This window comes from Enhygromyxa salina, from assembly GCF_002994635.1.
In the GTDB taxonomy this organism is placed as follows: Bacteria; Myxococcota_A; Polyangia; order Nannocystales; family Nannocystaceae; genus Plesiocystis; species Plesiocystis salina_B.
Genome location: NZ_PVNL01000076.1, coordinates 1 through 56,858, shown reverse-complemented (window position 1 = coordinate 56,858; position 56,858 = coordinate 1). Strand labels below are relative to the sequence as shown.

Sequence of the window (56,858 nt, the reverse complement as noted above, 5' to 3'; positions counted from 1 at the left end):
AGGTCGTGGCCGACGAGACCGTCAACACGGCGCTCGCGACCGACACGCTGTTTGTCGAGTGGATCGGCGCGGACGGTGCCGCGATCCGGGCGTGCGTGGGGGCGGCGTGGGCCTCACTCGGGCGCGACGATCCACCGCAGCTCGAGATCACGGCGCGCGACGGCCGGTCGAGCGGGCGGGACGGCCGAGGCGGCCGACCCGCGGCGCGCGAGGGTCAGGCCACGGCCGGGGCGGACGCTGCCGCGAGCCGGCCAGACGGCGCGGCGAGCCGGACCGAAGATAGTGCCGCGGCGAGCCGGGCGGATGGTGCCGCGGCGAGCCGGGCGGATGGTGCCGCGGCGGTCCGGGCGGATGGTGCCGCGGCGGTCCGGGCGGATGGTGCCGCGGCGAGCCGGGCGGTCGGGGGCGTGGCGTTGCGGGCCGCGGTCACCTGCCAGGGCGTCGCAATGGAGGACTTGGCCGCAGCGATCGGCCGCGCGAGCCTCGAGTTCGAGCTACCGCTGGCCCGACTCGAGCCCGGCCGCCGACGCCTCGAAGAGCGCTTCGCGGTGGTCACGGGTTTCAGCGAGGGGGACGCGTGAGCGCGCTGCTGCAGCGGATCGGACACTGGCTGCGGGGGACGCTGGCGATCACCGGGCGCGAGCTGCTGTCGCTGTTCGTGACCCCGCTGGCGTACCTGGTCGGGACCTTGTTCCTGCTCAACCAGGGCTGGAATTTCTCGGTGCTGCTGTCGGTGCTCAACCAGCCGCTCGCTGCGCGCGGGCCGGTGATGCAGTTCTTCTTCGGCGGCAGCATCTTCATCTTCTGGCTGCCCGTGGTGTTCATCTGCGCCGCCGTCAGCATGCGTCTGATCGCCGAGGAGCGCCGCCAGGGCACCCTCGAGGCCCTGCTCACGGCCCCGCTGCAGCCCTCGCAGGTGGTGATCGGCAAGTACCTGGGCGCGCTCGGCTTCTACGTGGCCCTGTGGCTGCCGACGGGCAGCTTCTACCTGCTGCTGCGCGGGGCGTCGGGGCCGACGATGGCCCCGGATCTCGGGCCGATCTTGTCGGGCTACCTGGGCACGTTTCTGGTCGGGGCCAGCTTCCTCGCGGTCGGCTTGGTGTTCTCGGCGTTCGCCCGCAGCCAGCTCGCGGCCGCGATCGGGACCTTCGTGAGCTGCACGATCGTGCTGCTCGCGGGGCTGCTGACCGATCAGGTCGACGTGTGGCTGGCGAAGATCCTCAGCTGGACCTCGCTGCTCGGGATGATGCAGGAGCTGGCCCAGGGCATCGTCGACGGGCGCTGGGTGTGGCTGCACCTCGCGGTCGTGGTCGCGGCGATCTCGGTCGCGATCACGGCGATCAACCCCCGGCGTGACTGGCAGTCGGTCCTGCAGACCGCCATGATCTGCGTGGCGGCGGGGCACCTCGCGGTGTTCGCCGGACGTCACGCCGAGCGCGACGACTGGACGGCGGGCCAGGTCTACACGCTCTCGGATCGGGCCAAGGACGTCCTCGATCGACTCGTCGATCCTGTCGACGTCGTCATCGTGGTGCCCACGACGATCGGCAATGGCCGACCCAACCCCGTGCGCGGGGAGCTGCGCGAGGTGCTCACGCGGATGGGCGGCGCGACCAAGCAGGGCTTGTTGCGGGTCAGCACGGTCGACCCAGACGTGGATCGGCAGGAGGCCGAGCGGCTGATCGAGGACTTCGGCCTGAGCGGGCGCGAGCTGCCGGATGGCGTGGTGTTGATCCGGGCGGGGCAGGGCAGCGGGCTGCGCCGGGCCCACCTGTTGCCCAACGAGCTGGTGACCTACGCGACCGGCCCCGAGGTCCAGGCCAACGGTCCACGCGTGAAGTCGTTCCGCGGTGAAGAGGCGCTGCTCGGCAAGTTCCTCGAGGTCTCGGATCCGCTGTCGATCGCGGTCTGCTACACGCAGGGCCACGGCGAGCCGGCGTTCGACGATCTCGAGCCCTTCAACGGCTACGCCCACCTGCGCGATCTTCTGCGCGACGCCAACCTCGAGACCAAGCAGGCCAACCTCGACAACGACGCGGCGCTGGCCGAGTGTGACGTGCTGTTGATCGCGGGCCCGACCGGGGTGTTCGCGTCCGATGAAGTCGCGGCGATCCGCCGGTTCGCCGCCCGCGGCAAGGACCTGCTGATCCTGGCCGGGGCCAAGTACGTGCCGGGCAAGCCGATGCTGGCCGATCACGGCCTCGAGCCGCTGACCGCCGAGTACGGCATCCACTTTGGCGATCGCCTGGTCGTCGATCCGCACGAGGTCCCGGGCGGGACCAGCAAGGTCGGGTTCACGGTCGTCGAGGGCTGGGCTGATCACGCGGCGGTGCGCAGTCTGGTGCTGCAGCCGGTCGCGCTGTTCGAGGTCCGCGAGCTGTGGGTCGACGGCGACGCCGTGACCTTGGCGTCGAGCTCCGAGCAGGGCTGGGCCGAGTCCGGGCTGCTCGAGTTTCAGCTGAGCGGGCAGCTCGATCCCAACGACGACGGCGATCGACGCGGACCGATCCCGGTCGCGGCCGCGGGCGTGCGCGGTGACTCGCGGCTGGTCGTGGTCGCCTCGGATCACTTCGCGCTCAACGCCTGGCTGCGTGAAGACGTGGCCTACTCGCACAACCGGGATCTGATCTTGAACCTGATTGGGTGGCTGACCCAGCGCGAGGTGTTGATGGGGATCCGCCCGCGCGATCGCGAGCACGTCAAGCTGGTCCTGCTGCCCGAGCAGCTGCAGCGGATGACCTGGATGTGCCTGTTTGGGCTGCCGGGGTTTGCGATCGGTCTGGGCCTGTTGGTGCTGTGGAGGCGCCGGCAATGACCACCCCCGCCAAGCCGCCCGGCAAGCCGCCCGCGAGGCCCTTGGGCGAGCACGACGCCGCGGTCGCGCGCCAGCGCAGCAAGTCGCGCCGTCGGATCCGCGGGGTCGGTCCGATCCGACCGCGCGCCGGGACCATCTCCGCGCTCGCGCTCGCTGGCCTGGCGATCGCGCTGGCGTGGGCCGATCCCTTCGCCAAGCCCGACGACGGCGCGCTGCTGGTCAACAATCGCCTGGGCGGTCGGCGGGTGTTCCCGACCCTGGTCGACGCCGATCCAAGCAAGGCGACCATCGAGCTGCAGGCCGCTGACGGCCCGGTGGTCCGGGTGGTCCCGGCGCCCGGGGGCGGCCATCAGCTCATGCACGGGGACGAGGTGCTCGGTCCCGTCGCGAACGAGGACTTCGAAGGCCTGTGGTCGTCGCTGCGCCTGGCGACGGCGCGACGCTCGACCGGCAAGGTCCAGGGCGTGGGGCAGGGCGGGGTGATCCGCATCAGCCTGCCCGGCGAGAACCTCACGCTCGAGCTCGGCAGCGCGGCCACGGGCGGCGGCGTCTACGGATCCTTCGAGGTCAGCGGCGACACCTGGGTGGTCGAGACCGAGATGCTGACCCTGGTCGAGCAGCCGCCCAAGAGCTGGCTGTCGAAGCGGCTGTTGCCCGTCGATGTCGAATTCGTGACCGGCCTCGCGTGGGGCGACGAGCTGATGTTGGGTCGCAGCGACGACGGGTTTTGGCGGGTCCGCGAGGGCGGGACCCCGGCGCTGCTGGCCACCGAGGCCGTCGAATTCCGGATCCGCAGGCTGCTGCGGGCCCAGCTCGATCCCTTCGTCGAGCGCGACGCGGTCGCCTCGGAGTCGCTGCGACCGTGGCTCGTGGTCACCACGTTAGACGGCGGCTCGCGGGCGCTGCATCTGGGCGGCGCGTGCCCGGGCGAGCCCAGCAAGCGCCTGGTCGACCGCGGGCCGGGGCTGCTCGGGTGCGTCCCCGCCGAGCTGCTCGAGCGCTGGCCGCTGCTGTCTCCGATCGCCGGGATGCTCGAGCCGCGCCTGGTCCCGCACGACTACGGCCGGATCGTCGGCATCGATCTCGAGCGCCCGGCCGCGCGCAAGCTGATGCGGCGCGGCGGTGAGTGGTTCTACACCGGGGAAGACGAGACCGGCGTCGAGGCCCTGCCCGAGGAGGAGGTGCGGCGTTGGTATCAAGCGCTCGGCCGGCTCGAGGTCTCGCTGCTGGCGGTCGAGTCTGGCGCGGATGGTGGACCCGACCCCGCGCTCGAGTGGTCACCCGACTGGGTGGTGGTCGTCCACGCAGACACGGGCGAAGAGCTGCGCGTCACCTGTGATCTGGACGGCGAGCCGCTGTGCGTGCGCGATGACGGGCCGATGCTGCGGCTGTTGGGTGAGCTCCCCGTCAACCTGGCGTTCGACGCCGAGACCTTCGCCGCGCGTCGGCTGACCGAGATCAACCCCGGTGAGATCCGCGAGCTCGAGATCTTGCCGCCCGCCGACGTCGAGTCCCGCACGGTTCGGCAGAGCGTCCACTCCGACATGGGGACCTGGCAGCTCGACGCCCCCGCGCACGTCGACGACAGCGGGGCGATCGACGAGGTCCGGCTCGAGAACGTGCTGTGGGCCCTGCGTCAGCTCCGGGCCGAGGCCTGGGTCGCGGCGCCGAGCGTGCCGCCGCTGCGCCGGATCCTCGCCGAGATCGTGCCGGACCAAGGGCTGCGGCGCAGCGTCGAGGTCACGGTGTTCCCCGACTGCGTGGTCGAGGTCGAGGGCCACCGGCCCGCGCTGGTCGCCAAGGCCACCTGCGCGGCGCTGGGCGAGGATCTGTTCTTCGACGATCCCCTTCGGTTTTGGCTCGAGCGATCGCGCGGCGTGGAGGTCAGCGACGCCGGCGGGCAGGAGCGTCTGTTCCTGCGCAGGCGCGATCAGATGTTCGTCACCAGCGACGACCAGCCGGTGCAGGATCCGGCCCTCGAGCAGCGCCTGCGAGAGTGGATCGACTGGCGCTCGGACGGGGTCCGGGCCGGGCAGCCCCCCGGTGAGCCCGCCTGGATCCTGGACGTGCGCCGCGAGTTCGGTCCGCCCGCCCAGGTCGAGATCGGCGAGGGCTGGGCCCGCCTGCGCGGGGCCGACTGGTACTACGTGCAGCGAAGCGGACCCGCGCCCACCAACGATCTCGCGCCGGGCGAGTCGCCAGCTGACGACTTCGATCCAGGCGCGATCGATCTCGACTGAGGGCTAGCAGCGGAGCGTCGTCACGGCGTGACGCTCGCTGTCTACCAGTCCACTCGTTTGGCGTAGCCAGCTTCGACCAGGTGATCGCCGAGCTGCTCGCCCGTGTTCGGGTCTTCGATCTCCACCAGCCAGCGCCCGTACTTGCCCGTGCGATCCCGGTACGTCCGCACCCGCAGCGCCGGTGTATGCTTGGCCAGCCACGCGTCGGCGAATGACTTCGCCGCTTGTCCGCGACGTCACTCGGCTCCGTTGCGCGGTACCCCGTAGGTCTCGGGGGGTGTCGACGCCCAGCAGCCGGACGCGGGCGGTGGTGTGGACTCGGCGGCCCAGATCGATGTCGATGTCGAGAGCTCATCCTCGGTCATTCCTTCGCCGAGCATTCTGTCCTCAATCAGCTCGTGAGTCAGTTTCCCGCTGCCGTACATGCAGGCCCTCAGGGATGTAAAACAAACACCGTTTCCGGGTCGATGGATGGTCTGCAGCAGCCAAGGAGAAGGCCCTACTATCAACCGACGATGAGAGCGAGCAAATGCTCGAGGTCCTGTTCAGTCATTTCGTAGTGGGTGTTCAGCGAACTGGTGGCCGAGGAGGAGGGGCCCAGTTTGTTTTCTGTACAACTGATCGGCGGGCGCTGTTGCCCTGATTTGCCAAGGCGTGTGCTTGTGGTTCAAGCGTTGCGCGGATGGTGGAGACGTTCGGGGCTCCTATAGCTGGACAGCACGAATCGGACAATCCCGCGGCGGGACCCGACTCGAAGCCCCAGCAGCCGAACTCGACCCCAAGACCGCGAGCGGCGAAGGATGCAAGATCCTATCCATAGAACACATCCTGCTGTGCCAGCCTCGAATGCGGCGATGTCTGGACGCTGGATGACGGCAAGGCCACATGCGGAAAGTGAGCTCGCGCGTCGTCGACGGCGAGCTAGCGCAGCCCAAAACGAGAACGCGCACCGTTTTTTTCCGCTTGGGCCAGCGCGGCGCAGCGGTAGAAGACCGAGTAGCGAATCGTCTTTTGTGACCTGTCGGGGTTGGGTGAACGTCGCGCCGCTCATTCTCGGCGTGTGGAACGGCAGGCGAAGTGGGCCCGGGCGGGTCGGGTGGCGAACGAGCCCCCAACGACACTCCCGTTCGGCGCGGCCTCGCGCCGAACCTGCCTGTGTCCCTGAGCCGAGCCACGGCTCGACCATCTCGACCATCTCGGCCTGGTCAGGGTCGGGTCGGTCACGCCGCGAGATCGAGTTCGAGCTGGTCAGTTGGGGCTAGCCCCGGCCGCGGGGGCAGGCGGGGACCGAGACCCAAGTCGGTGAGCACCCGCGCGATGTCGTCGGGCTTGTTGGCTATCTTGACCACGCGCATCGCACCGCGGCAGCTGGGGCAGGTCATGATGTCGACCGCGAACACCCTCTGAAGCAGCCACGCCCAGGGGAGTCGTGAGGCTCGCTTGGCGAGCACCTCGAGCTCGGTCGCCTCGCCGTCGAACGACAAGCGTATCTGCGTCGGCTCGTTGGCCACCAACACTGGACCTGGCACGACCTCGGGCCGCGCCTTGACTGCGGGCGGCCTGGCGGCCGTCCTCGTCTACCTACGCGGACTCCGGCCAGCGAGCTGGCATCCATTCGCTCCGGTTGGCGTGGGCAGCGAGCACGCATCGACTCGCCGCAGCGGCGGCAAGCAAAGAGGGCGAGGCCACATCGAGGATGCTTGCCTGACCGCAGCCCCCGAGACGGCCCAGCGCGTCGGGCAGCGCCCCTGCGTGGCTCGTGAACCGAGAGCAGGCCGCTCGAGTAGAGGAGACCTGCTCCGAGCACCGAGCCGCATCAGGCATTTGCTCCCGTGCTCAGCCGACCAGGACTCACCCCGATGCCCAGCTATCCGAGTCGCCAGTGCACGACCCACTGCCGCTGCCGCAGCCGACCGAAGCGCCGCATCCAGTTGATCCCCCGCAGCCTCGGCGATCGCTCGTCCGCGAACGACCACTCGCCGAGGGTCTCGATCCCGTCCGCCCACCCCTCGAGCTCCGCGCCGCCGCTGATCCCGAACTGAAAGCCGACGCTCCCGTCGATGTCGAAGCTCGTGCCGAGCTTCATGCGCACCAACCGACCGCGCCAGCCCTCGAGCCAGCGCCGGTTGAACACCTCGCGACCAGCTCGCATCCGGGCGCGCGCGCGCGTAGCTGCACGACCAGCGCGCGCACGGCCTCGGGTGGGAGGTACATCAGCAGCCCCTCGGCCAAGAAGATCATCGGCCGCGACCACGGCAGCTCGTCGAGCCAGCTCAGCTTGGTCACGTCCGCGGCGAGCTGGCGGTAGCCAGGCTCGGGCGGGAGCACCCGGCGCTTGACCTCGATGACCCCGGGCAAGTCGACATCGATCAGCTCGAAGGCCGCCGACTCCAGGCGATCCCCGAGCCGCGCCCGAAGCCGATGAAACCGACTGTCGAGCCCGCAGCCCATGTTCACGACCACGGCCTCTCCCCGGCGGGAGAAAAAGTCGAGCGCCCGATCGTCGAAGTGACGGGCCCGCAGCCCCATGTAGGCGGCGAGCTGTGGCGCGACCTTGCCGTGGGCCAGGCGCTGATGCATCGGGCGATCCGAGCGTGCCAGCACCGGCGTCAACGCATCCACGATGCGCTCGGCCGTGGGGTCGTCGATGACCTCGGCCTCGCGACTGTCCTTCGCGCGACCGAACAAGGTAAGCAAGCCGGTGTCGCTCAGGTGGGTGAGCGCGCGGAGATCCTCGACGCCAAGGTTCATGTAGCCTCCCGGATCATCTCAGTCCTCCTCATAAAAAGCTCTTGCGTGTTGATCTCCTAGCGAGGACCCGAAGACTGATGGCTGTGGCGCGAGCGACCCTCCCGGTCGTAGCGGCCCTCGAACGCCGCGAGCGCAGCCTTGGTGTCCGGGTCTCGCCGCATCAGCCCGGCCATGTCGAACGCCAGCCGGATTGGGCCCGAGCGCAACACCACCGTGCCGTTGGGTAACACCACGATCCCCGCCGCGCCCACGGGGTCGCCCGCTCAGCCGAGGCCGAAATGGTCGCCGTCTCATCGGTCGAGAGCGACTCGCCATGAAACACGAGCGAGAGCAGCGCGGCGTAGATGACGTAGATGACGTAGATGAGCGTGGAGACCCATTGGGCGATCTTCATCGTGCGCATACGCGTCGCGCCGTCGTACTCCTCCCCAAGGTAGCGCGAGGTCAAAACCTCGAACGCAGATGACCAGGCCAAATGCGAGAAAGAGCCCGTGCCAACCGGCGGGTGCGACGACGTTCGACGGCAGGTCTCCCGCGGTCCAGAGCGTGTCAGCGTAGATTCCCATCCCCACCAGGAACGAGGTGACGATCGCCAGCTTGATGGTGACGGTGAGGGTCTCCGCGGACTCTAGGCGCTTCAAGCCCCCTGCCACGCTCACGATAGCGAGCAGTTCCGCGACGACGATGGTGATGGTAGCGTACGACTCATCCGCTTAGCGACAATGGAGGCACCGCGTCAAGCTGACAGCTCGGGCCGCGGGACGCCATCGCTCGCGTGCTCGCGTGCTGCGGTCGCTCGCTCGACAGCTTTGACGATGCCGCCGACGAGCAGCCGGCGTTGGGGTCTTGCTACGGGCGGCAGGCTCCCGCCACCACACTTCAAATGATCTGCTACCACGGCGTGCTCGCGGTACGAGCCAGGCTCGCAGCGAAGTGGACCAGGTCGCCCCTGCTTCAACGCGGGCGAGCCCGAACTCTGCCGGATTTCAGCGGCCAGTGGGCCGCTGGGCCGCTGGGATCGTGACTGGCTCCGCTGGGTCTGATACCCTGCTCGGCAATCCGAACCATGATGGTCGGTCGAAAGCGACAACTATGAAAAACCTATCTTCCCTGCGTACTTCGATGGCCGCCCTCTCGTTGGGCCTGTGCTTCACCGCCTGCACGGGCCCCGACGCTGATGACACTGGTCTGCTCAGCTTGACTGGCATCGGCGGCGATACCGGCGATACAGGCGACGGCGATACAGGCGATGGCGATACAGGCGATGGCGATGGCGATGGCGATGGCGATGGCGATGGCGATGGCGACGGCGATACCGGCGACGGCGACGGCGATCCCGGCGACGGCGACGGTGATTCCGGCGACGGCGACGGTGATTCCGGCGACGGCGACGGCGACGGCGATACCGGCGACGGCGACGGCGATACCGGCGACGGCGACGGCGATACCGGCGACGGCGACGGCGACGGCGACGGCGACGGTGACGGCGACGGGCTCTGTGAGGTCATCACCGCAGTCGAGTGGCTGGCCGGCACCTCCGACGCCATAAACGGCTTCAGCGACATCGAGTCGGCCATCGATCCCGATCTGGGCGACATGATGAACCCCGATGTACTGTTGGTGCAGTTCTACGGCTCGCAGATGGTCGACAGCGTCGACCTCACCAGCCCGCAAGAGGCAAACTTCGCAACCTGCCTGACCTGCGTGTTAATGGTCGAGGACAACGCAAAGACCTACTTCCAGACCGGCGGCACCCTCGAGATCACCGACGTCGGCCCGGAGCTCAATCAGGTCGAGGGCACCATCACCGGCCTCACCCTCGTAGAAGTAACCATCAACCCAAACACATACGAGTCGACCCCGGTTCCCGACGGTGGCTGCATCGAGGTCATCGACGGCAGCTTCGACACAATCATGTAGTCATGAGGGCCCCTCAAACTTGGGGCTCTCTGTCATACAGATTTGTCGGTGGGGGCACCACACTTGGTGCCCCCACGATGGGGGACCTACCTAACTCGAGGTACAAGCCCCGCGAGCCGCTGAGGTGTGTCCCTCAACAGGCGGTGGTGCAGTACTGACAGTATAGAGAGTCGCAGGCGGCAATGGCCTGCCCCAAGGTGCAGTTTGTCCATGAGCACGTATATGGCGTGCAGTAGTCCAGCGTGACCCAGCACCCCGAACCTTCTTGGAAGTTGTCTTCGGATGCAATCTCAAGCTGCTCTGCTTCGCTCTCGCTCCAGACGGTTACTGGCAGATCGTCGTTCGGGAGGCCTTCCGGGAGTGTGACATCCTCGACGAGTGTGCCCTCAACGAGTGTGCCCTCGGTGATCTAGGTGATCTAGGTGATCTCGGTGATCTCGGTGATCTCGGTGCCGAGGAGCATGACGTCTTCCGAGTCCCATGGCTCCTCCTCCAAGGCACAGCCGCCAGTGATGGTGAGAGCGGTGAGGATCAGTTTGAGTTCCATTGTGATTCTCCGTGGTGGTGGTAGGTGGTGGGTAATGTCCATACTAAGACGAGTCATCCAGCGCATCCGATGATCTCGGTGAATCTCTTCGATACCAAGAGTCAAGACGTTTCGAAAGTATATATTTTGGTGTTGACGCCGCTCAAATTGCGCGGGCATCCGCTGTCATCTCGCCGCGGTTCCGACCGGCGTCGAGTTTTGGCAACTCGCTCCGATGAGTCAGCCCGCCCGGCTTGCTGGCTGCGGGGCTCGTGCTCGTTGTTGACGGTCACCAGAGAACGCGGAATTCCGACCAACACCCGTCCGCATCATTGCCATACGGTCCGCATCGACGGGGCAGTCGCTGCGGACGCCTCAGCCCGACCTCGCCGCGTGAGCGCGGCCGAACAGACGAAGCCCCGTCGGCGGTCGCCGGCGGGGCTTTGTCGCGTCTGCGAGCGGTGCGCGGAATGTCTGATCCTGGCGAGGCTTCGGACGGGATCGAGGATCTGGCCTGGGTCATTTTTCCAGAGCAGAAGTGGGGGCAAGACCGGATCGCCTCGCAGCACTGGCACGCGTAACGGCGCAGCAGTAGCTCGATCTGCTCGACGTTGCCGCCGACGTCGACGGGGATCCCGACTCGGCGCTCCCGTCGACCGTGGCCATGAAGGACCACGCGGTCGCCGTCGACGCCTGGCGCGTCGCAGGCTGGACACCTCGCAGGGCGGGGCCGTGGCCCTCGAGTTACTTCGTGATGATCCGTGCCGGAGTGTTGCCGCTGCACCAACGCCGAAGCTCGTGGCCCACGAGCAGCTGCAGCACCAAGTTCACCACCTGGGGCTGCGGCGATGGACCGCACAAAGCTACTCGCGACGCTTGGCGAGGGACGCTTGCTGCGGCGAGGCGACAAGACCTCCGGCACCAGCGATCCATGGGTGCCGGATCGCACACAGCAGCTCGTTGTCCACTGCAATGTGCAAGCGGGCCAGACGCCTGGCCCGAGCTGACACCAACCCCTTAGCCGTCGCCCTTTTGCTTCTTGATCGCTTCGGCGTCCTTTTGCATGCGGGCCTGCATCTCGGCGTTTTGCGCCTCGGTAGCGGCGACCGTCTGCGGATGCCAGTCGGAGTTGGGCGGGTAGATCCAGATGAGCTCGCCGCCCGACTCGGGATCGGGGTTGGGCGCCTTGTACGAGTGAAACTCGAGCAGGCCGTTGTCGTGGGCGAACCCGGACTTGGAGAAGCGCCGGAACTCGCCCGTGATCGTGTACTGCTTGCCGAGCTCGACGATGACCAGCGGCTGCTCTTCCCACTGCTTGAGCGTGTCCGTGTCCCACTCGGGGATCGGGAAGTGGTAGTTGACCACCATCATCGCCCGCTTCTTGCCCTTCTCGTCGGGGGTGTCCGAGATCCAAAAGTGCGGCTGCTTGCCGGGCGGGCACAGCTGACCCTCGGGGCACTCGGGCGGGACGTAGATCTCTTGGACGTAGCCCTTGACGACGATCTTCTGGCCGGCCTCGCCCTCTTTGAGGCGATCGTCGATGTCCTTGCGCAGACCGAAGATCGAGTAGGCGCCGTCGGGGTCGCCTTCCCATTTCACGGGCGCACGGGCCTCGTCGAAGTCGGGCGCCGGGGGGAGCTCGACTTTGATGTTGGGGAGCTCCTCCTCTTTTGGCCCCGTGTCCTCAATTTTTTCGGCGCAGCCGAAGGTGAGGGGGGCGACCAGAGTGGCGAGAACGAAGGTGTTGCGGAACTTCATCGAGGGGCTGCCTCCGTCCCGACGGCGGTGGTCGGGCACCGGGATTCGCTGGCGGTTTTGCCGCGTGGGCCCGTGTATCACGGGCTGGAGTTAAAAGTCCATGTGCAACACGCCGCAACCCGCATCCGTGACTTGCGTCCGCGGTCCGAGTTCAGCAGCCTCGGGGTGATGAAGCCCAGGCTCCGGTTGGCCAGCTGCGGCGCGCGTCGCCCCGCCTGGGCGCGCTTGCGGGTCGCGCTCGTGGCTGCGCTCGCGCTCACGCTCGGGTGTCGGGGCGAGACCGGCACCGCACAGAACGACCCGCAGGCGGCGGGCGTGGGCGGATCTGCTGGGATCGGGCAGGTCGACGGTGGCACGGGCGACCCCGCGGATCCTGCGCTCAACGAGGCCATAGCGATCGCGCTGCCGCAGCTGCCGCGTCGCCTGGATCCCCACGATGACCTCGAGCCGTGGGCGATGCGCATCGCGGAGGATCTCGTGTTCGAGGGGCTGGTCCGTCGCACGGGCGATCGCTACCCGTGGACCGAGCCCGCGATCGCGGATCGCTGCGAGGTCGATCGTGAGTACGCGGTCGCCTCGATCACCTGTCACATCCCCTCGGGGATCCGGTTCCACGATGGGACCGAGCTCACGATCGACGACGTGGTCTACTCGCTGACCTACTGGCTCGATCGCAGGCGCGTGTGGATCCGCCAGCGCCACGGGCTCACCAACTTTTCGAGCGTCGAGGTCGTCGATGGGCCGCGCGGCGGGGGCGGCGATCGAGATCCGGGGCGCTGGGTTCGGATTGGCCTCGACAAGCGCGATCCGCTGGCCCTCGAGGCGCTCGCGGCCGTCAAGATCGTCCCGCGCGAGGCCCATCGCGGGCGCGAGACCCAGTTCGCCCAGCACCCGATCGGGACCGGGCCCATGGCGATCACCACGCTCGGCCAGGATCGCGTCGTGGCCGAGCGGTTCCCCGACTACCACGACCCCGAGCGCCGCGCGGTCGCGGGCAAGATCGTGTTTCGGGCGATCGCCGATGGTGCCCACGCGCTCACGGCTCTGCGGCGCGGCGAGATCCACCTGCTCCCGGAGCTCGCGCCCGTTCACGTGCCCGTCGAGCTCGGCAAGCCGGGGATGTCGGGCCGGTTCGCGGCCTGGCTGGTCAGCCCGCCACAGTACGATCTGCTGCTGTGGAACGTCGCGAGCGGGATCCAGGCCAACGCCCCGCTGCGCGGGGTCATGCACGACGCGCTGCCGATCTCGGCGATCGCCCGCGAGATCTACGGCGCTCCAGGGCTGGCCGCCGCGGCGCCGGTCGATCTGCATGAGCCCACGCCGATCGATCTCGAGGCGCTCGAGGACATCAAGCTCGGCGAGCCGGTCCGCGGCGGGTTGCTGGTGATGCCGTCGCTCGACGACGACATCGCGGCGCTGGTCGGCGCGGCGGCCGGGCTCGACGCGCTCGAGTGGCCGCTGGAGCAAGGGATCCGCCGGCGACCGGGCGGCTCGCTGCGGATCAGCGTGACCTGGGACGCGCGATCGGGGCGGCCGGCCGCGATCGTCTCGCGGATCGTCGCCGCGTGGGAGTCGATCGGGGTGGTCACGCCCGAGGCCACGGCCGGCTGGAACTACGTGCTGGTGCTGCTCGGCAAGGGCGAGTTCAAGACCGCCCTGCTGCACTTTGGTGGCCACAGTGACGAGGATCTGTACGAGCTGTTCCACAGCCGCGGGACGATCAACTTCGCTGGCGTCGCCGACGAGGAGCTCGACCGCGCGCTGTCGGACTACCGCGGCGCGCCGGATCGTGCGGCGCGCGACCGGGCCAAGCAGCAGATCGCCGAGCGTCTCGCGCAGCTGCGGGTCGTGTCGATGCTGCACGCGCCGTCTCACGTGATGCTGGCGTCGCGGCGGCTGACCGGGATCGAGTTCGTCGATGACATCCCGCGCCTGGATCGGCTGGGCCTGATCGCCGGCGACATCGACTGGGGGACCTGAGCGGGCCGCGGGCCGCGGGCCGCGGGTCGCTGGCACTCGGGCGATCTACTGAACGCCCAAACCCTGAACAGCCGGCGAATTCGTCCAGTAGTCCGCAAAACTTGTCGTTTTCTTTCGGACGTGCCGCCGCCCTCGTACAAGCGAAGAGCAGCGACCGCCCGCGACGAGCGACAGCCAGGGAAGACCCACCCGTCCACCGACCCAGGTGGAGCACTCGAGCGTCGCGCGGCATGACCCGACAGTTCAGCTTTGCGCTGGGCTGACGCGAGCGAGAGGTACAAACCAATGACCAGCGTGATCCTGTTGTTCTCCCTTCTCACCCCCAACCACCTCCAGGACTACGCCAGCGAACTGCTGGTGCCCGACACCACGGAGCCGCACTGCGACGTCATCGATCGGATGCTCGCCAAGTACGACGCCGAGTACGAGATCGAGCTGGCGGTCGAGGCCGCGAGCCGGGTGTTCTCCTCGAGTCGGTAGTGAGCCGATCTCTCCAGGTCCGGCGAAGCCGGCCCGCGCTCGGCCCTCGGCCCTCGCGCGGGTCGGCTTCGCCGCAATTTGGCGGGCCAGCGGCAAGTCGGCCGGCTTGCCGGCCGGTCGCAAAACCAGCACCCTGTTCGCCAATGCCGATCCTCAGCATGACCGGGTTCGGCGTCTCCGACCGCCCGTGGACCGAGCGGGGCGTGCGTGTCCACGTCGAGCTGCGCTCGGTCAACGCTCGCTACCTCGAGCTCAAGCTTCGCCAGCCGTTTGGTGTGGCCGTCGAGCACCGCCTGCGTCGCGCCGTGGAAGCGCAGCTCGGGCGCGGGCGGGTCGACGTGTCGGTCCGGGTCGAGGGGGCCGGCGAGCTGCTCGACGATCCGCTCGCGGCGGTTGGCATCGAGCGTCAACAGGTCGCGTCGCTGCTGCGCGCGCTGGGCTCGTTGGCGGACGAGGCGGCTCGGGTCTCGGTTCAGGTCTCGCCGCCTACCTCGCTGGATTTATTACGGTTCTTGGCGTCGAGTCAGGCCGCCTCGCGGACCGGCTCGAGCGCGGCGGACGAGGCCCCGGCGTTCATCGACGAGCTGGTCGAGGAGGCGCTGGCCAAGCTGATTGAGATGCGGCGGGTCGAGGGGGGGGCGCTCGCGGCGACGCTCGCGGCGCTCTACGACGAGCTCGAGGCCCAGGTCGCGCAGGTCGAGCAGACCGTCGCGCCCGAGGGTGAGCGGCTGCTCGTCGAGCTCGCGGCTCGCTGTGAGGGCCTGCTCGCGCGGGTTGACTCGAGCCAGATCGGGGCCGCCCGCATCGACCGAGAGCGGCTCGAGCAGGAGCTCGCGCTGCTGGTCGTGCGTGGCGATGTCAGCGAGGAGCTGGCCCGGATCGCCAGTCACCTCGAGCAGGCCCGTACGGTCCTGGGGTCGCCGCCCGAGGTCGGCCAGGGCAAGACCTTGGATTTTCTCAGTCAAGAATTGCTCCGCGAGGTCACGACGATCGGGAGTAAAATCACCAGCCACGGCGGCAGCGGGGTCGTGATCAACGCCAAGCGCACCATCGAGCGGATTCGTGAGCAGGTTCAGAATGTCGAGTGAGCGCCCCCGTGGTCTGTTGTTGGTCGTCAGCTCGCCCTCGGGGGCTGGCAAGACCACGCTGTGTAACCGGCTCCGCCAGGAATTTCCCAGCATCGGATTCTCGGTCAGCTACACGACCCGCGAGCCGCGGCCCGGCGAGACCGATGGCGTCGAGTACCACTTCGTCAGCGGCGAGCGGTTCCAGGAGATGGCCGCCGACGACGAGTTCGCCGAGTACGCGATGGTCCACGGCAACATGTACGGGACCGCTGGGCGGCTGGTGTCGACTGCGCTGGCCGACGGCCGTGACATCCTGTTCGACATCGACTTTCAAGGTGGTCGTCAGCTCCGCCGCAGCTTCCCCGAAGAGGTCGTGCTGGTGTTCATCCTGCCACCGTCGCTGCGCGAGCTCGAGCGACGGCTCCGCCGACGGGCCACCGACTCGGACGAGGTGATCGCACAGCGTCTCAAGGTGGCTCGGTCCGAGCTCGCGCACTACGATGAGTATGACTTTCTGATCGTGAACGACGAGCTAGAACGGGCCTACGACGCCTTGCGGGCGGTCTATGTGAGTGCGCTGCACCGGCGCAGTCGCCAGGCTGCCGTCGCGAAGCAGCTGATCGAGGGCCAGGAGGAGCTGCCCTGGTGAGCGCGCCGTCCGTGCCACTCGGCGAACTCGAGCTCGAGCCTGCGCCCGGGACCGAGACCGACACCGAGCGGGGGGAGGCCGAGCCGGGCGAGGGGAGCGAGCTCGACCCGGCGGCGTCGGATCCCCACCTCGATCAGCTGTCGAGCGGCGAGTACATGATCATGGGCGACCCCATGGTCGGCGAGGGCGCCGCCGAGGTCCTGCTGGCCCGCGAGTTCCAGCACCTCGCGACGGAGGTCCGCCGTCGGCTCGACGTCGAGACCTTCGAGCAGGTCCGCGAGGCCTTCGAGCTGGCCGAGAGCTGTCACGCGGGCCAGATGCGCAAGAGCGGCGACCCGTACCTGGTCCACCCGCTGCGGGTCGCCCGAATGATCGCCGGGCTCGGGCTCGACGGGCCCAGCGTGGTCGCGGGGATCCTGCATGACACCGTCGAAGACTCGGAGCTGACCGTGTTTGATCTGACCGAGCGCTTCGGTCGCGAGATCGCGCTGCTGGTCGACGGCGTCACCAAGCTCGGCAAGGTCCCGTATCTGTCGCGCCGCGAGAATCAGGCCGTCAGCTTTCGCAAGCTGCTGGTCGCCATGAGCCGCGACATTCGGGTGCTGGTGGTCAAGCTGTGCGACCGGGTCGACAACATGCGCACGCTCGACGCGATGCCGCCGTCGAACCAGCGCCGGATCGCGCAGGAGACCGCCGACATCTACGCGCCGCTGGCCCGGCTGCTGGGCATCGACTGGATCCGGCGGGAGCTGGCGGATCTCTCGTTTCGCTACCTCGAGCCGGTCGCGGCCAAGGAGATCCGCGGGCAGATGGTCGCGCTGCTGACGGCCGAGCCCACCCACATCGATCGCGGCCTCGAGCTGCTGCGCGACGCGTTCGTGGGCGGCGAGTCGAGCGATCTGGCCGCGGCCAGGCCGGCTGGGCCGGGCAACCTGCGCAGCGGCGACGTCGAGCTGCGGCCGTGGCGGCGCGAGCTGTTTGGCGCGGTCGAGTTTCGAGCCAGCGTGCTGACCCCCCAAGAGGTGCACGAGCTGCGCAACCGCGGGCGCTCGGTCGAGAAGCTGCGCGACATGGTCACCTACCAGGTGATCACCGCCGATCGCGACGCCTGCTACCTGGCGCTCGGCCACATCCACGCCCGGTTCAAGCCGATCCCCGGCTCGATCCGCGATTACATCGCGCTGCCGCGGGCCAACCGCTATCAGGGCCTGCACTCACAGGTGCTCGACCGCGACGCGGTCCGCCTGTACCTCGAGATCCGCTCGCGCGAGATGGACGCGGTCGCCGAGCGGGGGGTGGTCGTGGATCTTCAGCGGGGCCTGCAGGCCAGCGAGCTCGGCTGGCTGCGCGAGCTGATGGGCTGGCAGGCCCAGGTCGAAGATCCCACCGAGTTCATCGAGGCCGTCAAGCGCGAGCTGTTCGCCGATCAGGTGTTCGTGTTCACGCCCGACGGCGATCTCAAGACCTTTCCCAAGGGCGGGACCCCGATCGACTTCGCGTTCGCCGTCCACACCGACGTCGGGCTCCACGCCGCGGGCGCCCGGGTCAACGGTCAGGTCGTGCCGCTGCGCTATCGCCTGCGCCAGGGCGACACCGTGGAGATCCTCACCGATCCCAAGGTCGAGCCCCGCGATGAGTGGCTCGACATCGTGGCGACCTCGCGGGCCAAGGCCCGGATCAAGCAGTTCCTGCGCCAGCGCGCGCGCTCGCTGGCGATCGAGACCGGCCGCTCGCTGCTGCGGCAGCGGCTCGAGACCCGCAGCGTCGATCTCGCCCAGCTCGAGGCCAGCGGCGAGCTCGAGGCCAAGCTCGAGGGCCTGGGCATCGGCCAAGAGCGCGGCATCGATCGCCTGTACGAGCTGATCGGCGACGGCGACATGCGCATCGGCCAGGTCGTCCGCGCGCTCGACCCGGAGCCGGTCCCGAGCGAGAGCGTGCTGGGCCGGCTGTTTCGGCCGTTTCGTCGCCGGCCCGACGAGTCGCGAGAGCCGCGCGCGGGTGAGGCTGGCGGCGCGCCAATCGAGATCGACGAGGCCCGGGTGGAGAGCGGCCTGATCCAGCTGGCGGTGTGTTGCTCGCCGTTGCCGGGCGATCCCCTGACCGGGTTCCGAATTCCCAGCCGGGGCATCGTCGCCCACGTCCAGGGCTGCCCGGTCGCGGTCGACGAGCTGCACGAGCGGGTGTTCTTGGCGTGGGATGCCGAATTCGAGACCGAGCGTCCGGTGACCGTGCGCGTCCGCACGGCCAACACCGTCGGGCTGCTCGCCGAGATGAGCCGGGCGTTCTCGGCGACGGGGCTCAACATCAAGCAGGCGAATTGCCGCGCCTACGAGGACGGCCGGTTCGCGCTCAACACCTTTCACGCGACCGTTGGCTCGCTCGAGCGGCTCGAGACCCTGTTGGATCACCTCCGCGAGGTCCACGGGGTGATCAGCGTCGAGCGGGTGTTCTCGGGGCCCGATTGACAAGCCGGCGGGCCACGGTTATCTGACCGTCCCTCGCCGGGTGGCGCTGCGAGGCGCCACCGGGTTGAGCGAGAAAGCGAGCACGACATGGCCTCCGATACCAACATCCTCCGACGCAAGCGCAAGCGCCGTCACAAGAACGCTGGGCATGACCGCAAGGTCAAGCAGAGTCGCAAGAGCACGCTCTCCGCTGCCGAGTTGTTCGCGGCTTGTGGTGAGCCGGGTCAAGCCGCGCCCACGTCCAACTGAGTCGCATGGGCGCGAGCCCAGCAAAGCCAAGTTTCTAAAGCCGAGTTTCTTGATCCGGTGTGGGGCCAGCGCGTAGTGTGCTCGGGCAAACCGCCGGTGCGATCATCGGTGTGGAGCAAGCATGACGACACCTTCGCCTGAGCTCTCCCCGGGATTCGTGATCGACGGCCACACGATTGGTTCGAAGATCCGCGTGCGCTCGGGCGCTGCCACGTACCTCGCCAAGGATCCGCAAGGTGGCGATGTGCACCTCACCGTCTACGCGGCGGCGTGCTTCTCGTCGACGCTGATCCGCGAGCGCTCGCTGCGAGAGCTCCGCCAGCTCGAGGGCATCGACGTGCCCGAGATCGCCAAGGTGCTCGGGTCCGGCAAGCTCGAGGACGGCGGCGTCTACGAGATCAACGAGCCCATCACTGGCCAGACGCTCGACGGCGTCGGCCAGCTCGGACCGGACGTGATGGGGGCGACCGTGGCGGGGGTCGGTCGGGCGTTGCTCGCTGCCCAAAAAGTTGGCGTCATCCATCGCAACCTCGGGAGCAACGTGGTGTTCAGCACCGCGGGTGGGCTCAAGGTGCTCGGCTTCGCGGTCGGCGAGCCGCAAGGTGGCGCCGCCCACGGCGCGCTCGACTCGATCGCGCCCGAGCAGGTCACCGGCAAGGTCGTCGACCAGCGCACCCTGATCTACAACCTCGCCGCGATCGCCCACCAGCTGTTGAGCGGCCAGCCCTTGTTTGGTGGCAGCGCGACCGAGAAGCTCGATCTGCACGCCAACCGCGAGGCCGCCAACGTCGACCCCATGCTCAAGCGCGCCCTGAGCAAGGACGCCCGCATGCGGCCGATGATGCTCAAGCAGTTCTTGGCCGAGTTCGACAAGCTGGCGGGTGAGAGCTCGGGTCCATCGACCGCCGCGCCCGCGGCCAAGCCGTCGACGCGGGGTTGGACGATGTTCATGGAGGCGCAAGAGGCCGCGCCTGGTGCCTCCCCCGCGGCCAGTCCCGCGCCCGCCGCCCCGGCCCCCGCGGGGATGGTGGTCCCGAGCGCGCCCGCGCCGAGTCCAATCGCGCCCGCGCCCGCGCCGAGTCCGGTCGCGCCCACACCGTCCGCGCCCGCGCCCGCACCCGCCGCGGCCAAGCCGTCGACGCGGGGTTGGACGATGTTCATGGAGGCGCCCGAGTCTGGGGACGACGCGAGCCCCGACGTGGCCCCGCCGGCCCCGGCGCCCGTGCAGGCGCCCGCGCCCGCGCAGGCCGCCGCGCCCGAGCCGGCGCCCGCCGCCGCGCCGTCAACTCGGGGCTGGACGATGTTCATGGAGGCTGAAGACGGCGCGCCGGCCTCTCCGACGCCACCCGCCATGGCGCCCGCTCCTGCGGCCCAGGTCCCGGCGCCGATTCAGCCGCTCGCACCGATTCAGCCGGCCGCCCCCGCTCAGCCGGCGGCGCCGGTCCAACCGGCCGCGCCCGTTCAACCGGCCAAGCCGTCGACGCGGGGCTGGACCATGTTCATGGAGGCGGAGGCGCCCGCAGGGGAGGCCGCCTCGCCAGCACCGGCCGATCCGGCTCCCGCTCAGCCGGTTCAGCCCGCTCAGCCGGTTCAGCCGGTTCAGCCGGTTCAGCCGGCACAGCCCTCGCCAGCAGCCGGCGCACCGTCGACTCGTGGCTGGACGATGTTCATGGAGGCCCAGGTTCCGGCCGAGTCTCCAGGTGCGCCAGCCGATCCCACGGCAGCACCGGCCTCGCAGGTCGCGCAACCGCAGGCCCCGGCTCAGCCCCAGGACCCGGCTCAGCCTCAGACCCAGATCGGCGCGTCGGACTCCAAGGGCTGGACGGTGTTCATGGAGAAGCCGCTGGTCCCGGCCGAGCAAGCGGCGGATCAGGCCCATCCCGACGAGCTCGTGACCACGGCCGAGCAGCCCGTCCAGGCGGCGGCCGAGGAGCAGCAGCCGACGGCCCAGTACGCAGCCCAAGCCCCCGCTGGGGTCAGCAAGCAGACCCTGATCATGGGGGAAGCGCCGGAGATCCCGGCGGCCGTGGAAGCCCGAGAGCCCAGCGCCCCGGTGCCGGCCCCGGTGCCCACGCGCCCCGCGATCGAGAGCGGCATGCCTGCACCCGCGCCTGCGCCTGCGCCCGCGTTGGCGACACCGATCCCGTCCGCGGAGATCGAGCCCTACGAGACCAAGAAGACTGGCCTGTTCATCGGCGTGGCAGTCGTCGTGGTGCTCGTCGTCGTGATCATCATCGTCGCGGTGCTGTGATCCCGGCGGACTCGTGTTAACTGGCGATGCGGCGTCACCTGGCGATGCGGTGTCACCTGGCGATGCGGCGTCACCTGGCGATGCGGCGTCACCTGGCGATGCGGCGGACCCACTGGCCGACCCATCGCAGGAACGGAATCACCAGGTCGAATTCGGTGCTGGGAAGCTCGGCGTCGGTCCGCGAGGACAGCATCGGCAGGTGGCCACGCTCCGCTCGCTTGGCCTCGGCCTCGCGGCGCTCGACCAGCGCCAAGCCTCCCGTGCGAACGAACGCGACCACGCCCTCGAGCTCACCCGCGTCGAAGAAGGTCCCGCAGCTGCGGCACTCATCGACCACGATGCCCGAGTAGCGCGCGAAGTTGCGTCGGTTCATCCGCTGTCGGCAGCTCGGGCACGGCCGATAGTGGACGACCTCGGAGATCGCCATGGTCTGGCGCTTCACGTCGTCCGGCCGAAGGTTCGCGTGCGCCTTGGCCCACGCGATCATCTCGTCGAGCGTCCGCCGATCCACCCACGCACCTCCGCATCCGCGACAGCCGTGGATCTGCGCCTCGCTGCCGCGGTATCCGGCCTCGGTCATGCGAGGATCGAGCGCCCAGATCGACATCTGGTCGGCGCAGGCGGGGCACGCAAACTCGCCCTGGGCAGATGGTGGCGGGGTCTCGCCTTGGGCGTGGCCGCAGCTCGGACAAAACCCGTGGTGGCCGTCGACCAAGGTCAGGCAGTGGGGGCAGGGCGCGGAGCTGCGCGGATCTGGGACCCCGAGCGGCACCCGGACCGCCCCACAGTAGTCGCAATTGCCGCGACCGGCGTGGCGCTGCGGACCTCCGCAGGCAGGACAGTAGTAGGCTGGTGCATCCACGCCGCCCCAGACTAGCAAGTAAGTGACCCCGCCGAGACCGCGGCGCGTCGCCGACCAGCGGTTGCAGTCGGCGAACTGCCCAGGTCTAGGTTGGGGTCAAACATGGTAGGATGGCGGCGATGATCGCCTACGAGATGCTGGTTCAGACCATCGCCGACTGGAAGGCGGGCGTTCGCCCCACCGCGCCGAGCATGCCGCCGATCCCCTCGGGTGCGCCCGAGGTCGTCGAGGAGTTCGACTCTGGCGTCGTCGACATGGACGAGGGGCAGTATGGCGAGGGCGAGTACGCGGTCGACGGTGACGCGCAGAGCCAGGGCGAGTACGCCGAGAGCGACGAGAGCGAGTACGCCGTCGATGTCGAGGGGGACGGGGACTACGCTGAGCAGAGCGGAGGCTACGCGGCCCAGAGTGGTGGCTATGCGGCGCAGAGCGGCCAATATGAGGAGCAGACCGAGCAGAGCGATGGTCAGTACTCGCAGCCCGAGTACGCGCAGCCCGAGTACGCACAACCGCAGCCGGACGACTCGGCGGCGCAGGCCTACCAGGACGACGACGAGCAGTACTGAGCGATTTTTAGTCGTTCGGTGGGGGATCCGGGAGGATCGGGTGGGCGCGCTCGAAGAACGCGCCGTCGCGGATCCCCGTCAGCTCGATCGACTCGATCTGATCGATGTGCGCGAGCAAGTTGCTCAGCTCCTCGGGCGTCTCGAGCTTGGATCCGTTGACGCTCAGGATCACGTCACCCGGGCGTAGATCACAGCCTGGCGTGCACAGGTCAGGATCGCCGGGCCACACCCGGGTGATCATCCAGCCCTCGAACCGGCCCTGCGGACGGTAGGCTTCGGGGCCGATCTGGGCCATGAGGTACGCAGCTGACCCGCCCTGGGTCGCGCGCAGCAGCTCACTTCGAAAGATCGCACCTTCGGGCCGGGGAGGACCCTCGGCCGTGGTCGCCGGGGCTGCGTTCGAGTCGCTGGCCGCGTCGATCAACGGCTCATCGGGGGAGCTGTCGGTGCCGGTAGTGGGTCGACAGCCCATCGCGAGGAGCATGAGCAGTGGGACCGAGCGAGCGCGCATGCGCCCACCATCGGCGCCCGCGTGTCCGCTCGCAAGTTTTGTGCACGCGCGGGCCGAGGCTCACAACCCGTGAGCGATGCAGCGGCCCACGATCGCCTCGGTCACCGCGTCGATCGACAGCGAGGCGTCAACGCGCTCGACGCCGTCGAGTTGATCCGCGAGGACCTCCGCGTAGCCCCGCGCGAGGTCGCGCTGGGTCTGGGGCACGTCGAAGCGCTCGACCACCTGTCCGGTGCTGGCGCGGCGCTGGGCCACGCGCGCCAGGGCCAGCGTCGGGTCGAGGTCGAACACGAAGGTGAGGTCCGGCCAGCGGGCCCGGGCGTTGAGCGTCCGCACCCAGGCGCCGTCACACTCGAGCGACTGGTAGACCCACGACGAGATCACGTAGCGATCACAGATCACGATCTCACCGCGAGCGAGCGCCGGCTCGACTTCGCGGGTGAGGTGCTCGAGGCGATCTGCGGCGAACAGCAGGGCGAGGGCGGCCGGGTCGACGGTGACGGGCCGGCCCGGGACCACCGCCAGGAGCGCGCGGGCGAGCTCGCCGATCTGCCCGGTGGATGGCTCGCGGGTCTCGTGAACTCGGTGACCGCGCGCGCGCAGGCGCTCGGCGACCCGGGCTTGCTGGGTCGTCGTCCCGCTGCCGTCGATGCCTTCGAACACCACGAAGCGGGGGGCTTGGGCTGTCGGTTGCTCGTTCATCCCTGCGTCGACGCATGTTGCACCAGCGTCGAGGCGAGGCCAAGCGTGCGCTCGCGGGCAAGGACGTGGCACACTCTCCGCGGGCAGGGTCTGGCCCAGGCCGCGGTGCAACCGCGTGGACGTGCGCGACCAACCAGGTCATGCGCTCGCTTGGACAGTCCTCTACAATGCCCGAGGAGCGCCGTGAACCAGCCAGCCAACAACCAATACGGAGGGCACCCAGACCAAGGTCAGACCGTGGTCCAGGACGGACCGCCTGGCCAACCGCAGTACGTGGCCGCGTCACCCCCCGGCGTCGCCGTGACGTTGCCGGGTGGCTCCCCGCCGCAGGTTCAGCACCAGCAGGCCCAGCCGTATCAACAGCAGGCCCAAGCTCCCGCTCAGCCTCCGCCAGCGGCCACGCCCAAGCGGGGCGGCGATCAGCTGATAGCCGGGGCTGGCAACACCGTGTACGAGTTCGAGGGGGCGTTCTCGGAAGAGGCGCGAGCCGGCGGCAAGCACAAGACCTTCTTCGCCGACGGGTCCGATCTCGCGGCGATCTCGGTCAAAGAGGAGCGACAGGCCAGCAACCTCAGCGGCGGCGGTGGGACGACCTGGCTGATCGGGGGCATCGTCGTCGTCGTCGTCGGCGGGCTGTTGGCGTTCTTCTTGATGGCGAGCGGCGACAACGCTGGCGCGAAGGCCGACGAGGTCGCCGAGGCTCCCGCGCCGGCCGCTGCACCCGCCGCCGCGCCGGAACAACCGGGCGCAGAGGTCCCCGCGGCCGACGCCCCGGCACCCGCCGTGGACCCGGCGCCCGCCGTGGACCCGGCGCCCACGCCCGCAGCCGACCCCGCGCCCACGCCCGCCGTCGAGCCGGCACCCACGCCCGAGCCGGCGCCCGAGCCCGCGCCGGAGCCCGCGGAAGATCCCAAGCCTGCGCCCCAAAAGAAGAGCTCGGGCACCAAGAAGAAGTCGACGCCCAAGAAGGAGCCCGCGCGCAAGGTCCCGTCGATCTCGCCCAGCAAGCCCCCGCGCGATCCAGGCCTCGACAACCTCCCCGCGCCCGACTGATCGGGCGTCGCGGGCGTCGCCCGATCAGCCGGGGTTCAATCGCCGCTTGGCTCGCCGGTCGGCGCGGCGGATTCGCCTGGCTTGGCGGCGTTGCTGGCGATGGCGCTTGCGAGCGTCGCGGTCGCGCTCATCGGGGAGGCGCTCGAGAATCTCGACCGACGCCAACACGACGAGTCCGGTGATCACCAGGATCGGATCGCCGGGAGCGTGGGCCCGCTCGCTGACGCCGTGATCGCGCTCGACCGCACCGAGGACGATGTTGGCCTCGACCCGGACCGCGAGGCCGGGGGGCACGATGAGGCGGGCCGAGGAGAAGACGCAGCGCAGCTCGATGTGGGTCTCGCCCGGCCCGAGGTGGGCGTCGCGGAAGTCGAGCTCGGCCGCGGCGAACACATCGACGAAGCGGTTGCGGCGGGCGGGCACCCAGGTGCCGCGCTGCTCGATGCTGGCGAACAGCGCGACGATGCTGCGCCTGGGCGCGACGTCCCGCGTGAGCGCGACGTCCCGCGTGAGCGCGACGCTGGCGGGCGCGACTGGAACCGGCAGATTCGCCGCCGCCTCACCCACGTGACCGACGAGATCGACGGTCAAGCGCTCGAGCGCAGGCAGGCTGTCTGCGTCCTGCAGCGCGTCGAGTCGGCGCTCGAGCTCGTCGTCATCGATCAGGCCCTCTGCGTAGCCCGCGGTGATCAGGGCTTCGGTTCGCTGCTTGGCATCGCGCAGCGCGATCAGGTTCGTCGGTGCTCGCTCGTGATCCACAGATGACAACTCGGGAGATCACTAACATTCTCGCGCGGGTTCGTGGGGGCGGTGGATGCGCGTGCCGATCCACGCCAGGACCCCGAGACAAGCCAGCAGCGCCAACAGGTAAAGACGTAGGCGTCCGCGGGTGGTCGCGGTGGACTCGTCGATCTGGGCCTCGAGCTGTCCGAGCGCAGCCGTGACCGTCGGCTCGTCGGGCGCGAGGTCGCGGGCGGTGCCGAGCAACATCATCCGCCCGCGCTCGTCGACGCCGTCGACCTGGGCCTCGAGCACCAGCGCGTCGACGCTGAGCTCGCGGGCTCGATCGGCGTCCACGTCGGCCAGCAGCATCGCGCTCTTGCGCAGCAGCTGGGCCGCGCGGGCGGGATCACCCGACGCTTCGATCTCGATCGCAACCTCGGAGTAGAACGGCGCGATCAAGTCGGGATCGACGGGCTCGCTGCCGTCGCTGAGCAGGGTGTCGAGCATCGCCGCGCCCGCGATGGGATCGTCGCTCGACAGGGCCTGAGCCACGGTCGCGTCGCGTCGGGCCAGGCGCCGTCGATCCAGCAGATCGATGTAGGCCCCAAACAATCGCTCGGGTTGGCCCTCGCACTTGGCGTCGACGAGGCCGCCCCCCAGCCGCAGCTCGCACTCGGGCTCGAGCAGCTCGGGCGCCGCTGTCTCGAGTCGCTGGCGGATCGCCAGGCGTGCGTGCTCGCGGTAGCTGAGCTCGGCGCGCTGGGTGCTGGTGCGGCCGCCGAGCAGCCGGATCGACTTGCGGCGGACGCTCGGCAGCGGGCCGGTCACGTAGCTCTCGAACGCGTCCCGGGCCGCCCGTCGCACGCCTGGGGCGTCGGCGTCGACGTGGTCGAGCAGCAGCGGCGCGGCCTCGCCATCGCGCACGATCGCGTAGGCCTGCAGCACGTCGGCGAGCAGCCGCCGCTCGTGCGACACGGCTTCGATCGCCCGCGAGGGATGGAGTCGGTCCATGCGGTCGAGGCAGTAGGTCGCGTAGGCGGCTCGGCGAGCGGCCGTCGACGCCTCGTCGGCGCCCTCGGGTGCGACCGACTCGCGCAGCAGCGGCGGGATCGCAGGGTCGCCAATCGCATCGATCGCGCGGCCGACCTCATCGCGGAAGGTCCCATCGAGCACGTAGCCGCTGTCGAGCAAGGTCGAGACCACGTCGGCGACCAGCTTGGGGTCCTCTCGGGCAGCCTTGGAGGCCGCGCGCAGCAGCGCGACGGTCAGCAGGGCGTCGCGGTAGACCGGGTGCAGCGGCGTGGAGATCCGGGCAGTCGCGACGCCGAGCAGATCCTCGAACCAGTCTTCGGACACGCGCACGTCGTATCCGTGGGCCTTCTTCCAGTGCAGCGCGAAGTGGCCATAGCGGTTGGGCACGTCGCCGCCGATCAGCGCGAGCACCTGCTTGTACTCGCGCTTGGGCCGGTCGCGCTCGGCCAGCAACAATGGCGCGATCTCGGGCCATAGCTTCGGTCCTGCCTCCGCGAGGTTGCGGGTGAGCAGCACGGCTTCATCGAGCGGACCCTCTCGCAGCGCGTGAACCTGGGCCGCGAAGCCCGACGGATCCCGCGGCGGCAACGGGTCGTAGGCGATCGGCTCGGGGGCGCTCGACGCCTTCGTGTCCGCGCCCGCGCTCGAGTCGACGATCTGGCCGACCGCGCGCCGCTGGTCTCGCTGCGCCCACCACTGCTCGCCAACCTCGAGCAGCGCCGCCGTCGTCTCGCGCGCGGCCTCGAGATCGGTGCGCGCTCGCTCTTCGCCAACCCGAGTCTCGATGACCACCTCGGCGGGCGGACCCGTGCAGCCGGTCACACTGAAGACCAGCAAGCCGAGCAGGGCAGGGGAGCGGCGAGCCACGATCGTGGGCTAGCGGACTCGCGGACAAATCCGAAATTTTCCCCGAAAAGGTCGAGCCCGCCGCGGCCCTGATCGGCCGCCGTGCGAGCTCGTGAAGTCAGTGATGTCGATTCAAAAAGCCAAGTAATTCAAGTGGCTTGAATGGCAACAGCTGGATTCTCCCAGAACCATCGAGGGCGCCGGCTCCGGCTCAGTGCATGCGCTCGCGGGGCACCGGGGCCCCAGCTTCGGGCACGAAGCGAAGGAAGCGAACGCCGACGCCGGTCAGCCCGCGGAGCTCGTCGCGGTCGTTGTAGTGCACGTAGTAGTGGTTCTGGACCCGGGCCAGCGCACAGATCGCCGCGTCCTCATTGGCCAGGGTGAAGCGGACGATCACCTTGGTGTTGAGCGGCAGCGGCTCGGCCATCTCGACGAACATGCCGGTCGCCGAGATGTTGCGGGCGACGTAGCCCTGGTCGCCAAACTCTTCAGTCGAGATCAGCACTCGGAACACCTTGTCGATACGAGTTGCGCTGCGCCGTTCTTGCATGGACACATGATCGGCGTGTGCTCCGATGGAACCAAATATCTTACATGTAGCACATGCTCATGTGATCAGTTCCAACAGGCCCCACAGCGCCAGGATCTTGCCGGCGCCGACGATCAGACCGAGCGCGCCGAGAAACGCACCGAGCCCGCGCAGCAGCGGGCGACCGGGCGCCCGCGCGAACATCAAGGCGAAGATCCCGACGCTCGCCGCCGGCCACGCGGGGAGGTCACCGACGCTGGGCCACAGGATCGCCGCCGCCCATCCAACACTGAACAGCCCGGCGCCGAGGCTGAGCAGGCTCCAATCGCGCGAGGTGCCACCAGCGGACAAAGCGGGCGCGTCCGAGCCGATCTGCGCGTCATCCCCGTCGACCACGGCGCGAGTCTAGGAACACCACGCGCGAAAGTCCACGACCGGTGTTCGGCGGGGCCGCTTGTCTAGACCCGGCATTTCGCCAATAACCCCGTCGCCCATGGCTGCCGATCCACCTACCGACGCGTCCTCGCGGCCGGGCTTCCGCTCCGGCTACGTCGCGCTGTGTGGCCGGCCCAACGTCGGCAAGTCGACCTTGCTCAACGCGCTGCTCGGTGAGGAGCTCGCGGTCGCCAGCGTGCTGCCGCAGACCACCCGCGAGCGGATGCTGGGGATCTGGACGACCGATCGGTTTCAGGCCGTGCTCGTCGACACGCCTGGGATCCACCGGGCCAAGTCCGCGCTCAACAAATACATGGTCGCCGAGGCCTTGCGCGGGGCTCGAGGCGTGGATCTCATCTTGATGTTGGCCGAGGTGCCGAGCTTCCCGGCCGGTCCCGAAGGCGCGGCCGCGGCCGCCGAGTGGGAGCCAGGCCCGGGCGCGCGCGCGGTGGTCGAGCGGCTCGCCGAGCTGGTCGCAGGGCAGGGGCCGCGCATGGTCCTGGTCCTGACCAAGTGCGATCTGCTCGCGGATCGTGATCTGTTGCTGCCGATCATCGGCAAGTGGCAGGCGGTGCACACCTTCGACGCGGTCGTCCCCGTCAGCGCCAAGATCGCGCGGGGACTCGACACCCTCCGCGCCGAAGTCGAGGGCGCGCTGCCCGAGGGGCCGGCCTACTACGGCCCCGAGCAGCTCAGCGATCGATCGATGCGCTGGCACGCCGCCGAGCTGATCCGCGCCGAGCTGTTTGCGCGGCTCGGCCAGGAGCTGCCGTACAGCTCGGCCGTGACGATCACCGACTTCAAGGAGCTGCGCGAGCGCGACCGGATCGACGCGCTGATCCACGTCGAGCGCAGCAGCCAAAAAGGTATCGTGATCGGGGCCAAGGGCCGGTCGATCAAGGCGATCTCGATCGGCGCCCGCAAGCGGATCGAGGCCCTGACCGGGCGGCCCTGCGAGCTGTTCGTCGAGGTCCGCGTCACGCCGGGCTGGACCAAGGATCCCAAGAAGCTCGACGAGCTGGGCTACCGGGCGCAGACCGAAGTCGCGGGTAGCCCGGAGCTCGACCAGACAGGAGGATCCAATGACTGAGGTTGAAGCCGATCCCAGCTACGACGACGCCGAGTTCGCCGCCGAGGTCGCGGCCGAGGTCGCCGAGGCCTCAGGTGCCGGCGTCGCTGGTTCCGCGCCGCTGGTCGCGATCATCGGCCGGCCCAACGTCGGCAAGTCGACCCTGTTCAACCGCCTGGTCGGGCGCCGCGAGGCGATCGTCGAGGACAAGCCGGGCGTCACCCGTGATCGCCTGTACGGCGTCGGCTCGTGGGAGGGCCGCCACTTCCTGCTCGTCGACACCGGTGGGCTCGACCCCAGCCTCGACACCGGACTGCCCGCCGACATTCGCAGCCAAGCCCAGGTCGCGATCGAGGAGGCCGATCTGATCCTGTTCGTCGTCGACGCGAGCGAGGGGGCGACGGCGGTCGACTTCGAGATCGCCGAGCACCTGCGCCGCAGCGGCAAGCCAGTGCTGGTCGCGGCCAACAAGGTCGACAACGACAAGCGCGAGCTCGCGGCGGTCGCCCTGCACGAGCTCTCGCTCGGCGAGGTTCACCCGATCTCGGCCGCGCATGGGCGCAACGTCGGCGAGTTCTGCGACGCCCTGCTCGAGCGCCTGCCGGACGCGACCGAGGTGATGCCGACGCCGATCCCACCGGGCACGCGGCTGGCCTTCATCGGCCGGCCCAACGCCGGCAAGTCGACGCTGATCAACACCTTGTTGCAGGCCCAGCGGGTGATCGTCTCGGATCAACCGGGGACCACCCGCGACCCGATCTACCTGCCCTTCAAGTACAAAGATCGGGATCTGGTGCTCACCGACACGGCCGGGCTGCGCCGCCGCAAGCAGGTCGCCCGCGCGATGGAGAAGCTCGCGGCGATCAAGTCGATCCGGACCATGGAGCGGACCCAGGTCGTGATCTTGGTGATCGACGCGACCGAGGGGGTCACCGATCAAGATCAGCGTCTGGCCCGGATGGCGTTCATCCGCGGCAAGGGCGTGGTCGTGGCCCTGCACAAGTGGGATCTCGTCAAGTACGACGGCAAGCTCGCGCGTGAGCGGCTGCTCGCTGCCCAGGAGTCGCTGGCGTTCCTCGAGCACCCCTGGCTGGTCAAGACCTCGGTCGTCGGGCCAGGTCGCGATCGCGGCGCGGGCAAGTCGTTCAACCTCGACGAGCTGCTCGACGCGTGTCTACGCACCGCCGCGGCGCTGGCCAAGCACATCCCGACCGCCGCGCTCAACGAGGAGCTGCAGGCGGCCGTGGCCGAGCACAATCCGCCGATGTGGCGGGCCAAGCCAGTCCGGCTGTACTTCGCGACCCAAGCCGACACCGAGCCACCGCTGATCGTGATCTCGGCCAACCACGGTCGCTGCCTGGGTCCAGACTACGAGCGCTACTTGATCCGTCGGATCCGTCGGCGCTGGCACCTGCGAGGGATCCCCGTGCGCCTGGTCGTGCGTGGGCGTGGGCGCGCCAACAAAGAGCGATCTGCCAAGCGCTGACCCGCGTTTTCCGGCACCGACCCCGGCCGCAGCGGATCCGAGCGGCCGCGAGCCCGGCTCGATCGCAGCTGCGCACATTGCGAGATGTGGGTGCTAGACCCGTTGAGCCGGCGATCGAGCCGAGTGTGCCAACTCTGTTGACGTGGAGCTGTCAGGTGGGCCCTTGGCTTGGGCCACGTCACCTGAGAACATGCAGCTTCAACCTTGCCATAAATGAAGGCGGGAGGGTATTAATGCCCTAGCCCGCCCCCCGATCTGCATTGTCGGAGCAGGAGACCAGCTCATGTCGCCCCTCAAGCTTGGAACCAAGTTCACTCTACTCGCCGGCTGCGCCGTGGCCATGACCATGACCATGACCAGCGGCTGCCTCAACCATCCGCTCAAGCCCGTCGAACTCGAGAAGGGATCCGAGGTCGAGGATCAGCTGCAGCTCACCGTCAACAAAGACGTCGACATCCTGTTCGTGATCGACAACTCCGGGTCGATGGGTGAAGAGCAGGCGATCCTCGCCAACAACTTCGGATCGTTCATCCAGGTGCTCGAGGCCGACGACGTCGAGGCCAACTACCGGCTCGGCATCACCACCTCCGACAACGGCAACCCCTGGTGTCCGCCCGGCACGACCACGCCCGAGGCCGGCAACCTGGTGCTGAGCTCGTGCAAGGCGCGAATCGGCGACTTCATCTTCAACAACGGTGAGACCGACGTCACCGATCTCGCCTGCAACGACATCTGCACCCTCGACGCGACCGCGCTCGAGGTCTTGCCGAGCACGACCGACTACGACAGCACGCCCAAGCCGCGAAAGTGGCTCGAGAACATCGAGGGCAAGAAGAACATCCCGGACTCCACGGACACCGAAGAGGCGTTCAAGTGCTTCGGCCCGCAGGGCATCAACGGCTGCGGGTTCGAGTCGCAGCTCGAGTCGATGTACCTCGCGCTGATCCGGGCCCAGAACGCCGAGGAGGTCGGCAGCTACGGGTTCCTGCGCGCCAGCGCGATCTTGGCGGTCGTGTTCGTGACCGACGAGGCCGACTGCTCGTACAACAAGAGCTTCGCCGAGATCTTCGAGCAAGACGGCAACCGCGTGTTCTGGTCGGATCCAGCCGCCGCGTTCCCGACCTCGGCCGTGTGCTGGAACGCGGGCGTGGACTGCGAGGGTGACCCCAGCAACTACGACGCGTGCAACGCCGTCAACAAGGACGTCGACGGCAACATCGGCGTCGACAACAAAGACGCGGTGCTGCATCCAATGAGCCGCTACATCGGCTTGCTCGACGGCCTCGAGAAGGAGAAGCAGGAGCTCAACGCCGAGCAAGAGGTCATCGTCGCGTTGATCGGCGGCGTGGCGTCGGACGGCACGCCCTTCTACGGCGACGTCAGCGGCACCAACCCCATGTTCCAGAGCAGCTTCGGCATCGGGCCCGGCTGCGAGGCGCCCAACCCGATCAACCCGGCCGAGCCCGTGCAGGCGGTCCCGCCCGTGCGCTTGCGTGATCTCGTCGAAGAGTTCACGCCTGGCAACATGTTCTCGATCTGCCAGCAGGACTACTCGTTCGCCATGGAAGCGATCGCGCAGCGCATCCGCGACCAGATCCAGCCGGCCTGCTACACCAAGTGCGTCAAGGACACCGACGCCTCCACGGAGATCGTCGATCCCGAGTGCACGGTCGAGGAAGACCCGCCCGGCAACGACAACACCGTCAAGATCCAGGAGTGCGAGCGCGACGCTGCTGGCTACGTGCTCGACGGCAACGGCGATTACTCCATGCCCGGCACGGGCGTGAACGTCTGCTACGCGCTGCTCACCGACGACTCGATGTCGACCGGCTCGGTCGGCGACGACATGTCCGAGTACTGCATGGACGAGAACTTCAACCTGGAGTTCAAGATCGCCCGGCGCCCCGGCTTCCCCGCCACGGGTGGCACCTCGATCTCGGCGACCTGCTCGCTCGCCGACTTCCCCGACGTCACCTGCCCCGGCATCGGCGGCTAGGGTGCTGCGAAAAGTCGAGCCCCCTCAGCCCCCTCCTCGAGGGGGCTCGTCTTTTTAACAGTCAGAAGCGGACGGACAGGCGGACGCTGCCGTGGACGTAGACGGGTAGCTGGGCGAGGGCCTGGAGCAGGGCGTAGTAGCGGAGCGAGAGCCCGACCGCCCAGCGCTGACCGAGCAGGACGTCCAGACCGATGCCCGCGTGGAGCTCGGGGGCGGGGGTCGGTGTGCACAGGTCGTCGGCGCTGCAGCTCAGGCCCAGGTCGCACACGCCACCTTGACGACACTCGGCGCCCCACTGGCCTGGCTGCGCCGCGGTCGGGCTGCGCACGAACAACAGCCCGGCGCCGACGTCGACGCGCGGGACGAACCGACCGATGTCGAGGGCGTAGACGATCGAGCCCCCGGTGTTGGTCGCGTGGACCAGGCCGCCGTTGGCGAACAGCACGACCTCGTTGGCGTCCGCGTCGAAGCCGGTCTCTTCGAACACGGGGTGCACGGTGTGGCTGGCGTGGACTCGCAGGAACAGCCAACGAAGCATGCGGATGTCGAGCTCGAGGCCGACGCCGCCGCCGCGCAACGGCGTGGACCCGCGTCCGATGAACGGCACCCGGAACGCCGCGTAGGTGGGAACGGCGGTGAGCTGGACCCGGTGATCGTCGTCGAAGCCGCGCGTGATCGGCCGGTCCCGACCCGCGCTCCACTGCCCGAGTTGGTTGTTCGGAGGCGACATGAAGCTGGCGTCGTCGGGATCGCGCGGGACCTGTCCGAACTCGTCGCCGGCCTCCGCGGGCGGAACGGGCGCCTCGGTTTGGCTCCCCGTCGGCGGCGCCCAGGCGCCCAGACACAACAGCAATCCGAGGGCGATCGGGCCCTCACGCGCCACGCGATCGCTGCGTTGCTGGCCGCTCACGGGCCTCAGCATAGCGGTTTGGCGGCGCGCGGGTGGACAGGCGTCGAGCGGTCTTGTAGATAGGCCAGCCGTGAGCGACGACCTCGATTTCATGCCGGCGACGCCGGGCAAGGATGAGCTGGTCAATCCAGACGGTCCTGACCAGGCCAAGCCCAGCGGCACTCCTGCTGGGGACTCTGGTGGCGATCCTGGTGGAGACGGGGACCGGGCACCGGGCGAGCGGGCCGAGCTGCCCACCTGGAACCGCAGCCGGCGCAAGCGCAAGGCCAACGTCAAGGCTGAGAAAGAGGACGACGCGTTCCAGCGCGGCGTTCGAAAAGCCAGTCGTCAGGTCATCGACACTCCCAAGTTGGTGCTCGGCGCGATCGTCATCGCGGTGCTCGTGATCGGGGGGGGCGTCATGCTCACCAATCGCAGCGCGCAGGGTGACGCCGAGGCGGCGCGGACCCTGCAAGCCGCGACCGCTGCGATCGTTCGCGGGCAGGTGGTGCCACCCGAAGAGCAGGAGCGGCTCGGCGACTCGCTCCAGATGTATCGAATGCCGATCTTCACGACCGAGGACGAGCGCGCCGCCGCGATCGCGGCGGCCATGGCCGAGGCCAAGAGCTCGGGTCGCGACCAGGTCGAGCAGAACGCCACGCTGGTCGCCGCCGCCCAGGCTGTGCAAGCGGGTGACTTCGACGCTGCGCTGGCCGACTACGCGTTGTTTCTCGACGACGCAGGCCGGGACCACCCGCTTCGGTTCCTCGCGCTCGAGGGCCAAGGCAACGCGTTCGAGGCCAAGGGGGAGCTCGACGCCGCGCTCGCCAGCTTCCAGGCGATCGCGCCCTATCCCAGCGACTACTACCGGCCGATGGCGCTGTACCACCAGGGCCGGGTGCTCGAGGCGCTCGAGCGCACCGACGAGGCCCTGGCGATCTACAGGCAGTACCTCGAGGAATTCCCCAAAGAGGAGCTGGCCACGCCCATGGTGCGCGATCGACTCGAGGCGCTCGACCCAGAGTTTGCCGCCTTGCTGTCCGCGCCGGCTTCGGCCCCGCCGATCTCACCGTAGGATCAGGGCCCGTGATGTCAGGCAAGCTCGGCACGGGTGAGTGTGGGTCCAGGCCGGGCCAGCGTGCGCGCTCGGTCTTGCTGAGCACGCTTGGCATGCTTGGCCCGCTTGGCTTTCTGGGGATGGCGTGCGGCCCGGCCGAGCGGACCATCCTCATCCACGAGCCCGAGGGCGACGGCGCTCGCTCGATCTGGTCGGTCGACTTCGTCAGCGAGTTCACGGTCCCCGAGAACTACCGCTACCGCACCGAGGAGTATGGCTCTGCGGTCGCGGATCCCAGCCGCGGGTTGGTCTACGTGGGCAGCCGCGACGGCATGCTCGTCGCGTTCGATGATCGCGTCGGTGAATTCGTGTGGGAGCTCGACATCGGCGGTGGGCTCAGCAGCGTGCCTGTGCTGGCGGTCGTCGATCCCGAGCAGGGCGTGGGCCACGAGGCCGCTGCTGGTGAGCGCGCCAACTGGCTGCTGACCGGGACCGACGACGGCGCGATGGTGGCCGTGGATCTCGACACCCAGCAGGTTCGCTGGCGCTACCGCACCAACGGCCTGGTTCGCACCCCCGCGGTGATCGGCGACGGCGTCGTGCACTTCGCCAATTCGCGCGACCAGATCTTGACCGTCGATCTTCGCGGCGGTGAGTGGGTCTGGGAGTACGATGGTGAGTTTCAAAAGGACTTCACGGTCTACGGCCGCGCAGGTCTGGCCTATCAGGCGCCGCTCGATCCCACGAGCAGCGCAGGTGGAGTCCTGTTCACCGGGTTCGCCGACGGCAAGGTCATGGCGCTCGACGCCGTGAGCGGCGCGCCGAAGTGGAGTGAGTCGCTCGCGCCGCTCGAGGGTGAGGGCTTGTTCGTCGACGTCGACACCACGCCCGTGTTGGATCCCGAGCGCGGTCAGGTTCTGGTCGCCAACCAGGCGTCCGGCGTGTTCGCGCTCGCGCAGGCCGACGGCGCGCGGGTCTGGAACACCAAGATCCGGGCGGTCGGCAGCCTCGCCCCCGCCCCGGGTGGCGTGGTCCTGGCCGCGAGCTCGCTCGAAGGTCTCTACGCGCTCGAGCCAGACGGTCGAGTCCGCTGGTACCAGCAGCTCGACCCCGGCTCGCTCGCAACCCCGCTCGTCGTCGGGACCACCGTGTTCATCGCCCACTCCGACGTCGGCCTGCTGGCCTACGCGACCGTCAGCGGCGAGCTGCTCGGCCACCTGTTCAACGGCAGCGGAAGCTCGGGCCAGCCCAGCTTCGATCCGGTGCTCGGCCGGGTGTACGCCAGCTCCGACCGCGGTCAGCTGTACGCCCTGCGCCTGTCGCAGTGACCGGGCCGAGCTGGTTTCAGCTGGGTCGAGCTGGGCCAAGCTGAAACCAGTCAGAGGCCTGGCCCGAGCTGATCGATGTGTCGGGTCAGCACCGGTTCACCGCCGATCAGCGCCACGAGCTCCTCGCCTAAGACCTCGACGACCGCGCTGGGCCAGGCCGCGCCCGCGTGCGCGGCACGGAGCCCGAGGGCGGGCTCGCGTCGGTCTCCGCGTTGCTCGATCAGCGCGACGCCTGCCTCGGCGCGCGTTCGATGGCTGAGCAGCACGGCGAAGCGTCGCTCACCGGGCCCGCCGACCCAGGCGCTGTCGGGGACCACCTGGGTCGCGGGCACCCAGCCGCCGAAGAATCGATCGCCGCGCCGGACCAAGATCTGCGCCCAGCGCAGGCACGTCCCGTCGTCATCACAGCGATCGACGCTATCGAGCAGCCACACGGCGTCATCGATGCTGACGACTTGATAGCGCTCACTGGCGGGCGGCAGGTGAGGGGCCGGGGCAGCGAACAGGGGCGCGCGCGCGACCGCCAAGCTGGCCGGTTGCCAGGCCGCGCCCGGGGGGATCGGGAGCACGTCGGCCGTCGGCCACGGGTAGGTGTGGGTGCTGGAGGTCGAGCCGACGGTGACCACCAGCGCGGTCAAGAACAGCTCGTGATCTTGGTAGAGGTGGCCGCCCGGGATCGGCGTGGCGGCCTCGCCCTCGACCAGCGGGGCGAAGCTGTTCGCGTCGACCCAGCTGAGCGCCTGCTCGAGCGTGTCGACTCGCCCGACCAGCTCTCCGGGTGGCGGCGAACCACCGCGGGGCAGCGCGTCGATCACGGGTGGCTGAGCGAGCGAGCGGGCGGCGTCGATCTGAGCGCCGCGCGGGCCGATGAGCTCGACGCTCAGCCAGAACCCGCCGGGTTCGTCCCAAATTAACGGACCATCTAGTGGACCGTCGCTGGGTGCGTCGGGGCTCGGTGGTTGTTCGGGAGCCGCGGGCGGCGAATCGATCGGCGGACCCGCGTCAGCGATCGCGGCCGGCCAGCCGACCGCCAGCATGATCGCGAGGGAGACAGCGGGTCGCATCCGAGGAAGCTACCCGCTGTCGTTTGGGCAGCGCAACGTCAGGCGCTGTCGTCGGCGAGCTCGTCCTGGTCGTCGTGCTCGCCCTCTTCGGTGCTCTCCCGAATCTCGTCGATCGTCTCGGCCTCGGGCTCGTCGTCCTCGTCAGTCTGGGGACCGTCGAGCACGTCCTCGTCGTCCTCGGGCGCCGCCTGGGTCACGGCGACGGGGGCGTCGTCTGCGGGCGCGTCGAGCCGCGACCGCAGATCCTCGAGCACGGCGGCCGCGTGGCCAGCGGCCTTGCGGACCAGGTACTTGGCTTCGATCTTGCCGTCGGGGCCGACGACGAAGGTCGAGCGGATCATGCCGACGACCGGCTTGCCGTACAGCAGCTTCTCACCCCACGCGCCGTACGCCACCGATGCGGCGTAGTCGGTGTCGGCGAGCAGATCGATCCCGAGCGAGTGCTTCGCACGAAACTTCCCGTGGGAGTCGAGGCTGTCCGTCGACACACCCAGGACCACCACGCCGAGCTGGGCGAACTCATCGGCGAGCGCCGTGAACTCGATCGCCTCGGTCGTGCAGCCCGGTGTGTTGTCGCGCGGGTAGAAGTACAGCACGAAGCGTCGCCCAGCGAGCGAGCTCGTCGAGTGGCGCGTGTCGGCGTCGGCCGGCAGATCGAACGCGGGCGCGGTGTCGCCGACCTCGAGCGAGACGGTGCTGCCCTCAGGCTTCGCGGCCTTCTGCTTGCGCTCCTCCGCTGGGCCTTCCGCTTGCGCGGCGGCTGGCTGGGTTGAAGCGGGGTTGGTCTTGGAAGCCGTCTTCTTGGAAGCCGTCTTCTTGGAAGCCGTCTTCTTGGCCGCCGTCTTCTTGGAAGTCGTCTTCTTGGAAGTCGTCTTTTTCTTGGCGGCAGGTTTTTTGGAAGCGGCCTTCTTCTTGGCAGCAGGCTTCTTCTTGGAAGCAGGCTTCTTCTTGGCAGCAGCCTTCTTCTTGGAAGCGGCCTTCTTCTTGGAAGCGGCCTTTTTCTTGGAAGCGGCCTTTTTCTTGGAAGCGGCCTTTTTCTTGGCGGCAGGTTTTTTGGAAGCGGCCTTTTTCTTGGCAGCAGGCTTCTTCTTGGACGCAGCCTTCTTCTTGGAAGCGGCCTTCTTCTTGGACGCGGCCTTCTTCTTGGCGGCAGGCTTCTTCTTGGACGCAGCCTTCTTCTTGGAAGCGGCCTTCTTCTTGGAAGCGGGCTTCTTCTTGGCGGCGGCCTTCTTCTTGGAAGCGGCTTTCTTCTTGGAAGCGGGCTTCTTCTTGGCGGCGGCCTTCTTCTTGGAAGCGGCTTTCTTCTTGGAAGCGGGCTTCTTCTTGGAAGCCGACTTCTTCTTGGAAGCCGACTTCTTCTTGGAAGCGGGCTTCTTCTTGGAAGCCGACTTCTTCTTGGAAGCCGACTTCTTCTTGGAAGCCGACTTCTTCTTGGAAGCCGACTTCTTCTTGGAAGCCGACTTCTTCTTGGAAGCCGACTTCTTCTTGGACGTCTGTTGTTTGGCAGCAGCCTTCTTCTTGCTGCCTGTCTTCTTGCGCGTAGCCATGGTTGGATCCTCCGCGGCAAGTCTAGGCGTTGGTGGAGCATCGAAGAAAGCCCGGATCTCGAGGGGCTCACCCGCGCCGAAGGATTCGCGGGTCTCGACGCGATCTACGGCTTTACAGCGTCTCGCTTGGCTCGTTACAGTGGCGCCGTCATGCGAACTCGATCCAAGGTCACCATCGGTCTCACCGGGACGCTCGCCCTGGCTCTGTTCGCCTGCGACGGTGGCGTGAGCGCCGTCGATGCCCTGAAAAAGGCCGACGAGGAGCCGAAGGTCGAGGACACCGAGCCGCGTGAGAAGCGAGAGATCCCGACGTCGGTGCTGCCCGAGCCAACCGCCGAGGAGCTCGCTGCCTGGGATCGCAAGGATCCCGAGGGCGAGAAGCACCTCTACAAGTGGGACAAGGCCAACGCGAAGACCATGCAGACCTACTGGAAAGAGCTGCGCTGTCTCCGCGACAAGATGAAGGAAGAGGGCCAGAAGGCGTTTGGAGCCGAACCAGGCGGCCCCGAGCAGCAGCAGTGGGAGCAGTTCAAGCTGGCCTTCATCGATCCGGTCGTCGACGCGTGGCAGCAAAAACTGTTCGCCGCTCAGGGCCAGGACATCCTCACCAAGTCCAAGTACATCGGCAACATCATCGAGGCTCATGAGCTGGTCATGAACGGCTACCCGGTCGCCTACAACGACAACGATGAGATCGAGATCAAGCGCCAAGACGCGCTGTGGACGGTCGCCGAGAACCGGGTCGTGGACTACTCGAACAAGATCGGCGCGCCGATGACCTTCCCCGATCTCGAGGACGCCAAAGAAAAGAAGAAGTGGGACAAGTTCTGCCACGACGTGATCTTCCCCCCGAAAAAGAAGAAGAAGTGATCGGGCACCGACGGGGCGCGCCGGGCTGAATCAGGCCAGATACGGGCCAGAACAGCTCAGATCCCGTCGATCTCGTCGAGCTCGTCCTCGAGCCGATCGAGCTCGTCGGCGCTGACCTTGGCGAGCGGCGCGGAAGACTTTGCGCCCTCTCCGCTAGCTGCTTGCGCGGCCGCAGGACGCAGCCACTTGCGGGCGAACACCACGATCATCGCCAACGCCAGCACGGCGCCGAGGATGATCGCGACGAGGATCTCGCTCTGCTGGGCCGCGCCCATCTTCTCCTCGCCGAACCGGGACACCAGGGCGGTCTCGATCTGCTCGCGGTCTTGGCCCTGCTTGGCGAGGCCCAGGATGTCGTCCTCCAGCTCGCGGGCGGCTTGGGTCGGGCAGCTGGCGATCGAGCGGCCGGGGCAGTAGGGCGAAGGCATCTCCGCGGCGATGTCGCGGGCGAGGGACTCAGCCTGCAGATCGGCAGGCGTCGGCGTGACAGGCGAGCTCATGGGATGCGGGAGTTATGCCATTCATTTCGATTCCAGGCTTCGCCCCCCGCAGCCGAGCTGCGCGGTCGATGCGCGGTCGATGCGCGGTCGGCCGCCGGTCACGTGGCTTGGCACTCGGCGCGGACGAACACGGCGCTTGAGGCACGCCCCCCGTCGGGGTAAGCCAGAGCCGTGCTCACCGTCGTGGTCCACGAAAAAGGTGGGAAGACTCAGCGCTTCCCGTTCGAGGGCGACCAGTTCTGCGTCGGCCGCGAGGAAGACAACGAGCTGCTGCTCGATCGGGCCAACGTCTCGAAGTACCACCTGCGCTTTCGTCGAGTGCAGGGCGGCGTCGAGGTGCTGGATCTCGAGAGCACCAACGGGACCTACGTCAACGGCCGCAGGCTCGCGACGCCCCGCAAGGTTCGCCGCTCGGATCGGATCTATGTCGGTGACTTCATCTTGATGCTCGACGGCGACGATCAGTCAATCGCGCCGCGTGAGCGCGCCGAGCTCCCGGTCGCAGGCGCCGACGGCAAGCCGCGGCGGACGGCGGTCGGGATCCCGCCGGCCGAGGCCGAGCGTGGCGAGCCGCTGCCCGGCGTCGAAGAGGAAGAGGACGAGACGGTGTTCACCTCGGCGCGCCGGGTCTCGGCGCCCGGAGTCGAGAGCGCCTACCTCGACAAGATCGCCAGCCGGGTGATCCAGACCGCGCTGATCAACATCCGAGACCTCGACCCGCTGCACGCGGCCAAGGTCCACGACACCGATCGTGACAAGGCGCTGGCGCTGATCGACTCGATGATCGCGGACATGCGCCGCAACGCCGAGATCGAGGCCGAGGTCGAGCTCGAGCCGCTCAAGGGCCGGATCGCGCGAGAGCTGCTCGAGCTGGGTCCGCTGAGCGAGCTGATGCAGGACGACGGCGTCGTCGAGATCCAGGTGGTCGGCGGCGGGTCGATCCGAGTGGTCCGCGAGGGCAGCAACAAGGCCAGCCGCGCCGAGCTGGTCGAGCGCCGGTTCTCCGGTGATCGGGCGCTGGCGTTGGCCTGCCGCCGGCTCGCGCGCCAGTGGGGCTTCCTGGTCGAGGGTCAGCAGATCCTCGAGGGCAAGGTGTCCGACGGCTTCTACATGTACGCGTTGCTGCCTCCGACGCAGGTCAACGCCCCGGTGCTGAATTTGCGCCGGACCCGAACCGACGCCAACAACTTGTCGGCGCTGGTTCAAGAGGGCGTGCTCAGCGAGGACATGCGCGAGGTCCTGCGCGCGGCGATCCGCGGCGCGCGTCGGCTGCTGATCTCGGCCTCGGGCGGGGTCAACCTCGATCGCTTCATGCACGCGCTCAGCGGCGAGGTGCCCGACGACATGCGCGTGGTCTGCATCTCCGACACCGGGCGGCTCGGGGCCAACAAGCGCAGCTGGATCCAGGTCCGGCGGATCAGCGACCCTGGCGACACCGTCCACCTGTCCGACTCGCTCGGGATCTTGCTGCGCGGTGGGGTGGACCTGCTGGTCTCGCAGCGCTGCCGCCACGAAGACGCCGCCTCGGTGATCGACGCGATCTCGGGCGCGACGGCGGGCGCGGTGGTGTCGGTGTGGGGGATCGACTCGGCCCACGCGCTGAGTCGCCTGGCCGCGCTCAGCACCGTGGCCAGCGGGGCGATCCAGGCGCTGACCGTCGCGCTCGCGCGCTCGGTCGACCTCCTGGTGCGGGTCAGCGTGGGCGCCAACAACGAGGCCATGCAGATCATCGAGCTGGTCGAGCCGCGCGTCAAAGAGGGCAACCAGATCGTGCACATGCCGATCTTTCGGGCCATGAAAGGGCAGGACGGCGCGACCGAATTCCGGCCCACGGGGACGGTCCCGGCGTTCATCAGCGAGGTGGCCGAGCGCGGCATCAACCTGCCCATGAGCGTGTTCAAGCCCGACAAGAAAAACGCCTGATGGGGGCCTCATCACGACGCTCCGGTCGTCCCAACCAGCGCCTCGAGGCGCTGCTCGATCGCATCGAAGACAGGCTGGTCGACGCACCGATCGGCCTGCATCAAGTCGGCGAGCCGGCCAGCGCCGAAGCGCTCGCGCAGGCCGAGCTGTCCGAGGACGCCGCCGGGCTGTGGAGCCGCTGGGACGGGATCGAATTTGGCAGCGCCGAGGCCCGGCTGCTGACCCTGGCCGATCAGATCGAAGCGACCGAGGCGGCCCACGCCGCCGAGATCCTGCGCGAGGGTGATCGGGTGATCGGGGAGATCGGACTGGCGTTGCTGGTCGCGCCCGCCGATCCCTGGGACGAGGGCGGCGAGGTCGTGATGGTCGAAGACGACGGCGAGCGGGCGCCCTACGCCTCGAGCGTGGTCCGCCTCGCGCTGGGTCTGATCGCCGAGATGAGCGTGCTCTACGACGACGACGGCGAGTACCGCGAGGGGTTGTTCGAGGAGCACGGTGAGCTGACGCCCCGGGCCGAGCGCCGGCTGCTGCGACGGCGGCTCGACTTCGACGAGGACGCCCCGTTTCCGCGGTTTCGCCTGGGCCAGCTGCTGCGTCGCGGCGGTGAGCTCCGGGCCGCGCGCGCCGAGCTGCGTCGGGTGCTCCGCTGCGCGCCCGAATTTTGCTGGGCCCACTGGGAGCTCGGGCGCGTCGAGCTCGAGATCGCCGCGGGCGAGGATCCGGGTGAGGCGCGCGCGGCCGCCCGCGAGAGCTTCGCCGCCGCGGCCGAGAAGACCGGCGACGCACACCTGCGCGCGCTGTTCTTGGCCTGGCAAGCGTGGTCGAGCGACGGCGCCGAGCGAGAGCGGCTGGCCGCGGAGGTCTTGCGGCTGGATCCGAGCTTCGCCAGCGCCCGCGAGGCTGGGCTGCGCGAGGCGATCGAAGACGAAGATCGCGATCGCGCGAAGGAGCTGCTCGGTCTGGCCCTGGCGGTCGCGCCCCGCCAGCTCGGGCTGCTCGAGCTGCGCGTTGCCGTCGAGGCGCTGCCCGTCGTCGAGCGGCCGGCGAGCGGGCCCGAGGACGAGCACGCACCCGCCGCCGTCGCGCCGCCCGACGCCAAGGCTGCCAGGGTCAAGGCCGGGAAGGCCGACACCCGCCGCAAGCCTGGCCGCTCGCGCAAGCGCTGACGCTCGCGCATGCCCGGCCGCTCGCGGACGAACGCGAACCGATCACCGCGACGACGGACGCGTCACCACGGCACGGGGACGATCGGGGCCGGGCCGGGGTCGGGGATCGACTCGGCGCTGGTCGTGAGCTGCTCGATCACGATCGGCGGCCCGTCGACGCGCGTCGCGGTGAGGACCAGGACCACGCGCTCGCCCGCCGCGAGCTCGCCGGCGCCGAGCGGGACGACGTTGTTGGCCCCAACCTCGAGGGCGTGGCGAGCGATCGAGCGTCGCACGCCATCGTCGGCCTGGACGAACACCTGGACCTCGGCGCTGGCCCAGTCGGGGATGCTCAGCACCACGCGGTCACCACGATGCTGCATCTGAGGCCACGCGGGCCACAGCAGATCGAGGAGCGAGCGGGTCACGTCCGCGGCCGCGGGCAGCAGCTGGGCCGCCTGATCGCGGTAGCAGGTCTCGTCGAGGTAGGGGCGGATGCGGCCGTCGAGATCGGTGTCGAACGCCGCGAGCGGACGCCCGGTCGAGGTCAACAGGTAGCCCCGCTCGGCCGGCCACGGCGACAGCGTGGCGCCCTCGACCTCGGCCGGATCGAGCCAGTGTTGGTCACCGAGCACGGTCGCCGCGGCCTTCGTCGGGCTCAGCGTCTGGTCGAGGTAGGCGGGCGCGGGGACGCTGGACTCCGAGAAGAAGTGGCGTCCGGCGAGGTTGGCGATGCCGCTGTAGCTCCCCTCGCCAAGCATGTGACCCAGCAGCGTCGTCGCCAACGGCTCGCCAGCGGGCGGTTGACCGGGCCCGGGCGAGGGCTCGGCTGCAGGCGCCGGGGCCTCGGGTGCATCACCGTCGTCGAGCTCATCGGGATCGTCCGGCTCCGAGTCGTCGTCGGGGTCGTCGTCGGGATCTCCACCGCCGGACGCCGCGGGCTCGTCCGGGTCCACGTCCGAATTCGCGGGGGGCGAGCTGCGGGAGATCTGCGCGAGCAGATCGGGCAGCTCCGTGCGGCCATACTCGACGCGCACGAACTCCTGCAGCGGCAGCCCGCGATCGCCAACGGCGGGGGACAGCGGCGCAAAGAAGGCGGTCGCGTCGCCGCGCGCGTGGGCGGGGACCGACAGATCCTGCATCACGTGGATCAACGCGCCGACGCCCAGCAGCCCGAGCGCGAGGTGGTGATCTCGCTCGGCTTGGGTGCTCGCGCTGCTCGCTGCTGCCAGGTGAGCGTAGGTCTGCGCGGGGGCGAGCAGATCGCTCGGATCTTCGAGCCAGGCGACCGCCGAGCTGGCCTGACCCGAGAAGTTGGTGCCCGTGACGATGCCCGCGACCGGCTCGCCGTTGGATCGAGCCTGGCGCTTGCGCAGGACTGCAGCGGGGAGATCGTCGTCGCGCCAGCGCGGGGCCTCGGGGTGGGCCCGATCGACGAAGTGGTGGAGGTGCCGGGCCGACGGCGTGACCTCGGCGAGCATGCCCAGGCGCAGCCAACCCAGGGCCGACTGCTCCCACAGCGCCTGATCGACGCAAAATTGTTGGGTGTCGGGCGGCGCGTCGGCCGATGGACACGCGCCTGGCCCACCCAGCGGGCGCGCACCGATGTCGGCCGGGGCGCCGCGCATGGTCAGCTGCAGCAGCCGGAGCTGATCCTTCGAGAGGCGATCGGGATCGACCCGCAGCGAGGTGAACAGCCCACGCTCGAGCTCGCTCGCGTCCATCCAGCGCAGGTGGACGGCGCTGCGGGTCACCGCGGACTCGAGCAGACCCTGGTGCGTCGTCGAGGGATCCCAGGCGGCGGCGGGGGTCGTGAACAGCCCGAGGGCGAGGGTCAGCAGACCGCAGCCGGCGAGGACACGGACTCGTCGTGCTGGGTGCTTCATGGTGGGGGATCCTGACTCGTGGCCGGGTCTGTGGGGGCGGCGTCTTCGGCTTCACCCGCGGGCTCGGGCTCGGGCTCGGGCTTGGCCTTGACCTTGCCCAGCAGACCGAGCCGGCCGTGGATGTACTTGGCCAAGATGATCGCGGTGTCGATGTCGATGCACTGGGCCGGGCCACAGCTGACGAGCACGCCGGTCTGCAGGTCGCGGTCGATGAACGCGACGCCGCGGAAATTCGTGCCGGGCTCCTCGTAGATCCAGGTCTCGTCGGTGACCTCCGCGCTGACCTCGACCGGGAGGTTCTCGCGGAAGATCTCGATGACGGGCTCGAGCCCGCCGCTTGGCCGGTGCCACGTGCGGTACGAGAAGTCGTACTCCTCGTCCTGGTCGACGGCCCGAAACAGGACCCCGTGATAGAAGTCCGTGCGCGGGAAGTCGCCGAGATCTTCGACGGCAAACTCGCCGTCGTAGCCCGTGCGCATGGCGACGTCCTCGGGAAAGATCACCTGGCCGGCGTCGAGCCACAGATCTTTGGTGTCGGGTCCGTCTGGACCGGTCGGTCCGGTCGGGTCCGGCTCGCCATCGCCCGCCGACCCTGCGACCTCGCCCCCGCCGAGCGCGGCGTAGAGGTCGAGGTTGGCCTGCCGCTGCTCCCAGTTGGCGACCCGGGCGACCTCGCGTGGGGGCGCGAGGAACAGCAGGTGGTCGGCGTGGGAGTCACGATCGCGCCACTTGCTGAGCTCGATCCGGTTGTGGCGGCCCGTGAAGTCGCGCCGGGCCCCGCCCTCGAGCAGCGCGTCGGAGCGGTAGCTCGCGTATCCGCGCTTGTAGACGACCAGGTGAAACGACACCAAGCGGAGGTTGGCGCCGCGCTTGCGCAGGGGCGCGCGGCCGATCCGGTAGCGCCCGGCCTCGTCGGTCTGCACGGAGATCGTCTCGGATCCGCTCGGGGCGATGAAGCCGTCGCCGCGATCGTAGGACCAAACCCCGACGACGACCGCGTCTTGAACCGGGACGCCGGTGGCCTGGTCGACGATCTGCCCGTCGAAGGGCCCGACCAAGCTGGTGTCGGTGACCTGGTTGCGGGCGCCCTTGAACGGCGCTGGGCGGATGATCGGTGCGCAGGCGAGGCTCGGCAGCAACGCCAAGCTCAAGACCAGACTCGAAGCCAGGCCCGCGGCGAGGCCTGACATCCGGGCCGTGACTTGACCCTTGAAGACCGGGCCGGGTGTGCGCAGGGGTGGCAGGTTGGTCTCCGGGGGCGACGAAGCAGCGACGAGAGCGAGGTGGGGTCCAACGGACGAGAGCGGGGTCGCGTACAGGGCGCTGCGATTGACGCCCAGCGGGGTGCCCGATAACCTCGCTGCCTGGCCACGCGGTCTATCCCAGCCCGCGTAGCCTTTCAAGGCCCGTTGACCTGCCGTCGGCGGACACACAGCGCCCGCCCGAACCCGGATGGCGGACCAGATGGCCCAAACGATCCCATGCCCGGCGTGCGGCACCGACAACTCGACTGACGAGGTGCGGTGTCATGTGTGTGACTACGAGCTCCGCGCCCGGCTGCCCGGGCCCGCGGACATGTCGAAGTGTCCGCGCTGCGGCTCGGGGGTCGCGGGCGGGGCCGCGTTTTGTCAGGTCTGCGGCCAGTCCGTCGAGCTGCGCCACGCTCGACCGCACACGGGCGCGCTCAACGTCCGCGCGATGTTCGGTGATCAGGTCGACATCCCCTCGCGGATGCCAATCCGGGAACACACCGAGATCGCCCCGAGCGCACGCCAGCCGGGCAGCCCCACGTTCGCGCCGCCAGGACGCGGCGGCTCGCCGCCGTCGGAGCCACACCGAGACAGCACGCCGGATCCCAGCGCTCCGCGGGGCAAGCGGCGTCCGGCCCCGCGCCCGCGCCCCAACTACGCGGGCTTCGACGCCGCGGAGAGCGGGAAGGGCGATCGTCAGCGCGGCGGAACGGCGCCGCCTGGCGGGTACGAAGCGCAGGGTCCCGTGTACTCGAACGCGCCCCCGCGGGCCCAGGCCGCACCGCGGCCGCAGGCTCGCGACGCGGCGGATCCAGGCGCGTCGTCGAGCAACCTCCCGCGCCCGCGGGTTCACGCCGAGGTCAACGCCGAGCCGATCGCACCTGTCGAGGTTCGGGCCCAGGTCCAGGGGCAGGCGCGAGCACAAGCGCGGGACCAAGCTCGGGGTCAGCGATTGGCGGCGCCGGTCATCGGCGGCCAGCCAGCCCAGACGTGGGCGAGCCCACAGCCAAGTAGCTCGCAGCGGCTGGTGCTGGTCGGTCGTGACGGGCGCGAGGGTGAGGCGTTCGCGTTGCCGCCGATCGGGGTCGAGATCGGCCGAGAGGGAGGGATCGCGTTCCCGTCAGATCCCTTCGTCTCGCCGCAGCACGCCAAAGTCACGCCGGTCGACGGGGGGGTCCACCTCGCCGACCTGGGCTCGCGCAACGGCGTGTTCCTGCGCCTGACCGAGGCCGCGCCCGTGTACCCGGGCGATCACTTCCTGCTCGGCAATCAAATGCTGCGCCTCGATCAACCCGACGTTCTGCCGCAGGAAGTCCTCGACGCTCAGCATGTGCGTGGGTTCGGGACACCCGTGAAGCCGCCGTGGGCCGCGCTCACGCAGGTTTGCATCGGCGAGATCGAGGGAGATCGGTACCATTTACGGGGGACCGAGATCACGATCGGGCGCGAGCAAGGGGAGATTGTGTTTCCCAGCGATGGCTTCTTGAGCCGGGCCCACGCGCGCGTGCGCATGGAGCTGTTCGACAACGCGATGACGGTGCTGCTCGAAGATCTCGGCTCGGCCAACGGCACTTATCTGCGCATCCGCGGGGCGGTGAGCGTACCGTACGGGTCCATGTTCCGAGTCGGCGATCAAATTTTTCGGGTGAGGCGCGACTAGTGGCGCGTGTCGAGCTGTTCGCCCGAACCGAGATCGGTTGCGTCCGTGAGCGCAACGAGGACGCGTTCCTCGTCGCCAACATCGCGACGGGCGAGCGAGGTTTGCGACCCGGCACCACCGTTCAAGAGCTCGGGATCGGCGTGACCCTGATCGGCGTGTGTGACGGCATGGGTGGCGCCGCGGCGGGTGACCTGGCCTCGAAGATCGGGGCCGAGACCCTGTACGACACGATGATGGCCGCGACGCCGCTCGGCGATCACGCGAGCGCCCGCGAGGCGATGCTCAGCGCGGTCGCGGCCGCCAACCGGGCGATCCTCGACTACGCGCGATCGCACCCGGGCAAGCGCGGCATGGGCACTACCCTGACCGCGGCGCTGGTCTACGGTCACGAGCTGTACCTGTGCCACGTCGGTGACTCGCGCGGGTATCTGCGCCGGGGTCGGGCGCTGACCCAGCTGACCACCGATCACAGCGTGGTCGGGCAGATGATCGCCAGCGGACAGCTGACCGCCGAGCAGGGTCGCAGCTACGAGCATCGCAACGTGTTGTTGCAGGCGCTGGGCGTGCAGCCCGTGATCCAGCCCGAGCTCGTGCACGTGTCGCTGCGCGCGGGCGACGTGCTGCTGATGTGCAGCGACGGACTCACCGGTCCGCTCGAAGACCCGCGGGTGCTCGAGCTGATGCTCAAGTATCAAGACCCGGTTCGTTGCTGTCGCGCGCTGACCGAGGCCGCGTGCGCGGCCGGGGGCCCGGACAACGTCACCGTCGCGGTCGCGCGGTTTGTCGGCGACGGCCTGCCGATCCCGCAGGGCCGCGAGCCGGTGACACCCGATCGGGCGTCCCACACTTTGCAGTAGGGTTCTACAGTAGAGCTGCCGCGCCAAGTCGCGGTTCAGCTGCCAAAGTACAGGCTGGTCGAGAGCCCGAGCAGGATCGTGTTGACGAACGGCTGGCCCTTGCCCGCTGGCGTCGCGCCGAGCCAGCCGAGCTCGGGGCCGATCGCCCAGCCGCCGCCGCGATCGGGCCGCCTGGTCTGCGCGAGCGGGAAGAACTCGTAGCGGAGCGAGCCCTTGAACAGCGCGCCGCCGTAGCCTCCACGCTTGTCGACGCCGGCCTGGCTGATCGCGCCGCCGCCGAATCCGAAGCCGGTGCGGATCGACAGCGGGTAGCGCTTGGCCGGGACGAAGCCAAACTCGACGAGCAGGGCGCCCTCGAACATCTGCTGATCGCGGACCCACGCCGCCTGGCCGCCGGCCGCGATGCCGATGCTCATCCACGGGAACACGGCGTCGCCGGCCTGCAAGAACCCACCCGCGCCGAACAGCGGAGACGGTGTGTCGACGTTGCTGACACTCGCGAAGTTGGTCGTGCCCATCGCCAGCACCCCGAAGTAGGGGCCATCGAAGCGAGGTGGGCGGATGGGCTCGGCTGGCTCCGCTTCCGGCTCCGGCTCTGGCTCTGGCTCCGGCCCTTCGGGCTCGGCTTGCGGCCCTTCGGGCTCGGGTAGCGGCGCGGACTTGGGTAGCGGCGCGGACTCGGGTAGCGGCGCGGGCTCGGGTAGCGGCGCGGGCTCGGGCGCCGCGACCGGGGCGGGCGCGGAGTCGGCCGGCCCGGCGTCTTCACTGATCGGCGCGGGTCCGAACGGCATCGGATCGATCGGCGCAGGCGCGACGGCCGGGGCCGCCACGACCTCGGCGGACCACAGCGACAGACTCGCGCACACGCACGCGCTCACCGTCGCCAGCCCCAGTCGGACCATGCACGCGCGCCGCGTGGGCGCAGGGACCGCAAAGGGCACGGACCCGAGCATGAACGAAAGCTCCGAACGGACGCAAGCCCGAGTCGTCGACTCAGATCCACGAGTCGCCCGGGGGCTGACAGGCCGGCGGACAGCCGCTTGCCGGCGCCGGTGCCCACGACTATGTTCGGCGGCCCAGGCCATGGATACGCGGCGTGCACTCGAGATCTTCGGCGGCTTCATGATTGGCGCGGGCGTGACCGTGGGTGGTTACGAGCTCGCGGGACCGCGGACGCCCAGCGCCAGCCAAGCCGCGGATACCGAGCCCGAAGCCGACGACGCGGACAGCTCGGCCGAGCTGCTCGCTAATCCCCCCGCTGGCCCCAGCGAAGACAGCCTGGCCGAGGCCGCCAAGCACCAGCGCGAGACCGAAGACGCCGCGGCGGGCACGGCCACCGGTCCCTACGCGCCGGACAGCGAAGGCCACTACACCAGCTTCACGAAGGTCTTTTACGACCCCGTCGACTTCACCGACGAGCACGAGCAGAACTTCCCCAAGCACGGGCTGGTGACCGCTGGCGCGGTGTTGATCCGCGAGCGTGCAGATCTCGAGTCCAACCGGATCGGCATGCTTCGCGCGGGCACGCGGGTTCGGGTGGACGGCCAGCGGAGCTTCGGTGGCGGCTGCACCAGCGGGTGGCATCAGATCTTTCCCGAAGGCTGGATCTGTGTCGGCGCTGGGCTCGAGATCGCCGACGCTCCGCCCGACGACGGCTCGATCGACGTGGCGTGGCCCGACGTCGACCAGGCCATGCCGCTCGACTACTGGCGGGTCAACCACGACGGCACCTCGTTTTTCCACCGGATGCCGACCTACACCGAGCAGGACCAGGCCGACGCGGCCGCGCAGGCGTGGCTGGCCGTCAAGGCCCGCGAGCCGATGCCGATCGAGCGTGACAAGCGACCGGCCGACGTCCCGGCGGTGGTCAAGGAGTACCTCAACGCGGGCTACTACGTGACGATCACCTCGGAGCACGTTCACGCCAAGCGTCACTTCCTCAAGACCAACCGGGGCGTGTACGCGCGCAAGTACCAGCTCGGCAAGAAAGAGGGCTCCGAGTTCATGGGCCAGGTGCTCACGGGCGAGGATCCCTTGCCCCTGCACTTCGTCGTTCGTGAGCTGTCGCTGCAAAAGCGGATCGGTGACTCGGGCCTGCTCGAGGACACCGGGGAGTCCCTGCCGCGCCGGTCCACCCACCCGTTCGTCCGCAAGCTCCGAATCGGGGACTACGACTACTACGAAGACGCCGACGGCAAGCTGCTGCGGGCCTACGCGGTCGGCGAAGCGGCCAAGCTCAAGCGCCCCCCCGGGATCGAGCCCGACGAGCACTGGATCCACGTGGATCTGTCTGAGCAGACGCTGGTCGCCTACATCGGAGATCGCCCGGTGTTCGCGACGATCGTCTCGACCGGCAAGGAGCCCGGGATGACGCCGGTCGGGGTCCATCGGGTCCAGAGCAAGTTCATCGTGACTTCGATGCGCGACCAGCCCATCGAAGAAGAGGCCTACTCGATCGAAGACGTGCCGTGGACGCAGTACTTCTCGAACAGCGTCGCGCTGCACGGCGCGTTCTGGCACGGCGGGTTTGGCCTGGTCCGCAGTCACGGCTGCGTGAACCTCTCGCCCCCCGACGCGCGCTGGCTGTTTGGCTTCACCGAGCCCAAGCTGCCCGACGGCTGGGCCGCGGCCATGCCTGGGGTCATGGGATCCGAGGCCAGCGCCATCGTCGTCACCGAGTGAGCGGCTCGGTGCCCCCGCGGGCGGTCTGGCGCGGTGCCATGGAGGTCGGCTTCGCGGCTGATCGCTGGTTGCGCTCGCTCGCGCGTGGGTTCATCGAGGCTGGTTTTGGGGTGATCGTCGACCTATGATTCAGGCAATGAAGATTGAGTCTGGCACCGTCGTGACGCTCGGCTACGACATCACCACCGCGGACGGCGAAATTGTCGAGAGCTCGGATATCTCCGGGCCGATCAGCTTGTTGCATGGCACGCAGACGCTGATCCCTGGGCTCGCCAAGCGACTCGAGGGCCTCGAGGCCGGCGCAGAGCAGACCTTCGAGTTCCCGCCCGAGGAGGCGTTCGGAACCATCGACGACGCGCCGACCAACGTCATGAGTCGGACCGAGTTCCCCGCGGACACCAAGTTCGAGGTCGGTGGCAAGTTCGTGGCCAAGATGCCCAACGGTCAGCCGCTGCACTTGGCCGTCAAGGCGGTCACCGACGAGAGCGTGACCGTCGCGATGATCCATCCGCTCGCGGGCCAGACGATCGGCATGAGCGTGCGGATCATCGGCGTGCGCGCGGCCACCAGCAAAGAGACCGAGCTGGGCAAGGCCATGGTCAAGCCGCCGCCCCCCCCACCCAAGAAGGCGTAGTTCGTGGTCTGAAAAACTGTGCGAGTATTCGGGCATGGGTCTCGAGCACTCGGTCCGAGCGGGCGGGCCCGCGGGTTTCGTCGGCTTGTTCGCGGCGCTCGGTCTCGGTGGTTGCGAAGCTCGCGACAGCTGCGAAGGCCTGCGCACCTTCGACTCGCCGCCCGAGCCGACCGCCAGCGACACCGCGCCGCCGACCGTGCTCGACGGCGACTGGATCGGCGCGGGCGTGCTCGAGCTGCAGTTCTCGAAGCCGCTCTCGGTTGGCGCTGCGCCGGATCCGACTCGGTTCGCGCTGCTCGGCTGGGGCGCGCAGGTTCAGTCCTACGGTAGCTCTTGCTACGTCCAGACCCGCTACAGCGCCCTGGCGGTCGGCTACTACCGCAGCAGTGTCGCCGACGTGTGGGTCGCCCCCGAAGATCCGAGCTTGCTGCGGCTGCGGATGTCCAACACCGCGGCGGCGTGTCGAACGGTCGCCGACATCGTCGCGGAGGGCGTGCTGTTGGTCTACGCCGACGCCCAGTTCGAAGGCGCGGGACCCAAGCTGCTCGACGCCGAGGGCGACGCGGTGCCCGACCTCGGACCGCAGTGGGCGATCCCGCGGTGGGAGTCGTGCATCGACGACGACGGGTACTACGGCGGGTACTACTGCGGCTACGCGCTCAATCAGACCGCGGTCGGCCACTTGCCCGCGCTCAACGTGCTCGCGCCGATCCCCTGTCCGTCTTGAAGACCTCGGTCAGAACGTCACGCCGACGTCGAAGATGAACCGCCCGTTGCGATCGTCGGTCGGGCCCACGTTGTAGCGGCCCGGCAGCAAGAACGCGTAGCCCAGCGCCATCGTCACGATCCCGATGTCGAGCTTCAGGAAGTTGGTGCCGACGCTGTGGCGAAAGTCCCGCTTGAAGTTGAACTCCTCCCAGAACTGCGTGAGCACCCCAAAGTCGTAGAAGATCGAGTGGGCCAGGGAGCCGCCAAAGATGTCGCGGACCGACGTCACCTGCAGCGCGACGCTGCCGATCGCCCGAATGTGGCCACCTTGCGCGCGCGGTCGATAGATGACCCCGCCGTAGGGCAGCTCGACCTCCTCGACGTCGACGAGCATGGTCTCGGGCAGGATCCCGCGTAGGCCCAGATCGGCGGTGCCGCCCCCGTAGTAGCGCCACACGTCGGGCACGGTCTTGGTGTCGACCGGCTGCCCGCGCAGTCCAGGCCCGCGGAACGGGATCAAGTGGCCATAGCGCAGGCTGTAGCGGAAGTTGAGCCGATCTTGGGTGCCCGGGATCGGCAGCGGGATGAAGTGTTGCCAGCTCAGGTCGATGCGCGCCCACCAGTCGAGCCCGCCCAGCCACGGCGACGCCAGCTTCAGATCCATGGTCGCGATGAAGCCGTCGTAGGGGTTGAAGGCGTTGTCGACTCGGGTCAGGACCACGCCGGTGTCGACCAGGCCGGTCAGATCGGAGACGACCCCGCCGCCACGGTTGACCCACGCGTTGGTGGTGCCGGCGAGCGGCTTGGCGAGGTCCTTGCTGACGTTGGCCAGCTGAAACAGGTAGCCCGCGTAGAAGGTCCACTCGCCGAACCGACGGCTGATCCGCAGGGCGCCGTTGACCGACAAGATCCGGCCGCGGGCTGGGGTCGCGCGCTGCTGGGCCCGGCCGTTGATGTCGAGGTCGAAGCTGGTGCCGAACACGTGCGGGCGCGTGAGCGTGGCCGCGACCAGCCGCTCGAAGCACTCCTGGCCCGCGCACAGATCCGTGCTCTCGAGCGCGTCGGACAGGTCGAACCCGTAGCGGCTCTCGAGCGAGAGGTCCCAGGCGGTCCCCCACAGGTTGGGGAAGCTGGGGTTGGCGAACAGGTAGAAGGGATTGAGGGTCGCGATCCCGAACCCAAAATCGATGTTCATCGCCACGTCCTTGGCCTCTTCGAACGCGATGACCTGGTGGACCTGGCAGACCCCGGGATCATCGAAGCCACAGTCGACCGGGTAGGGCGTGATCGTGACCGACTTGGCGACGCCGGCGGTCTCGATCGAGGCTGCGGAGGCGTCGACCAGGCGCTGGTCGTAGGGCTCACCAGTCTCGAATTTCAGCTCGCGGCGCAGGACCCACTCGCGGGTCTTGAAGTTGCCGCGGAACAAGATCTCACCGAACTCGCCGACCTTGCCCTCGTAGATGTTGACGACCGGCTCGACGGTGACCTGCTGCTCGGTGGCGCGGTTGTAGCAGATTCCGAAGCGGCTCTCGGTCAGGTTGCGGGCCGCGTCGGCGCTGAGGGTCTGGCCACCCGGCGAGGTGTAGCGCCAGGTCAGCTCGGCGTCGGCGATCGGGTAGCCGTGGCCCTGGTAGTGGCTCACGATCGCGCTGCGAGCGTCACGGCCGAGGCTGGGTGTGATCGGGACCTCGCCAGCGTCGGTCTCGCCGCGGCGGCGCAGCGGGCTGCGAGCGATCGCCTCGACGGCGATCGAGGGATCGGCGGCCTCGCGCACGATCGGATCGGTGATCTTGCGCGAGAACGGAATCGGCTGCTCGATCAACCGGACGTCTTCGCTGTTCGCGGTGACCAGCCGCGGGCCGGGCTCGACGTGGACGCGAACCCAGATCTTGGCGCGGTCAGCCGTGAGCACGCCGGCCAGGCCGTCGGCGTTGAACTGCTCGATCCACTTGGCCTCGCCGCCGCTGTCGAGCAGGTCCTGGACCGTGAGCCGGGCCCGGACGCCCGGCTGAAACGCGTCAGCCTGGCCGTCGGGATCGCGCAGCGCGTCCTCCCAGAACGAGACGTACACGAACACGTCCGCGCACAGGTAGCCCTCGGCGTTGTAGGCCGCGAGCACCGACTGGATGTCGGCGAGCGCGTCGGTCTCGCTGAACTTGCCGCCGGACCGCAGGTGTCGCTCGTCCTCCCAGGCCCGCTCGATCCGCCTGGCGACCTCGGTGCCGAGTCGCGCGGGGCGGGTGATCGAGAGGTCGGCGATCTCGATCTTGGGGCCCTCGGCGATCTCGAAGCGCAGCTTGTCCATCGACTTGAAGTCGAGGTGCTGACCTTCGACGCGCGCGAACAGGTAGCCCTTGCTCTGATAGAACGCCCGGAGGTTGGCCGACTCGCGCTCGGCCGCGGCCTCGCTGGCGGGCTCGCGCCGGTTGAACAGCTGGATGTGGTTGCGCAGCTGGCTGTCGCTGAACCGCAGCCCCGAGTCGCGCGGGCGCCGACGCTTGCCGCCGCGGGCCTGCCTGAACTCGGTCTGAACCGACGGGCCACGGGAGATCTCGATCTCGAGCGGGATGCTGTGGCGATCGAACTGGGTCTCCGGCGTGATGTCTTCGTAGCTGGTGCTGACCTCGACCTCCGGATGTGGCGTCGCGGCCTCGCTGCGCCAGAACCGACCGAGCCCGGCGTTGGGATCGGCATAGGCCGAGATGACCTTCTGCTGGGCCCGATCCATGAACTCGCGGGTGATCCGGGTTCGAAACACCCCGAGCACCTTGGGGATGAACTGGCGACGGATCCAGCGGACGTCTCGATCCTCGAGCGGCTCACCGCTGCCGGTGTCGGGCTGCTCGGCGTCGAGGTCACGAATCTCGACCCTGCGGCGGTCGACCTTGTAGGCCTTGCCCTTGTCGAGGAACACGTACAGATCGGCCTCGTCCGTGGCCCGGCCACACACCAGCGCGAGCGAAGACGTGCCGTCGAAGTAGCCGCTGTCGAACAAGAACTGATCGAGGCGCGCGAGCTCGTCGCGCTCCCACTCGAGACACGCGACGTCGCGCCCGTCGCAGATCGGCGGCGGCGAGCCCTGACGCAGGCGCTTGGGCTCGACGCACTGACCGCGAGCGAGCGCGCCCGGCTGGGCCTCGATGCTGAGCTGGCGCATGATGTCGCGCTTGGCGAGCGGGATGTGACCGCGGATCCGCACCCGGCGGATCGACCGACCGGGGCGGACCTCGATCACGACCTCGCCCTTGGCGACCGGGTAGAACTCGGCCCGGTAGCCGAGCTCGGCGAGTCGGGCGGCGTACTCGAACGGATAGAAGTTGCCTTGGCGCAGGCCAATGATCGTCTCGACGCGCGCGCGATCGTCCCCCTCGACGAAGGTCCCGTGCAGGTTGACCCGCTGCACGTCGACGTAGAACACCCCGGCGCTGGTCACCGCTGGGCGGGCCGCCATCAGGACCTCATGGGTGTCGAGCGGGGCGAGGAACACCTCGTAGCCGTCGACCGCGAGCCGCTCGAGTCGGTACAGCAGCAGACCTTGATCGGAGCCGCGCAGCCGGGCCTCGATCATTCGGGGTCCGCGACCGGTGTCGACGACCTGGTTGCAGTCGAGCAGCTCGAGGTTGGTGGCCGCCATCAACGACAGCGCCTGGGCGACCGGGTACAGCGGGTCTCCGCGGTTGCGCAGGTCGCAGCCGGTCCCCGGCAGCAGCGCCGCCGCGTCGCCGCCCTCGCTGGCCGGGGCCGCCGGGCGCCCCGCACGGCCGGGTGGTTGGCCAGCTCCTGCGGGCGAGCCTGGGCCTCGTACCCGTCCGGTCTCGGGCGCCTCGAGCGTTCGCGGGGTTTCGGTCGGCGCGGGCTGGCCGTCGCTCGCGGGCGGCTGAGGCTGGTCGGGGG

Annotated in this window: 49 protein-coding genes and 1 pseudogene (1 of these 50 running past the window's edge); 27 read left to right on the top strand and 23 right to left on the bottom strand. The window is 69.0% G+C overall.

What is annotated here, in order from left to right; translation table 11 throughout:
- The 3 genes in view from ENSA7_RS19930 to ENSA7_RS19920 are tightly spaced (each overlapping or abutting the next) and all read left to right on the top strand, a layout consistent with a single transcriptional unit that may run on beyond the window.
- On the top strand, positions 1-581 hold the final stretch of the coding sequence (locus tag ENSA7_RS19930) for an ABC transporter ATP-binding protein (protein WP_106090899.1). It extends 658 nt beyond the left edge of the window; the window shows 581 of its 1,239 coding nt (coding positions 659-1,239); the start codon falls outside the window, past its left edge; the stop codon is at positions 579-581.
- Positions 578-2,815: a Gldg family protein gene (locus tag ENSA7_RS19925; RefSeq protein WP_106090898.1), complete on the top strand. Its 2,238-nt coding sequence runs from the start codon at positions 578-580 to the stop codon at positions 2,813-2,815. Before ENSA7_RS19930 ends, ENSA7_RS19925 begins: the two co-directional genes overlap by 4 nt.
- Positions 2,812-5,055: a hypothetical protein gene (locus ENSA7_RS19920; protein ID WP_146157898.1), complete on the top strand. Its 2,244-nt coding sequence runs from the start codon at positions 2,812-2,814 to the stop codon at positions 5,053-5,055. Before ENSA7_RS19925 ends, ENSA7_RS19920 begins: the two co-directional genes overlap by 4 nt.
- A 41-nt stretch (positions 5,056-5,096) precedes the next feature.
- On the opposite strand, the gene ENSA7_RS45820 is transcribed toward ENSA7_RS19920, so the two are convergent.
- From ENSA7_RS45820 to ENSA7_RS46385, 6 genes and pseudogenes are all read right to left on the bottom strand, one after another.
- On the bottom strand, positions 5,097-5,225 hold the full coding sequence (locus ENSA7_RS45820; protein WP_280524022.1) for an RNA-binding protein: 129 nt from the start codon (positions 5,223-5,225) through the stop codon (positions 5,097-5,099).
- 1,050 nt (positions 5,226-6,275) lie between these two features.
- Complete coding sequence (locus tag ENSA7_RS19915; RefSeq protein WP_146157897.1) at positions 6,276-6,566, bottom strand: hypothetical protein; 291 nt, start codon at positions 6,564-6,566, stop codon at positions 6,276-6,278.
- 356 nt (positions 6,567-6,922) lie between these two features.
- Positions 6,923-7,141 (bottom strand): hypothetical protein, encoded by a 219-nt coding sequence (locus ENSA7_RS19910; RefSeq protein WP_106090895.1) that lies wholly within the window; start codon positions 7,139-7,141, stop codon positions 6,923-6,925.
- A complete protein-coding gene (locus ENSA7_RS19905) occupies positions 7,138-7,806 on the bottom strand; it encodes a class I SAM-dependent methyltransferase (protein ID WP_106090894.1) in 669 nt (222 codons plus the stop codon). The genes ENSA7_RS19910 and ENSA7_RS19905 overlap by 4 nt, the downstream gene beginning before the upstream one ends.
- 56 nt (positions 7,807-7,862) lie before the next feature.
- Positions 7,863-8,057: a hypothetical protein gene (locus tag ENSA7_RS42340; protein ID WP_146157896.1), complete on the bottom strand. Its 195-nt coding sequence runs from the start codon at positions 8,055-8,057 to the stop codon at positions 7,863-7,865.
- Positions 7,967-8,492 (bottom strand): annotated as a pseudogene (locus ENSA7_RS46385) (Aq_097 family APC-type transporter). The gene ENSA7_RS42340 and the pseudogene ENSA7_RS46385 overlap by 91 nt, the downstream one beginning before the upstream one ends.
- 436 nt (positions 8,493-8,928) lie before the next feature.
- Between ENSA7_RS46385 and ENSA7_RS43935 the strand changes: the two are divergent.
- Positions 8,929-9,726 (top strand): hypothetical protein, encoded by a 798-nt coding sequence (locus tag ENSA7_RS43935; RefSeq protein ID WP_181233928.1) that lies wholly within the window; start codon positions 8,929-8,931, stop codon positions 9,724-9,726.
- A 418-nt stretch (positions 9,727-10,144) separates the two neighbouring features.
- Here ENSA7_RS43935 and ENSA7_RS45815 read toward each other — a convergent pair whose 3' ends face one another.
- Positions 10,145-10,273, bottom strand: a complete 129-nt coding sequence (locus ENSA7_RS45815; protein WP_280524021.1) for a hypothetical protein — start codon at positions 10,271-10,273, stop codon at positions 10,145-10,147.
- Positions 10,274-11,269: 996 nt separating this feature from the next.
- The gene (locus ENSA7_RS43930) at positions 11,270-12,010 is read right to left on the bottom strand and encodes a hypothetical protein (RefSeq protein ID WP_181233927.1); all 741 of its coding nucleotides are present in this window, start codon (positions 12,008-12,010) and stop codon (positions 11,270-11,272) included.
- Between the two features lie 168 nt (positions 12,011-12,178).
- On the opposite strand from ENSA7_RS43930, the gene ENSA7_RS43925 reads away from it, so the two are divergent.
- From ENSA7_RS43925 to ENSA7_RS45810, 7 genes are all read left to right on the top strand, one after another.
- The gene (locus tag ENSA7_RS43925) at positions 12,179-13,990 is read left to right on the top strand and encodes an ABC transporter substrate-binding protein (RefSeq protein ID WP_181233926.1); all 1,812 of its coding nucleotides are present in this window, start codon (positions 12,179-12,181) and stop codon (positions 13,988-13,990) included.
- A 285-nt stretch (positions 13,991-14,275) separates the two neighbouring features.
- Positions 14,276-14,470 carry a hypothetical protein gene (locus ENSA7_RS19885; RefSeq protein ID WP_106090891.1) on the top strand — a complete coding sequence of 65 codons (195 nt, stop codon included), beginning with the start codon at positions 14,276-14,278 and terminating at the stop codon, positions 14,468-14,470.
- 143 nt (positions 14,471-14,613) lie between these two features.
- On the top strand, positions 14,614-15,558 hold the full coding sequence (locus ENSA7_RS19880; RefSeq protein ID WP_106090890.1) for a YicC family protein: 945 nt from the start codon (positions 14,614-14,616) through the stop codon (positions 15,556-15,558).
- Positions 15,548-16,186, top strand: coding sequence for a guanylate kinase (gene gmk, locus ENSA7_RS19875; RefSeq protein WP_106090889.1), 639 nt, complete (start codon positions 15,548-15,550; stop codon positions 16,184-16,186). The genes ENSA7_RS19880 and gmk overlap by 11 nt, the downstream gene beginning before the upstream one ends.
- Positions 16,183-18,651, top strand: a complete 2,469-nt coding sequence (locus tag ENSA7_RS19870) for a RelA/SpoT family protein (RefSeq protein ID WP_106090888.1) — start codon at positions 16,183-16,185, stop codon at positions 18,649-18,651. The genes gmk and ENSA7_RS19870 overlap by 4 nt, the downstream gene beginning before the upstream one ends.
- A gap of 87 nt (positions 18,652-18,738) precedes the next feature.
- Positions 18,739-18,900, top strand: a complete 162-nt coding sequence (locus tag ENSA7_RS43920) for a hypothetical protein (protein ID WP_181233925.1) — start codon at positions 18,739-18,741, stop codon at positions 18,898-18,900.
- Positions 18,901-19,021: 121 nt separating this feature from the next.
- Entirely contained in the window at positions 19,022-21,151 is a 2,130-nt protein-coding gene (locus ENSA7_RS45810) for a serine/threonine-protein kinase (protein WP_146157895.1), read from the top strand.
- Between the two features lie 88 nt (positions 21,152-21,239).
- On the opposite strand, the gene ENSA7_RS19860 is transcribed toward ENSA7_RS45810, so the two are convergent.
- Complete coding sequence (locus ENSA7_RS19860; RefSeq protein WP_146157894.1) at positions 21,240-22,013, bottom strand: zf-TFIIB domain-containing protein; 774 nt, start codon at positions 22,011-22,013, stop codon at positions 21,240-21,242.
- 119 nt (positions 22,014-22,132) lie between these two features.
- Here ENSA7_RS19860 and ENSA7_RS19855 point away from each other — a divergent pair, with 119 nt between their 5' ends.
- Complete coding sequence (locus ENSA7_RS19855) at positions 22,133-22,579, top strand: hypothetical protein (protein WP_146157893.1); 447 nt, start codon at positions 22,133-22,135, stop codon at positions 22,577-22,579.
- Between the two features lie 7 nt (positions 22,580-22,586).
- On the opposite strand, the gene ENSA7_RS19850 is transcribed toward ENSA7_RS19855, so the two are convergent.
- Together ENSA7_RS19850 and tmk are read right to left on the bottom strand one after the other, a co-directional pair.
- A complete protein-coding gene (locus tag ENSA7_RS19850) occupies positions 22,587-23,051 on the bottom strand; it encodes a hypothetical protein (protein WP_146157892.1) in 465 nt (154 codons plus the stop codon).
- A gap of 99 nt (positions 23,052-23,150) precedes the next feature.
- Positions 23,151-23,792, bottom strand: a complete 642-nt coding sequence (tmk, locus tag ENSA7_RS19845) for a dTMP kinase (RefSeq protein WP_106090883.1) — start codon at positions 23,790-23,792, stop codon at positions 23,151-23,153.
- Between the two features lie 183 nt (positions 23,793-23,975).
- On the opposite strand from tmk, the gene ENSA7_RS43915 reads away from it, so the two are divergent.
- Positions 23,976-24,845 (top strand): hypothetical protein, encoded by an 870-nt coding sequence (locus ENSA7_RS43915; RefSeq protein ID WP_181233924.1) that lies wholly within the window; start codon positions 23,976-23,978, stop codon positions 24,843-24,845.
- Between the two features lie 24 nt (positions 24,846-24,869).
- Here ENSA7_RS43915 and ENSA7_RS19835 read toward each other — a convergent pair whose 3' ends face one another.
- The 4 genes from ENSA7_RS19835 to ENSA7_RS19820 all read right to left on the bottom strand — a co-directional run bounded on the left by ENSA7_RS19835 (position 24,870) and on the right by ENSA7_RS19820 (position 28,371).
- Positions 24,870-25,604 (bottom strand): LiaF domain-containing protein, encoded by a 735-nt coding sequence (locus ENSA7_RS19835; protein ID WP_106090882.1) that lies wholly within the window; start codon positions 25,602-25,604, stop codon positions 24,870-24,872.
- A 21-nt stretch (positions 25,605-25,625) separates the two neighbouring features.
- Complete coding sequence (locus tag ENSA7_RS19830) at positions 25,626-27,467, bottom strand: hypothetical protein (RefSeq protein ID WP_146157890.1); 1,842 nt, start codon at positions 27,465-27,467, stop codon at positions 25,626-25,628.
- A gap of 190 nt (positions 27,468-27,657) precedes the next feature.
- Complete coding sequence (locus ENSA7_RS19825) at positions 27,658-27,996, bottom strand: PilZ domain-containing protein (RefSeq protein WP_106090880.1); 339 nt, start codon at positions 27,994-27,996, stop codon at positions 27,658-27,660.
- 57 nt (positions 27,997-28,053) lie between these two features.
- Positions 28,054-28,371, bottom strand: a complete 318-nt coding sequence (locus ENSA7_RS19820) for a small ribosomal subunit Rsm22 family protein (RefSeq protein ID WP_106090879.1) — start codon at positions 28,369-28,371, stop codon at positions 28,054-28,056.
- 97 nt (positions 28,372-28,468) lie between these two features.
- On the opposite strand from ENSA7_RS19820, the gene era reads away from it, so the two are divergent.
- From era to ENSA7_RS19805, 3 genes are all read left to right on the top strand, one after another.
- Positions 28,469-29,500, top strand: coding sequence for a GTPase Era (gene era / locus ENSA7_RS19815; RefSeq protein ID WP_106090878.1), 1,032 nt, complete (start codon positions 28,469-28,471; stop codon positions 29,498-29,500).
- Positions 29,493-30,965: a ribosome biogenesis GTPase Der gene (gene der / locus ENSA7_RS19810; protein ID WP_106090877.1), complete on the top strand. Its 1,473-nt coding sequence runs from the start codon at positions 29,493-29,495 to the stop codon at positions 30,963-30,965. The genes era and der overlap by 8 nt, the downstream gene beginning before the upstream one ends.
- A gap of 283 nt (positions 30,966-31,248) precedes the next feature.
- Entirely contained in the window at positions 31,249-32,961 is a 1,713-nt protein-coding gene (locus ENSA7_RS19805) for a vWA domain-containing protein (RefSeq protein ID WP_106090876.1), read from the top strand.
- Between the two features lie 61 nt (positions 32,962-33,022).
- Here the strand turns inward: ENSA7_RS19805 and ENSA7_RS19800 are convergent, their stop codons facing one another.
- Positions 33,023-33,871 carry a hypothetical protein gene (locus tag ENSA7_RS19800; RefSeq protein ID WP_146157889.1) on the bottom strand — a complete coding sequence of 283 codons (849 nt, stop codon included), beginning with the start codon at positions 33,869-33,871 and terminating at the stop codon, positions 33,023-33,025.
- A 70-nt stretch (positions 33,872-33,941) separates the two neighbouring features.
- Here ENSA7_RS19800 and ENSA7_RS19795 point away from each other — a divergent pair, with 70 nt between their 5' ends.
- Together ENSA7_RS19795 and ENSA7_RS19790 are read left to right on the top strand one after the other, a co-directional pair.
- Positions 33,942-34,925: a tetratricopeptide repeat protein gene (locus ENSA7_RS19795; RefSeq protein WP_106090874.1), complete on the top strand. Its 984-nt coding sequence runs from the start codon at positions 33,942-33,944 to the stop codon at positions 34,923-34,925.
- 14 nt (positions 34,926-34,939) lie between these two features.
- On the top strand, positions 34,940-36,235 hold the full coding sequence (locus ENSA7_RS19790) for an outer membrane protein assembly factor BamB family protein (RefSeq protein ID WP_106090873.1): 1,296 nt from the start codon (positions 34,940-34,942) through the stop codon (positions 36,233-36,235).
- Positions 36,236-36,285: 50 nt separating this feature from the next.
- Here ENSA7_RS19790 and ENSA7_RS19785 read toward each other — a convergent pair whose 3' ends face one another.
- On the bottom strand, positions 36,286-37,299 hold the full coding sequence (locus tag ENSA7_RS19785) for a hypothetical protein (RefSeq protein WP_106090872.1): 1,014 nt from the start codon (positions 37,297-37,299) through the stop codon (positions 36,286-36,288).
- A gap of 38 nt (positions 37,300-37,337) precedes the next feature.
- Positions 37,338-38,846 carry a peroxiredoxin gene (locus ENSA7_RS42335; RefSeq protein ID WP_146157888.1) on the bottom strand — a complete coding sequence of 503 codons (1,509 nt, stop codon included), beginning with the start codon at positions 38,844-38,846 and terminating at the stop codon, positions 37,338-37,340.
- A gap of 150 nt (positions 38,847-38,996) precedes the next feature.
- Here ENSA7_RS42335 and ENSA7_RS19770 point away from each other — a divergent pair, with 150 nt between their 5' ends.
- The gene (locus tag ENSA7_RS19770; RefSeq protein WP_146157887.1) at positions 38,997-39,716 is read left to right on the top strand and encodes a hypothetical protein; all 720 of its coding nucleotides are present in this window, start codon (positions 38,997-38,999) and stop codon (positions 39,714-39,716) included.
- A 56-nt stretch (positions 39,717-39,772) separates the two neighbouring features.
- On the opposite strand, the gene ENSA7_RS19765 is transcribed toward ENSA7_RS19770, so the two are convergent.
- Entirely contained in the window at positions 39,773-40,216 is a 444-nt protein-coding gene (locus tag ENSA7_RS19765) for a cytochrome c-type biogenesis protein (protein WP_106090870.1), read from the bottom strand.
- 171 nt (positions 40,217-40,387) lie between these two features.
- On the opposite strand from ENSA7_RS19765, the gene ENSA7_RS19760 reads away from it, so the two are divergent.
- A complete protein-coding gene (locus ENSA7_RS19760) occupies positions 40,388-42,139 on the top strand; it encodes an FHA domain-containing protein (RefSeq protein WP_106090869.1) in 1,752 nt (583 codons plus the stop codon).
- Positions 42,139-43,305 carry a hypothetical protein gene (locus tag ENSA7_RS19755; protein ID WP_106090868.1) on the top strand — a complete coding sequence of 389 codons (1,167 nt, stop codon included), beginning with the start codon at positions 42,139-42,141 and terminating at the stop codon, positions 43,303-43,305. The genes ENSA7_RS19760 and ENSA7_RS19755 overlap by 1 nt, the downstream gene beginning before the upstream one ends.
- A gap of 62 nt (positions 43,306-43,367) precedes the next feature.
- Here ENSA7_RS19755 and ENSA7_RS19750 read toward each other — a convergent pair whose 3' ends face one another.
- Entirely contained in the window at positions 43,368-45,170 is a 1,803-nt protein-coding gene (locus tag ENSA7_RS19750) for a hypothetical protein (RefSeq protein WP_106090867.1), read from the bottom strand.
- Positions 45,167-46,360 carry a carboxypeptidase-like regulatory domain-containing protein gene (locus ENSA7_RS19745; RefSeq protein ID WP_146157886.1) on the bottom strand — a complete coding sequence of 398 codons (1,194 nt, stop codon included), beginning with the start codon at positions 46,358-46,360 and terminating at the stop codon, positions 45,167-45,169. Before ENSA7_RS19745 ends, ENSA7_RS19750 begins: the two co-directional genes overlap by 4 nt.
- A 274-nt stretch (positions 46,361-46,634) precedes the next feature.
- Here ENSA7_RS19745 and ENSA7_RS19740 point away from each other — a divergent pair, with 274 nt between their 5' ends.
- Positions 46,635-48,080, top strand: a complete 1,446-nt coding sequence (locus ENSA7_RS19740) for a double zinc ribbon and FHA domain-containing protein (protein WP_181233923.1) — start codon at positions 46,635-46,637, stop codon at positions 48,078-48,080.
- A complete protein-coding gene (locus tag ENSA7_RS19735) occupies positions 48,080-48,937 on the top strand; it encodes a PP2C family protein-serine/threonine phosphatase (protein ID WP_106090864.1) in 858 nt (285 codons plus the stop codon). The genes ENSA7_RS19740 and ENSA7_RS19735 overlap by 1 nt, the downstream gene beginning before the upstream one ends.
- Positions 48,938-48,972: 35 nt before the next feature.
- Here ENSA7_RS19735 and ENSA7_RS43910 read toward each other — a convergent pair whose 3' ends face one another.
- Entirely contained in the window at positions 48,973-49,890 is a 918-nt protein-coding gene (locus ENSA7_RS43910) for a hypothetical protein (protein WP_181233922.1), read from the bottom strand.
- Between the two features lie 130 nt (positions 49,891-50,020).
- Here ENSA7_RS43910 and ENSA7_RS19725 point away from each other — a divergent pair, with 130 nt between their 5' ends.
- The 4 genes from ENSA7_RS19725 to ENSA7_RS19715 are packed head-to-tail and all read left to right on the top strand — an operon-like array spanning position 50,021 to position 52,980.
- Positions 50,021-51,619: a L,D-transpeptidase family protein gene (locus tag ENSA7_RS19725; RefSeq protein WP_181233921.1), complete on the top strand. Its 1,599-nt coding sequence runs from the start codon at positions 50,021-50,023 to the stop codon at positions 51,617-51,619.
- On the top strand, positions 51,616-51,747 hold the full coding sequence (locus tag ENSA7_RS45805; RefSeq protein WP_280524020.1) for a hypothetical protein: 132 nt from the start codon (positions 51,616-51,618) through the stop codon (positions 51,745-51,747). The genes ENSA7_RS19725 and ENSA7_RS45805 overlap by 4 nt, the downstream gene beginning before the upstream one ends.
- 8 nt (positions 51,748-51,755) lie before the next feature.
- Positions 51,756-52,253, top strand: a complete 498-nt coding sequence (locus ENSA7_RS19720) for an FKBP-type peptidyl-prolyl cis-trans isomerase (RefSeq protein WP_181233920.1) — start codon at positions 51,756-51,758, stop codon at positions 52,251-52,253.
- A 34-nt stretch (positions 52,254-52,287) separates the two neighbouring features.
- Positions 52,288-52,980 (top strand): hypothetical protein, encoded by a 693-nt coding sequence (locus ENSA7_RS19715; protein WP_106090861.1) that lies wholly within the window; start codon positions 52,288-52,290, stop codon positions 52,978-52,980.
- A 9-nt stretch (positions 52,981-52,989) separates the two neighbouring features.
- Here ENSA7_RS19715 and ENSA7_RS19710 read toward each other — a convergent pair.
- Positions 52,990-56,858 (bottom strand): POTRA domain-containing protein (locus ENSA7_RS19710; protein WP_146157885.1); only part of this gene is annotated, 3,869 nt, incomplete at its 5' end.

What these genes read in the sequence shown, in the direction of transcription:
- ENSA7_RS43930 (WP_181233927.1), bottom strand. Translation starts at nt 12,010, where the DNA reads ATGAAGTTCCGCAACACCTTCGTTCTCGCCACTCTGGTCGCCCCCCTC.
- ENSA7_RS42335 (WP_146157888.1), bottom strand. Translation starts at nt 38,846, where the DNA reads ATGGCTACGCGCAAGAAGACAGGCAGCAAGAAGAAGGCTGCTGCCAAA.
- gmk (WP_106090889.1), top strand. Translation starts at nt 15,548, where the DNA reads ATGTCGAGTGAGCGCCCCCGTGGTCTGTTGTTGGTCGTCAGCTCGCCC.
- ENSA7_RS19755 (WP_106090868.1), top strand. Translation starts at nt 42,139, where the DNA reads ATGGGGGCCTCATCACGACGCTCCGGTCGTCCCAACCAGCGCCTCGAG.
- ENSA7_RS19790 (WP_106090873.1), top strand. Translation starts at nt 34,940, where the DNA reads ATGTCAGGCAAGCTCGGCACGGGTGAGTGTGGGTCCAGGCCGGGCCAG.
- ENSA7_RS43925 (WP_181233926.1), top strand. Translation starts at nt 12,179, where the DNA reads ATGAAGCCCAGGCTCCGGTTGGCCAGCTGCGGCGCGCGTCGCCCCGCC.
- ENSA7_RS19740 (WP_181233923.1), top strand. Translation starts at nt 46,635, where the DNA reads ATGGCCCAAACGATCCCATGCCCGGCGTGCGGCACCGACAACTCGACT.
- ENSA7_RS19920 (WP_146157898.1), top strand. Translation starts at nt 2,812, where the DNA reads ATGACCACCCCCGCCAAGCCGCCCGGCAAGCCGCCCGCGAGGCCCTTG.
- ENSA7_RS45815 (WP_280524021.1), bottom strand. Translation starts at nt 10,273, where the DNA reads ATGGAACTCAAACTGATCCTCACCGCTCTCACCATCACTGGCGGCTGT.
- ENSA7_RS19880 (WP_106090890.1), top strand. Translation starts at nt 14,614, where the DNA reads ATGCCGATCCTCAGCATGACCGGGTTCGGCGTCTCCGACCGCCCGTGG.
- ENSA7_RS19770 (WP_146157887.1), top strand. Translation starts at nt 38,997, where the DNA reads ATGCGAACTCGATCCAAGGTCACCATCGGTCTCACCGGGACGCTCGCC.
- ENSA7_RS19750 (WP_106090867.1), bottom strand. Translation starts at nt 45,170, where the DNA reads ATGAAGCACCCAGCACGACGAGTCCGTGTCCTCGCCGGCTGCGGTCTG.
- ENSA7_RS19910 (WP_106090895.1), bottom strand. Translation starts at nt 7,141, where the DNA reads ATGAAGCTCGGCACGAGCTTCGACATCGACGGGAGCGTCGGCTTTCAG.
- ENSA7_RS43910 (WP_181233922.1), bottom strand. Translation starts at nt 49,890, where the DNA reads ATGCTCGGGTCCGTGCCCTTTGCGGTCCCTGCGCCCACGCGGCGCGCG.
- ENSA7_RS19785 (WP_106090872.1), bottom strand. Translation starts at nt 37,299, where the DNA reads ATGCGACCCGCTGTCTCCCTCGCGATCATGCTGGCGGTCGGCTGGCCG.
- ENSA7_RS19765 (WP_106090870.1), bottom strand. Translation starts at nt 40,216, where the DNA reads ATGAGCTCGCCTGTCACGCCGACGCCTGCCGATCTGCAGGCTGAGTCC.
- era (WP_106090878.1), top strand. Translation starts at nt 28,469, where the DNA reads ATGGCTGCCGATCCACCTACCGACGCGTCCTCGCGGCCGGGCTTCCGC.
- ENSA7_RS19715 (WP_106090861.1), top strand. Translation starts at nt 52,288, where the DNA reads ATGGGTCTCGAGCACTCGGTCCGAGCGGGCGGGCCCGCGGGTTTCGTC.
- ENSA7_RS19825 (WP_106090880.1), bottom strand. Translation starts at nt 27,996, where the DNA reads ATGCAAGAACGGCGCAGCGCAACTCGTATCGACAAGGTGTTCCGAGTG.
- ENSA7_RS19745 (WP_146157886.1), bottom strand. Translation starts at nt 46,360, where the DNA reads ATGTCAGGCCTCGCCGCGGGCCTGGCTTCGAGTCTGGTCTTGAGCTTG.
- ENSA7_RS19720 (WP_181233920.1), top strand. Translation starts at nt 51,756, where the DNA reads ATGAAGATTGAGTCTGGCACCGTCGTGACGCTCGGCTACGACATCACC.
- ENSA7_RS19850 (WP_146157892.1), bottom strand. Translation starts at nt 23,051, where the DNA reads ATGGGCTGTCGACCCACTACCGGCACCGACAGCTCCCCCGATGAGCCG.
- ENSA7_RS19725 (WP_181233921.1), top strand. Translation starts at nt 50,021, where the DNA reads ATGGATACGCGGCGTGCACTCGAGATCTTCGGCGGCTTCATGATTGGC.
- ENSA7_RS19805 (WP_106090876.1), top strand. Translation starts at nt 31,249, where the DNA reads ATGTCGCCCCTCAAGCTTGGAACCAAGTTCACTCTACTCGCCGGCTGC.
- ENSA7_RS43935 (WP_181233928.1), top strand. Translation starts at nt 8,929, where the DNA reads ATGGCCGCCCTCTCGTTGGGCCTGTGCTTCACCGCCTGCACGGGCCCC.
- ENSA7_RS19905 (WP_106090894.1), bottom strand. Translation starts at nt 7,806, where the DNA reads ATGAACCTTGGCGTCGAGGATCTCCGCGCGCTCACCCACCTGAGCGAC.
- ENSA7_RS43920 (WP_181233925.1), top strand. Translation starts at nt 18,739, where the DNA reads ATGGCCTCCGATACCAACATCCTCCGACGCAAGCGCAAGCGCCGTCAC.
- ENSA7_RS19855 (WP_146157893.1), top strand. Translation starts at nt 22,133, where the DNA reads ATGATCGCCTACGAGATGCTGGTTCAGACCATCGCCGACTGGAAGGCG.
- der (WP_106090877.1), top strand. Translation starts at nt 29,493, where the DNA reads ATGACTGAGGTTGAAGCCGATCCCAGCTACGACGACGCCGAGTTCGCC.
- ENSA7_RS19885 (WP_106090891.1), top strand. Translation starts at nt 14,276, where the DNA reads ATGACCAGCGTGATCCTGTTGTTCTCCCTTCTCACCCCCAACCACCTC.
- tmk (WP_106090883.1), bottom strand. Translation starts at nt 23,792, where the DNA reads ATGAACGAGCAACCGACAGCCCAAGCCCCCCGCTTCGTGGTGTTCGAA.
- ENSA7_RS45810 (WP_146157895.1), top strand. Translation starts at nt 19,022, where the DNA reads ATGACGACACCTTCGCCTGAGCTCTCCCCGGGATTCGTGATCGACGGC.